The 57671-nt window shown below is 43.0% G+C and carries 45 protein-coding genes and 1 riboswitch (2 of these 46 running past the window's edge); of the genes, 22 read left to right on the forward strand and 23 right to left on the reverse strand.

Annotation, left to right across the window (positions count from 1 at the left end; all coding sequences use genetic code 11):
- Together QWZ01_RS02860 and QWZ01_RS02865 are read left to right on the forward strand one after the other, a co-directional pair.
- A protein-coding gene (locus tag QWZ01_RS02860; protein WP_290321712.1) for a SusC/RagA family TonB-linked outer membrane protein crosses the window boundary here: on the forward strand, positions 1 to 3208 show its 3' portion. The gene continues 38 nt to the left of window position 1, outside the view; the window shows 3208 of its 3246 coding nt (coding positions 39-3246); its start codon lies off the left edge, out of view; its stop codon occupies positions 3206 to 3208.
- Positions 3209 to 3239: 31 nt separating this feature from the next.
- The gene (locus QWZ01_RS02865) at positions 3240 to 4865 is read left to right on the forward strand and encodes a RagB/SusD family nutrient uptake outer membrane protein (protein WP_290321714.1); all 1626 of its coding nucleotides are present in this window, start codon (positions 3240 to 3242) and stop codon (positions 4863 to 4865) included.
- Between the two features lie 236 nt (positions 4866 to 5101).
- Here the strand turns inward: QWZ01_RS02865 and QWZ01_RS02870 are convergent, their stop codons facing one another.
- On the reverse strand, positions 5102 to 5983 hold the full coding sequence (locus QWZ01_RS02870; RefSeq protein ID WP_290321715.1) for a helix-turn-helix domain-containing protein: 882 nt from the start codon (positions 5981 to 5983) through the stop codon (positions 5102 to 5104).
- A 183-nt stretch (positions 5984 to 6166) separates the two neighbouring features.
- Between QWZ01_RS02870 and QWZ01_RS02875 the strand changes: the two genes are divergently transcribed.
- Together QWZ01_RS02875 and QWZ01_RS02880 are read left to right on the forward strand one after the other, a co-directional pair.
- Positions 6167 to 7399: a multidrug effflux MFS transporter gene (locus tag QWZ01_RS02875; protein WP_290321716.1), complete on the forward strand. Its 1233-nt coding sequence runs from the start codon at positions 6167 to 6169 to the stop codon at positions 7397 to 7399.
- Positions 7400 to 8004: 605 nt separating this feature from the next.
- Complete coding sequence (locus QWZ01_RS02880) at positions 8005 to 9003, forward strand: L-histidine N(alpha)-methyltransferase (RefSeq protein ID WP_290321717.1); 999 nt, start codon at positions 8005 to 8007, stop codon at positions 9001 to 9003.
- Positions 9004 to 9719: 716 nt separating this feature from the next.
- Here QWZ01_RS02880 and QWZ01_RS02885 read toward each other — a convergent pair.
- Positions 9720 to 9968, reverse strand: coding sequence for a hypothetical protein (locus QWZ01_RS02885; protein WP_290321718.1), 249 nt, complete (start codon positions 9966 to 9968; stop codon positions 9720 to 9722).
- Positions 9969 to 10360: 392 nt separating this feature from the next.
- On the opposite strand from QWZ01_RS02885, the gene QWZ01_RS02890 reads away from it, so the two are divergent.
- The 6 genes from QWZ01_RS02890 to QWZ01_RS02915 all read left to right on the forward strand — a co-directional run bounded on the left by QWZ01_RS02890 (position 10361) and on the right by QWZ01_RS02915 (position 18974).
- Positions 10361 to 11254, forward strand: a complete 894-nt coding sequence (locus tag QWZ01_RS02890) for a helix-turn-helix domain-containing protein (protein ID WP_290321719.1) — start codon at positions 10361 to 10363, stop codon at positions 11252 to 11254.
- A 75-nt stretch (positions 11255 to 11329) separates the two neighbouring features.
- Positions 11330 to 12061, forward strand: coding sequence for an SDR family oxidoreductase (locus QWZ01_RS02895; protein WP_290321720.1), 732 nt, complete (start codon positions 11330 to 11332; stop codon positions 12059 to 12061).
- Positions 12062 to 12229: 168 nt separating this feature from the next.
- Entirely contained in the window at positions 12230 to 12835 is a 606-nt protein-coding gene (locus QWZ01_RS02900; protein ID WP_290321721.1) for an RNA polymerase sigma factor, read from the forward strand.
- A 99-nt stretch (positions 12836 to 12934) separates the two neighbouring features.
- Positions 12935 to 13915 carry a FecR family protein gene (locus QWZ01_RS02905; protein WP_290321722.1) on the forward strand — a complete coding sequence of 327 codons (981 nt, stop codon included), beginning with the start codon at positions 12935 to 12937 and terminating at the stop codon, positions 13913 to 13915.
- Between the two features lie 128 nt (positions 13916 to 14043).
- The gene (locus QWZ01_RS02910; RefSeq protein WP_290321723.1) at positions 14044 to 17448 is read left to right on the forward strand and encodes a SusC/RagA family TonB-linked outer membrane protein; all 3405 of its coding nucleotides are present in this window, start codon (positions 14044 to 14046) and stop codon (positions 17446 to 17448) included.
- Between the two features lie 11 nt (positions 17449 to 17459).
- Positions 17460 to 18974 carry a RagB/SusD family nutrient uptake outer membrane protein gene (locus QWZ01_RS02915; RefSeq protein ID WP_290321724.1) on the forward strand — a complete coding sequence of 505 codons (1515 nt, stop codon included), beginning with the start codon at positions 17460 to 17462 and terminating at the stop codon, positions 18972 to 18974.
- Between the two features lie 73 nt (positions 18975 to 19047).
- Here QWZ01_RS02915 and QWZ01_RS02920 read toward each other — a convergent pair whose 3' ends face one another.
- Both QWZ01_RS02920 and QWZ01_RS02925 read right to left on the reverse strand, forming a co-directional pair.
- On the reverse strand, positions 19048 to 19869 hold the full coding sequence (locus tag QWZ01_RS02920) for a universal stress protein (RefSeq protein ID WP_290321725.1): 822 nt from the start codon (positions 19867 to 19869) through the stop codon (positions 19048 to 19050).
- A 17-nt stretch (positions 19870 to 19886) separates the two neighbouring features.
- Positions 19887 to 21308, reverse strand: coding sequence for an inorganic phosphate transporter (locus QWZ01_RS02925; RefSeq protein ID WP_290321726.1), 1422 nt, complete (start codon positions 21306 to 21308; stop codon positions 19887 to 19889).
- A 384-nt stretch (positions 21309 to 21692) separates the two neighbouring features.
- Between QWZ01_RS02925 and QWZ01_RS02930 the strand changes: the two genes are divergently transcribed.
- Both QWZ01_RS02930 and QWZ01_RS02935 read left to right on the forward strand, forming a co-directional pair.
- Positions 21693 to 22883 carry an Sb-PDE family phosphodiesterase gene (locus tag QWZ01_RS02930; protein WP_290321728.1) on the forward strand — a complete coding sequence of 397 codons (1191 nt, stop codon included), beginning with the start codon at positions 21693 to 21695 and terminating at the stop codon, positions 22881 to 22883.
- Positions 22884 to 22916: 33 nt separating this feature from the next.
- Positions 22917 to 23765 (forward strand): phosphodiester glycosidase family protein, encoded by an 849-nt coding sequence (locus tag QWZ01_RS02935; RefSeq protein ID WP_290321729.1) that lies wholly within the window; start codon positions 22917 to 22919, stop codon positions 23763 to 23765.
- Between the two features lie 190 nt (positions 23766 to 23955).
- Here the strand turns inward: QWZ01_RS02935 and QWZ01_RS02940 are convergent, their stop codons facing one another.
- The 9 genes from QWZ01_RS02940 to QWZ01_RS02980 form a co-directional block, all read right to left on the reverse strand.
- On the reverse strand, positions 23956 to 25746 hold the full coding sequence (locus tag QWZ01_RS02940) for a RagB/SusD family nutrient uptake outer membrane protein (protein WP_290321730.1): 1791 nt from the start codon (positions 25744 to 25746) through the stop codon (positions 23956 to 23958).
- Between the two features lie 18 nt (positions 25747 to 25764).
- Entirely contained in the window at positions 25765 to 29286 is a 3522-nt protein-coding gene (locus QWZ01_RS02945; RefSeq protein WP_290321731.1) for a SusC/RagA family TonB-linked outer membrane protein, read from the reverse strand.
- Between the two features lie 228 nt (positions 29287 to 29514).
- A complete protein-coding gene (locus QWZ01_RS02950) occupies positions 29515 to 30516 on the reverse strand; it encodes a FecR family protein (RefSeq protein WP_290321732.1) in 1002 nt (333 codons plus the stop codon).
- 110 nt (positions 30517 to 30626) lie between these two features.
- Positions 30627 to 31199 carry an RNA polymerase sigma factor gene (locus QWZ01_RS02955; protein WP_290321733.1) on the reverse strand — a complete coding sequence of 191 codons (573 nt, stop codon included), beginning with the start codon at positions 31197 to 31199 and terminating at the stop codon, positions 30627 to 30629.
- A gap of 369 nt (positions 31200 to 31568) precedes the next feature.
- Positions 31569 to 32093 (reverse strand): hypothetical protein, encoded by a 525-nt coding sequence (locus QWZ01_RS02960; protein WP_290321734.1) that lies wholly within the window; start codon positions 32091 to 32093, stop codon positions 31569 to 31571.
- 137 nt (positions 32094 to 32230) lie between these two features.
- Complete coding sequence (locus tag QWZ01_RS02965; RefSeq protein WP_290321735.1) at positions 32231 to 33013, reverse strand: hypothetical protein; 783 nt, start codon at positions 33011 to 33013, stop codon at positions 32231 to 32233.
- A 173-nt stretch (positions 33014 to 33186) separates the two neighbouring features.
- Positions 33187 to 34005 carry an SDR family oxidoreductase gene (locus tag QWZ01_RS02970; RefSeq protein ID WP_290321736.1) on the reverse strand — a complete coding sequence of 273 codons (819 nt, stop codon included), beginning with the start codon at positions 34003 to 34005 and terminating at the stop codon, positions 33187 to 33189.
- Positions 34006 to 34034: 29 nt separating this feature from the next.
- Positions 34035 to 34865, reverse strand: coding sequence for a 5-dehydro-4-deoxy-D-glucuronate isomerase (gene kduI / locus QWZ01_RS02975; RefSeq protein WP_290321737.1), 831 nt, complete (start codon positions 34863 to 34865; stop codon positions 34035 to 34037).
- Between the two features lie 395 nt (positions 34866 to 35260).
- Positions 35261 to 35740, reverse strand: coding sequence for a Dps family protein (locus tag QWZ01_RS02980; protein WP_290321738.1), 480 nt, complete (start codon positions 35738 to 35740; stop codon positions 35261 to 35263).
- Between the two features lie 95 nt (positions 35741 to 35835).
- Between QWZ01_RS02980 and QWZ01_RS02985 the strand changes: the two genes are divergently transcribed.
- Genes QWZ01_RS02985 through QWZ01_RS02995 form a run of 3 tightly spaced genes read left to right on the forward strand, consistent with a single transcriptional unit; the run spans position 35836 to position 38278 of the window.
- Entirely contained in the window at positions 35836 to 36600 is a 765-nt protein-coding gene (locus tag QWZ01_RS02985) for a DUF4905 domain-containing protein (RefSeq protein WP_290321739.1), read from the forward strand.
- 21 nt (positions 36601 to 36621) lie between these two features.
- Positions 36622 to 37653, forward strand: a complete 1032-nt coding sequence (locus tag QWZ01_RS02990; protein ID WP_290321740.1) for a DPBB and LysM peptidoglycan-binding domain-containing protein — start codon at positions 36622 to 36624, stop codon at positions 37651 to 37653.
- Complete coding sequence (locus QWZ01_RS02995) at positions 37646 to 38278, forward strand: uridine kinase family protein (protein ID WP_290321741.1); 633 nt, start codon at positions 37646 to 37648, stop codon at positions 38276 to 38278. Before QWZ01_RS02990 ends, QWZ01_RS02995 begins: the two co-directional genes overlap by 8 nt.
- A gap of 222 nt (positions 38279 to 38500) precedes the next feature.
- On the opposite strand, the gene QWZ01_RS03000 is transcribed toward QWZ01_RS02995, so the two are convergent.
- Together QWZ01_RS03000 and QWZ01_RS03005 are read right to left on the reverse strand one after the other, a co-directional pair.
- Complete coding sequence (locus tag QWZ01_RS03000) at positions 38501 to 39157, reverse strand: 3-oxoacid CoA-transferase subunit B (RefSeq protein ID WP_290321742.1); 657 nt, start codon at positions 39155 to 39157, stop codon at positions 38501 to 38503.
- 526 nt (positions 39158 to 39683) lie between these two features.
- Complete coding sequence (locus QWZ01_RS03005) at positions 39684 to 40382, reverse strand: CoA transferase subunit A (protein WP_290321743.1); 699 nt, start codon at positions 40380 to 40382, stop codon at positions 39684 to 39686.
- A gap of 216 nt (positions 40383 to 40598) precedes the next feature.
- Here QWZ01_RS03005 and QWZ01_RS03010 point away from each other — a divergent pair, with 216 nt between their 5' ends.
- Positions 40599 to 41162, forward strand: a complete 564-nt coding sequence (locus tag QWZ01_RS03010; protein ID WP_290321744.1) for a hypothetical protein — start codon at positions 40599 to 40601, stop codon at positions 41160 to 41162.
- Positions 41163 to 41221: 59 nt separating this feature from the next.
- On the opposite strand, the gene QWZ01_RS03015 is transcribed toward QWZ01_RS03010, so the two are convergent.
- From QWZ01_RS03015 to QWZ01_RS03030, 4 genes are all read right to left on the reverse strand, one after another.
- Positions 41222 to 42307 carry an SGNH/GDSL hydrolase family protein gene (locus QWZ01_RS03015; protein ID WP_290321746.1) on the reverse strand — a complete coding sequence of 362 codons (1086 nt, stop codon included), beginning with the start codon at positions 42305 to 42307 and terminating at the stop codon, positions 41222 to 41224.
- 53 nt (positions 42308 to 42360) lie between these two features.
- Positions 42361 to 42723, reverse strand: a complete 363-nt coding sequence (locus QWZ01_RS03020; RefSeq protein WP_290321748.1) for a VOC family protein — start codon at positions 42721 to 42723, stop codon at positions 42361 to 42363.
- Positions 42724 to 42919: 196 nt separating this feature from the next.
- Positions 42920 to 45283, reverse strand: coding sequence for an endonuclease MutS2 (locus QWZ01_RS03025; protein WP_290321750.1), 2364 nt, complete (start codon positions 45281 to 45283; stop codon positions 42920 to 42922).
- The gene (locus tag QWZ01_RS03030; protein WP_290321751.1) at positions 45264 to 45815 is read right to left on the reverse strand and encodes a DUF4296 domain-containing protein; all 552 of its coding nucleotides are present in this window, start codon (positions 45813 to 45815) and stop codon (positions 45264 to 45266) included. Before QWZ01_RS03030 ends, QWZ01_RS03025 begins: the two co-directional genes overlap by 20 nt.
- A 133-nt stretch (positions 45816 to 45948) precedes the next feature.
- Between QWZ01_RS03030 and QWZ01_RS03035 the strand changes: the two genes are divergently transcribed.
- The 5 genes from QWZ01_RS03035 to QWZ01_RS03055 all read left to right on the forward strand — a co-directional run bounded on the left by QWZ01_RS03035 (position 45949) and on the right by QWZ01_RS03055 (position 50399).
- On the forward strand, positions 45949 to 46635 hold the full coding sequence (locus QWZ01_RS03035; RefSeq protein ID WP_290321752.1) for a YggS family pyridoxal phosphate-dependent enzyme: 687 nt from the start codon (positions 45949 to 45951) through the stop codon (positions 46633 to 46635).
- A 244-nt stretch (positions 46636 to 46879) separates the two neighbouring features.
- Positions 46880 to 47299 carry a GNAT family N-acetyltransferase gene (locus QWZ01_RS03040; RefSeq protein ID WP_290322079.1) on the forward strand — a complete coding sequence of 140 codons (420 nt, stop codon included), beginning with the start codon at positions 46880 to 46882 and terminating at the stop codon, positions 47297 to 47299.
- Between the two features lie 4 nt (positions 47300 to 47303).
- Positions 47304 to 48107, forward strand: coding sequence for a DUF3298 and DUF4163 domain-containing protein (locus tag QWZ01_RS03045; RefSeq protein WP_290321753.1), 804 nt, complete (start codon positions 47304 to 47306; stop codon positions 48105 to 48107).
- Positions 48108 to 49364 (forward strand): aspartate kinase, encoded by a 1257-nt coding sequence (locus QWZ01_RS03050; RefSeq protein WP_290321754.1) that lies wholly within the window; start codon positions 48108 to 48110, stop codon positions 49362 to 49364.
- A 174-nt stretch (positions 49365 to 49538) separates the two neighbouring features.
- Positions 49539 to 50399: a YitT family protein gene (locus tag QWZ01_RS03055; RefSeq protein ID WP_290321755.1), complete on the forward strand. Its 861-nt coding sequence runs from the start codon at positions 49539 to 49541 to the stop codon at positions 50397 to 50399.
- A 119-nt stretch (positions 50400 to 50518) separates the two neighbouring features.
- Here QWZ01_RS03055 and QWZ01_RS03060 read toward each other — a convergent pair whose 3' ends face one another.
- The 4 genes from QWZ01_RS03060 to QWZ01_RS03075 form a co-directional block, all read right to left on the reverse strand.
- Positions 50519 to 50902, reverse strand: a complete 384-nt coding sequence (locus QWZ01_RS03060; RefSeq protein WP_290321756.1) for an acyl-CoA thioesterase — start codon at positions 50900 to 50902, stop codon at positions 50519 to 50521.
- 100 nt (positions 50903 to 51002) lie between these two features.
- Positions 51003 to 52004, reverse strand: a complete 1002-nt coding sequence (locus tag QWZ01_RS03065) for a beta-ketoacyl-ACP synthase III (RefSeq protein ID WP_435404556.1) — start codon at positions 52002 to 52004, stop codon at positions 51003 to 51005.
- A gap of 57 nt (positions 52005 to 52061) precedes the next feature.
- Complete coding sequence (gene metE / locus QWZ01_RS03070) at positions 52062 to 54368, reverse strand: 5-methyltetrahydropteroyltriglutamate--homocysteine S-methyltransferase (RefSeq protein ID WP_353959384.1); 2307 nt, start codon at positions 54366 to 54368, stop codon at positions 52062 to 52064.
- 166 nt (positions 54369 to 54534) lie between these two features.
- Positions 54535 to 54739, reverse strand: a riboswitch (cobalamin riboswitch).
- A 302-nt stretch (positions 54740 to 55041) separates the two neighbouring features.
- Positions 55042 to 56523 carry a TonB-dependent receptor gene (locus QWZ01_RS03075; RefSeq protein ID WP_290321758.1) on the reverse strand — a complete coding sequence of 494 codons (1482 nt, stop codon included), beginning with the start codon at positions 56521 to 56523 and terminating at the stop codon, positions 55042 to 55044.
- A gap of 766 nt (positions 56524 to 57289) precedes the next feature.
- Between QWZ01_RS03075 and QWZ01_RS03080 the strand changes: the two genes are divergently transcribed.
- Positions 57290 to 57671, forward strand: partial view of a helix-turn-helix domain-containing protein gene (locus QWZ01_RS03080; RefSeq protein ID WP_290321759.1) — the start only. Its footprint extends 506 nt past the window's final position; only the first 382 of its 888 coding nucleotides appear in the window; it begins with the start codon at positions 57290 to 57292; the stop codon falls past the right edge of the window.

The raw sequence follows: 57671 nt of genomic DNA on the forward strand, positions 1-57671 counted from the left end.
CATAACCTCGCTTGCCAGCGTAACGATAATTGCCGCCTCCCAATTTTTGTGGGCAGGTGCATCCAGGGGCCAGTTGCTTGAAAAACGGATTAACCTGGAATATAATAAAACAACACTTTATAATCTTATTGAAGATATTCAGCATAATAACGATGTTGATTTTGCTTTTACCGATCATCTGAACCTGGAAAAAGTACAGCTTAGTAATGTACATTTCTCCAATACAACGGTTCAGGAGATACTATCAGCAGTATTGCCTCATCGTATAGTTTTTAATGAAAAAGCGGGTGTTATTACTTTATCAAGCCTGCAGGCACCGGGCAGCATTTCCGGACGTATTACCGATGAAAAGGGCGAACCTTTAATTGGTGCCACCATCAGGATAGTTGAATTGAACAGAAGTGTTAGTGCCGATACCGAAGGTAAATTTAAATTGAGCGCTCCGGTAGGTACCTACACTATTGAAGTGGCCTATATTTCTTTTACAGCACAGCGCAAAACCGGGATAGTGGTTGAAGAAGGTAAAGCAAGCATTGTAAACTTTGCCATGGCATCCGAAACCGGGAAACTGAACGAGGTTGTGGTTGTTGGTTACGGTACGCAAAAAAGGAAAGAAGTAACATCTGCCATTACAAGTGTTAAGGCTGATCAGTTTAACCAGGGTTCGGCAAGATCACCGCTGGAGTTGATCCAGGGAAAAGTTGCAGGTTTAAATATCACAAAAACCCAAGGCAACAACCCTAATTCCAGCGCATCCATACAATTAAGGGGTGTAACATCGCTTACAGGTACCACTACGCCACTTATTGTTATTGACGGTATCCCCGGCGGAAACCTTGACCTGTTGCAACAGGATGATATAGAATCATTTGATGTGCTAAAAGACGGATCAGCAGCCGCTATTTACGGTACACGTGGTAACGCAGGTGTGATACTTATTACTACTAAAAAAGGTGTGGCCGGCCCGCCTCAATATGAGTACAACACTTACTTTCAGCGCGATTATGTGAACAAAAAGCCCAACTTTTTATCTGCCGCGCAATTCAGGGAACACATTGCAGCCGGCGATATTTCAAAAGCATCAGACCTGGGCAGTTCAACTGACATGTACAACCAGCTTATCAATAATGATAATTTGAGCCAGTACCATAATTTTTCGGCCTCTGGTGGTTCTGATAAATCAAATTACAGAGCATCACTTTATTATAACGATTTTGAGGGTATCGCTAAAAATAATGGCAGGGAACAGTTTGGCGGCAGGTTAAATATTAACCAAAAGGGCCTTAAAGATAAACTGACCATGCAAATAAACATGGTTCAGAATTTTAATAAAGCCAACCTGTTGGGTGGGTCGGCCGATGATTTTGAGCAGGCTGTTTCCTGGAACCCTACAGCTCCTATCCAAAACCCCGACGGAACTTATTTTGTAATACAAGACAGGTTTAACCCAATCAGCCGTTTTGCCAACAGGATAAACGAGCGCCAGCAACAAACGTTTTCTGGTGATGGACGATTATCACTTGAACTGATCAAAAATCTTAATATCTCAGCCTTTGCATCATATCAGCGCGATAATTACAACAACAGGGTTTTCCGCTCTATGCTTGATTATGATCAGCGCCCCCAGGGTTCTTACCAGGGTACGGCATATGCCAGCAAGGAAAATGTACTTAGCTGGACTAAAACCTTTGAACCCACCATCAGCTACAAAAAACTGATAGGCGAAGATCATAGTATTTCAGGTGTAGTTGGCTATAGCTATCAATATACTACTACCGAAAGATTCAACGTGAATAATAATGGCTTTACAACCGATGGTTTCCTTGACTGGAACCTGGGTGCGGGCAGCGCTATTAACAACGTGCTTTTGCCAAGGCCCGGAATGGGAAGCTTTAAAGAGGATAATACCCTGATCGCCTTTTTTGGAAGGGTTAACTACTCTTTTAAAGAAAAATATTTCGCTCAGTTCATTTTACGCCATGAAGGTTCTTCAAGATTTGGAGATAACAACAAATGGGGTAATTTCCCAGCTGCTTCTATAGGCTGGACACTGAGCGAAGAAAGTTTCATGAAAGATGTTACCGAGGTGAATAGTTTAAAACTGCGTATTGGCTACGGTGTTACCGGTAACCAGGGTATCCCTAACTACCAATCGTTAACCACCTTAGGCACCGGTGGGGTATATCCTCAAAATGGTATCTATTATCAAACTTATGGTGCATCCAGAAACCCTAATCCTAACCTGCGCTGGGAGAAAAAAGAAGAATGGAATTTTGGATTGGATTACGCTTTGCTGAACAACCGATTAAACGGATCGATTGATGTATACAGCCGCACCACTAAAGACCTTCTTTACAATTATACTGCACAACAACCCGCCTATGTTTTAGGTAACCTGTATACCAATGTAGGTTCATTGCGCAACCATGGTATTGAGGTGGCTATCAACGCTGTACCGCTCAGGATAAAAGATTTTGAATGGCGTGTAGATCTCACTGCAAATACTCAGTTCAACAAGTTGTTAAAGCTATCTAATGATGTATTTAAAGCTACGTTCCTTACCTTCTCTGATATCCCGAATCCAGGGGCTATGGGCCCAGCTATCCGTTTAGACGAAGGCGGCCAGGTTGGTAACTTTTACGGAAAACGTTTTGCAGGCTTCACCGATGATGGCAAATGGTTATTCTATAAAGCCGATGGCAGCAAAGCCCTTGCTTCGCAAATGAATGAAAATGATAAAACCATTATCGGCAATGGTGTTCCTAAATATGTGCTGGGTTTAAACCAAACCTTCAGGTATAAAAACTTTGATCTTAATATTTTAATGAGAGGCAAGTTTGGTTTTGATATCCTGAACCTGCAGGAGATTTTTTACGGCAACAGAAAATACCTGCCAAGTAACATCTTCAACAGCGCGTTCACTACCCACGGTGCTTTGAAAGACGATCCGCAATATTCTGATTACTACATTGAAAAAGGAGATTTCGTGAAGCTTGATAACGTAACGCTGGGTTACCGCTTTAAGCTTAACTCATCATACATCCGCAATATGCGCCTTTTTGTTACCGGCCGCAACCTGTTAACAGTTACCGGTTACAAGGGCCTTGATCCGGAACTGGAAGATACCGGCTTTAATACCGGTGTAGATTCAAGGGGCTTTTACCCAAGAACAATTTCATGGACAGCAGGCTTCAGCATAGGTTTTTAATTCAATAATAATTTCCCAACACGAATATCAAATGAAACTACATATCAGGAAAACACGGTATATATTGAGTGCCATCTCATTTTTATGGGTGAGCAGTTCATGTACCAAACTGAACGAAAAAGTATATAGCGACCTATATAAAGATAATTTTTATAAAAGCAAAACAGAGGTATTACAGGCAGCACTACGCCCTGTAACCCATATGCAATCATGGATATGCCCTATCCGCGGCGATGGATACTATTACCATGCAGAAATGTGTGCCGATCAATTAGCCTGGCCGCAAAAAGGCAGAAACGGTTATGATAACGGCGATCACATGAGGCAGCATTACCACACCTGGAACGAAAATGAAAGTCGTATGCGCAACGCGTGGTCGGGCATGTGGACAGGTATTGGCTATTGTAATTCAGCCATACAGGATATCGAAAAGATTGACTATCAAAGTCTCGGTATGACCCAGGCAGAATTGAACTCGGTACTTGCCGAACTGCACGTTTTAAGAGCTTTCAATTACATGAAGGTGATGGACCTTTGGGGTAACGTACCTATCATAACCAAAGTTGGTATTCCACAAAACCCGCCTACAGCTCCGCGTAAGGAAGTATTTGAGTTTATAAAAGGCGAACTTGAAACTTACGTACCGCAGCTTCAACCCTATTCACAAACACTTGTTGGCCGTGTAGCACAAACCGGTGGTTATGCCATGCTTGCCGAACTTTACCTGAATGCAGAAAAATGGGCAGGCACCCCTATGTGGGATCAGTGTATAGCCGCGTGCGATAAAATTATGAGTGGCAGTGCGGGTGGTTTAGGTGGTACACCCAAATTGTCTACCGATCTTTTACAAACATTTGCCAACACTAACCGTACAGCTTCCGAAGCCTTGTTCCAGTACGCCTACAGCAACAAAGGCGGCTTTGTTTGGGATTGGATAGTGTTAATGGGTTATGATAATATCAGCGCTGCATTAGACGTAAATTACTCTGGCAATAATGGTTACGTTGTAGTTCCATCGGCATTTGATGCCTATGCGGAGAATGACCAGCGTAAAAAACAGTGGTTTTTATTTGGCCCGCAGTATAAATATGGTACCATAACCCCGGTGTTAGGTACCGATGAGTATAACGGCAAACCCTTTGCCTACGTAAACACCATCAGAAGAGAAAGCGAAGGCGATCATACCAGCCAGGGCGACATGACCAAGGGTGAAGAAAACAGCGGTGCCCGTTTCAATAAATATAAAACAGGCAGATCCAATGATCCTAACTATAGGGAAAATCAGTTCATGATCTATCGTTTAACAGAAATTTACTTTGACAAGGCAGAAGCCCTCATGCGTAAAAACAATGGTAAAGCCACTGCCGAAGCGGTAGACCTTGTAAATACCAGTCGCAAACGTGCATTCTCTGACGAAGACTGGAAATCTGCGGCTTATACCGTAAACACCCTAACTATGGACGAACTGTTAGCAGAGCGCGGAAGAGAGTTCATTTTTGAGGGTAAAAGGCGTACAGATATCATCCGCTTCGGTAAATTCATAAACGGTACCTGGTGGGATCACGTGGCTACCAAAGATGCCAATAAGGAGATCTATCCTATTCCGTTTACGCAATTGGCAAACAATCCAAACTTGAAACAAAATCCAGGTTATTAATTATACAAATAAATCATTCCTAAATCTGAAAAGATTCAGGATAAGCCCCAAAAAAAGACCGGTTCAATTTGACCGGTCTTTTTTGTGTTTAATTATTTATTAAACCAATGAGTTTGTATTAATTCAATATTTTAAGAGCCTGCTCATTACATGATAATTATTAGGGTAAGTAACTATCCGGCTTACCAAGCGTATAGGTAGCAAGCAATATCGCGAACCGTAAGATTTCCGAATACTTATCTTTTACGGAAAGCCTGAGGGGATAGTCCCGTGTGTTTTTTGAAGAAACGCGCGAAATAGTTAGGATACTCAAAGTGCAATAAGTAAGCTATCTCAGACACAGTCATATTCGTATAACTGAGATACTTTTTTGCTTCTGCCATCAGGTACTCATTAATCATGCCGCTTACCGACAGGCCCGTTGCCTGCCTGCAAAGACGGTTTAGATGTGCAGCGGAAATATTTAACGATGATGCCAGTCTTTCAACAGTGATCTGGCCCTTGCTTTCTTTAATTAATTGCTGCACCTTTCGCACGTAATTGTTGCCGGTGTGCCCCTGGTCGGTCAGCAGCACATCATGCTGTTGCAGTTTTAACCGATATATCATCAGAAATAACTGCTGAAGGCAAGCGGTTAGCATAATTTCTTCTTCGCCGTCATGCCGTGATTGTTCCTGTTGAATGACCTCAACTACATCAATTACTTGTGCTGTTGTGTAAGCGGTAAACTCATTGATCACGGTTAGGTGATCCGCTATAGAGGTTAGTTTCGGTGCCGCTGTCCATAAAGCGGCAAAACGCATTTCTGATAGCGTAACTACGTGCCCGCTAACATTTTCATTAAAACGAAAACCATGCGTAATAGTTGAAGGTATAACCAGCAAAACAGGACCTTTTAACCTTTGGGCTTGTGTTGGACCCAGCAATTCAAACTCCCCTTTCTCTATTATAAAAACCTGCATTACTCCCGGATGAGCGTGTGGCGGCACCTCCCCGTTATAATATGCAGTTTGTGCTCCCACAATTTTAGCGAGCAGAAATGTTGGATCTGGGCGAGCTTGCCGGTCGCCATAAATACCTTCAAAACTTATTATGTTTTTTTCACCTCGTCTCGCCATGTTCAATTTGTATCCTAAGATGCTAATAAATTATCTGTTACAAGGCTTTTTTTGCCGGAAATTTGCGCAATCATTAAAAAAAGTGAAGCTATAAGCTAATGACAGATAAGGCACTTAATAACAATTATTTAGCGTCCTATATTTTCGCATTGAGCCATCGCCTTTTCCTTTTTAATTAATATTATGAAAAATAACAAAAAACAATACTCCGGCGTAGCTATCCTGTTTGTACTGGGTATGCTCATTGCATTAAGCCCGTTCTCCATAGATATGTATTTACCAGCTTTTCCCGCTATTGCCCATTCATTGCAAACCAGCGTGGCAAGTGTAGGTTACTCTTTAACCAGTTATTTCGCTGGTCTGTGTATTGGCCAGCTGATTTACGGGATACTGATTGATCGTTTTGGCCGTAAAAAACCATTGATGACCGGCTTGCTTATCTACCTGACTGCCGGCATAGGTTGCGCTTTGTGCTCTGGCATCGGTTTACTCATCATCGTCCGTATATTTATGGCCTTAGGAGGCTGTGTGGGTATGGTGGCAGCGCGGGCCATAGTGCGCGATCTTTATCCTCCAAAAGATATGGCCAAAAAATTGTCATTATTGGTGCTGGTCATGGGTGTGGCACCCATCGTTGCGCCAACTATCGGAGGATTGGTTAACACCTGGCTGGGCTGGCGCTGGGTATTCGGTGTAATGGCACTTATCGGAGGCCTGTTGTTGCTCGGTGTTCATTATGTTTTACCGGAAACCAAGGAGCCTAACACAAATGTTTCCTTAAAAATAAAGCATATACTCCCCGGCTATCTTACCCTATTGCATAACCGTACATTTTTAATCTACACATTGGCCGGAGGCATCAGCTACGCCGGCATGTATGCTTATATTGCAGGTTCGCCTTTTGTATTTATGCAAAAATTCGGCTTATCTGATACAATGTACGGCTGGGCCTTCGCCTTTAATGCCTGCGGCCTCATCAGCGGCAGCCAGCTAAACCGCCTGGCGCTAAAACGCTATAGCAGTGCCATTATTTCCCTAACCGCCTCGTGTTTGCTGATGCTAACCGGACTTGCTTTATTATTCATTGCCTGCAGCGGTTTCGCCGGTGCGGCTTTAACACTCACGTTCACCTTCTTGTTTCTGTTTTGTATCGGGTTTATTAATCCTAATACCACGGCTTTAGCTTTAAGCCCTTTTACGGCAGCAGCCGGTCGTGCTTCCGCTTTGCTGGGCAGTGTACAAATGATTGCCGGTGTATTGGCCTCCTGGCTGGTTAGTTTTTTGAATAACGGCACAATCGTTATTATGCCGGCCGTAATGTTTGGCTGTACGTTAATTCCGGTTTCATTACTGATTTATAACTGGCAGTATACCAGATCCAGACGTCATAATCAACAGCCTGCTATTGAAATTTAATCTTATACACTTTTCATATTTAAATGCGATATGTTCAGGTTGTATAAGCTCTGGTTCAACGTTCTCTGAAAAATTCACATTTGAAAATTAACAGGTTGTAACAACGAGTTAAAAGGTAAAAAAAAAGGGTAAGCGATGAAAAATCATGCTTACCCTTTTTTGTTTTCCCGTATGGTTGCTTCTCTAACCAATTCATAGAAAATTCAAGCCTGTTAGCTTCATTATCAACATAAAAACTAAAGTACAGGTATCAACAGAATTTCCTGAGATCCAATCTTGATCCCAGAAAATTCTGCATTAATGAGCAAGAAGAAAAGCTCAATATCCTATCCGCAATGGCCACGGTATTTCCATATTACACTTCAGATTTTACGACATATAACTGTCATAACAACCCTCCTTAACCACAACAGCATCATTTACAACTATTTACCAATTGGCATACAAATAGTTATAGCCAAAACCGATTAAAACGCAACAATTAATGAGCCTATGGTTGACTACCTTGAGCGCACCGGTACAAATTTTATCAAATTAACCTGCATTAAGCGATAAATAAGAGGAGAGCTTTTAACCTGAATATTTCACCCTTTATAGTTATAGAAATGAATTACACGTATTCACAGCTTCCACAAGTGGAAAAAACAGAGCAGGAACGCTCAGAGCGTATTTTTTTTAAAGATGTGATTGAAGGATTGACCTCTAATCCGAAAAGACTCCAATCTAAATACTTTTACGATCAGGCGGGCGATGTGCTTTTCCAGGAAATCATGAATTCACCGGAATATTACCCAACCAATTGTGAGTTAGAGATATTTACCAAACAATGCGGCTTACTTGCAAAAGCAATTAGTTGCAAGGGAGATGATTTCGATTTGGTTGAACTTGGAGCGGGAGATGCTACAAAAACAAATTTCCTTTTAGCATACCTGATTGACCAAGGTATCAAATTCACCTATAAACCTATTGACATTTCTGAAAACATTATTAATTACCTCAGCTCTACCCTTCCGCTCTTACTACCCGGAATTAAAATTGAAGCTTTAAACGGTGATTACCTCGATATGCTAAGTAAAGCCGCAACCGGTTCTAAAAAACGGAAAGTGGTGTTGTTGTTGGGTGCCAATATCGGGAATATGAGTATTGCCGAAGCTGCTGCATTTTGCCGGGAGATCAGAGAAATCCTCTCTTGCGGAGATATGCTGTTAGTTGGTGCAGATCTCAGAAAAAATCCGCATACCATTCTGGCAGCATACAATGATAAAGAGGGCACAACCAAAAAATTTAATCTGAACCTTTTAACCAGAATTAATCGTGAACTCGGAGCCAATTTTGATATTGACAGCTTTGATCATTTCCCAAGCTATGACCCACAAACAGGTGCCTGTAAAAGCTTCCTGGTATCATTAAAAAAACAGATAGTTCAAATAGGATCAACTGCCATACCCTTTTTGAAGGACGAGATCATTGATATGGAAATATCTCAGAAATATACGCTGGAAGATACAAGGGCACTTGCCAAAGCCAGCGGATTTATACCTATAGCAGATTTTTATGACCAAAAGAACTGGTTTCTTGACACATTATGGTTGGCCAGTGAATAAACTATGGCGCGCCACACGCATAATGAAAGAAGCATTTTTACAAAATATTTTGCATGACAAATTTAACCGCAGCATATTATCAGTTTAATACCATTTTGGTCTGGATAATATGCTGCAGTTTATTTAGGGAACTTTAACCGAAAACGAAAGCCTGATTTAGCTAATTCAGGCTTTTTGAAGATCGTTCTGTATTCGTATCCCACAGACAAATTAAAATAATCATAGATATAACCGGCAAAAACTGCGCGATCATGTACCAGCGCCAAAAACTGCGTCCGGTTTGCTTAGCTAAAATACCTGCCGCCCACTGAAAGCAATTAACGATGCTCAGTACAGTGCCCCAAAATAAAAGCTGTAATACCCACATAATGTAAAAGATTTAATTTGTTCATACTAAAAATCGAACCTGCCTATGACTATATTCCCTTGTAATTTCTTTAGACAGATATAACCCGATACTATATCCTGGTGCGGTGTTATTTTCACCAACCGCCATAAAAAATCTGCTAATAACAACATCATTATTCCTCGTAATCTTTGGTTTCCGGGATCACAAAAAACGAACACAAAATAATTACTATGCAAAATGCTACCGAGTCGCGCAAAATCATATAAATTGTTTCCATCACCGCTCACTAAAATGTTATATTGATCTTGAAAAGATGAAATCTCTAATACCACGATGTATTTTGTGCGCCTTTTCGGCACATGAGATATTAATGTTTAATACCCATGCTAACAGTATGTTGTGACACCAGGGTCATATAAGTTGGCGGATCATCCATCAGCACTTTGCAGAAAAGCGTTTCGTTATTCTCCAATAATTGAAGCAAGTCAACAGACTCTACCGCATTTGGCAATAATAATTCCAACAATCCTAAATTGATGTGCTCTTCTTCACTAAACGCGGTCCCCTTATTCCTGCGCAGATCATACAGAATATCAAATCCTTTGCTCGTTTCCATATTATTAATGGTTGAGTTTGTTATACTATTACCTGTTATTTGATAAACAGAAAACCAAACACAATGCCAATTGATAAACATCTGAAAATAAACGCATTACTTAATACACTCAGCAAATTCCAGTGATATATCGTTTAAGCACATCTTGAATACAGGAAATACCAAGGTTTCCCGCTATCCGGAATCAACCTCTTCAAAACCTTTACTAATGCGGTAGGAGGAATTGGCCATAATCTGCCGCAAAGAAGCCCAGCAGGCATTTTGGTATACACATGAGCAAAAGAATACTTCTCGAAAAAAATAGTATAAGCCAGGCGAAAATTGAACTCCTCAAATTGATATTCATCTAAATGAGTTAAATTTGAATTTCATAATTTATCAAAAAGCGGAAGATGAAAAATAAAGAAACCGCTGCCGCTTTTTTTGAACGGCACGGAAGATCATATGCTGAGGTAGGGCAATTCAATGTTTTCCGTATCGAAGATTTCAATAATGCCGGTTCTTTTCCGCATATCAGGAGGGATTTTTACAAAATCATGCTGCTCACCAAGGCCAAAGGGAAAATTACTTATGCAGATAAAACAATTGACATTACTGACAATGCGCTTATATTTGGCAACCCGATGATCCCATATTCGTGGGATGGGCCAAAAGAAAATATAACAGGTTATTTCTGTCTTTTTACAGAAGAGTTTTTAAACGTCAGAATGAAGTCTGAAGGTATTGCCGAATCTGTCCTGTTCAGGGCCGGGGGATATCCTGTTGTGTACCCTGATCAAAAAACAGTCGATTTGTTATCGGTGATTTTCAATCAAATGTTGTCTGAAATTCAAACCGCATATATTCATAAATATGACCTGTTACGCAACTACATACAGGTTATCATTCATGAATCGCTCAAGATTAGTCCATCCAATGAATTTTACAAGCCAGGCACTTCCCTGGCGCGCATCAGCACCTTGTTTCTGGAGCTATTGGAACGTCAATTTCCAATTTCCTCAACAGGACAACTGTTGAAATTTAAAAGCCCCGGCGAATATGCCAGGCAGCTTTCCACTCATACCAACCATCTGAACAAAGCATTAAGAGAAACCACCGGAAAAACCACCAGCCAGCATTTAACAGAACGTATTGTTGCAGAAGCGAAGGCCTTGCTCATCAACAGTGGCTGGCCGGTGTCGGCTATTGGCTATTGCCTCGGGTTTGAGCATGCCTCCAACTTTAACATCTTTTTTAAGAAACAAGCCGGTATTACCCCAAATGATTATCGCCACAGTATGATTTGAATTTCATAACTTTTGGATTGCCGGCCATAATTTTCATAATGCCCGGCTATTTAATTTTGTATTAAAAATTAAATCATGGATAATATCAAAGATAAAGTGATCGTAATAACGGGTGCCAGCAGCGGTATGGGCGCCGCAACAGCAAAAAAGCTGGCTGCTCTTGGGGCCAAGGTAGTTTTGGCTGCACGCCGCGAAGAACAATTGAAGGCATTGGTAACAGAATTAGGAGAAAACGCAATTTATGTGGTTACTGATGTTAGCAAAAAAGCCGACCTTGACCACCTGGTTCAAACTGCAATTAATAAATTCGGGCATGTTGATGTTTTCTGGAATAATGCCGGAGTGATGCCGCTGTCTTTTTTTGAAGAAGGCCTGGTAGCAGAATGGGAAAAGATGATCGATATAAATATTAAGGGTGTTTTGTACGGAATTAATGCCATATTACCCCATATGCTGGAAAGGAAACAGGGTCATATCCTTTCCACATCATCTGTGGGTGGCTTAAAAACCTCACCGGGTATAGGCGTTTACTCAGGAACAAAATTCGCGGTACGTGCCATTATGGAAACCCTACGCGAGGAGGTAGCGCAATTCATCAAAGTTACCACCGTTTACCCTGGCGCAACCCAAACCGAACTCGGTCATGACATTACCAGCCCTAAGATTAAAGCCCTTTACGGCAACCTGCAGGGAATGCCCAAAATGGATGATACCGCAATTGCTGATGCCGTGATCTACGCCATAAGCCAAGCCGGTAACACTGTTATTAATGAACTTGTTTTAAGACCGCTTGGGCAAACAAGATAAAGCCATTAAGTGCAAAAAGCTTCCGGGTATACATCATCCGGAGGCTTTTTTATTTACAGCCAGTAGTTATACCGGCCACCTCAATACAATTATACTCTGGTCAACAATCCATGCCATAGTTTATCCTGACCTAACATTGAGTTAAAGATGTAGGCTTAAGTTTGCTTCATGATAAACGGCAGGTTTATTTCCGATGTTGATTTGTTAAGCCAAATTCAATCAGATGAAGAACAGGCTTTACTGATGCTGATGCAGAAATATGACCGCAGCCTTTTTCGATACATCCGCTCAAAAACAAATTCTCTTGAAAGTGCCGAGGAAGCGGTGCAGGATATTTTTATTTCACTATGGAATAACCGCCATACAATAGTGATCCACGATAGCCTCTCTCCATATTTATTCAAATCGGCAAAGCATAAGGTTGTTGATTTTTATATTGCTAACAGCAAAAATATCACTCATCAGGATGTTCTGCTGCCTGAATATAACCACCTCACGGTACCTTCTGCAGAAAGTGAGATCATTGATTCTGAGCTGAATGACTGGCTATCGGGCGAAATAAATAAAATGCCCGTTAATATCCGCAATGTGTTTCGCTTAAGCCGTATAGAGCACCTGCCGGTAAAAGAAATTGCCGATAAATTATCTCTTTCTGAACAAACTGTTAAAAATAATCTCACTATAGCGCTCAAGCGCCTGCATGCCCGCCTTCAACGGATGGAAAGCATTAGTTTACTGCTGATGATCTTAAAGATCTGCCTTCGGTTGAAATAACTCCCGTACCCCACCAGCAATAGGGTAAACTTTATCTTAATAAACAATTGATAATTATTTAACGGTACTCATTTCAATAATCGCCGATTATAGGTGCAGATGAACACGAACAGATCTGCAACAATCAAATTATTATTAGAAAAATATAAGGCCGGCCAATGCAGTGCTGAAGAAGAGGCGCAAATTGAAGCCTGGTTGCAACAACTCGGCAACCAAGACCAAACAAACATAACCGACATTTCGGAACAACGCGCTTTACTAAGGATCAGAAAACAGGTTTCGAGTAATACCAGGCCGGTAACCAAACCACGACGGTTGGGCTTGTATCAATATATTAAAATAGCGGCCTCTTTATTATTGATCCCTGCTGCAATCCTGCTTTATTCAATATATAGCAAGCCAAACCAACCGTTATCACAGCAATATACCACAGCCCGGGGCGAACGGAAAACGCTCATGCTGCCTGACAGTACTACAGTGGTGCTTAACTCATCATCTGTGTTAACCATCAGCAATGAGTTTGGCAAAACAACACGCGCCGTTTCGTTGACCGGCGAAGGCTATTTTCACGTTAAGCACGATACCTCAAAACCTTTTATAGTAACTACAGGTAAGTTGCAAACCCGGGTGCTGGGTACTCAATTCAATATACACGCTTATACCAATGATGATGACTATAAAATTGCAGTTGTTGGTGGGCGGGTACGAGTAAGCGAAAGTAGTTCTCCTCAACATATTATTGCTTTAGGGAAAGTTTTAACCCGCAACCTGATGCTAACCTACAGCCTAACAACGCACAAGCACGTGATCACAACTGTAAATGCAGATAAACTCAGTGCCTGGCAACACGGCGAACTTTACTTTGAAGAGGCTTCCATATCCGAAATTGCACAAACCCTTTCCAGAACATACAACGTTGATGTACAACTTACAGACAAGCCCGCCCATAATTATAAGTATACCATAGGGTTTAACAAACAACCCATTGAAAAAGTACTGCGTGTGCTTGGTGAACTTACCGGCATTACCTATCAATTAACTACAAGTCAAGTCATTATTAATTCAAAAAACTGTCGCTAACCTATGTAATTACCCCTTAAACAAAAAACAGGCTGGTGCGCTAACACCATCCTGCTCACTGGCTGCTGTAGCAGCAGGCCATGTCATTTCAACGATTCTTTTGATCACAGTAAAATAACAATATAAAAATGGGAAATCTATATCATATATTTTCTTTAAAAAAACATATAAAATGGCTTGCATCCTACTGCATTACGGTTCTGGTAATAGCGCTTTGTAATACGCCATCGTTTTCAGCATCGGCACAAACCATGAATACCGTTCGCGTGAGCTTCGCGGCTAAAAATCAGAGTATAAAAAGTGTATTCCGGATAATTGAGCAAAAAACATCATTCAGAATAGGATATAATTCAACCAGCTTTGATGCAGACAGAACAGTAACAATAACTGCGAATAATGAATTGGTGATTGATGTATTAAAAAATTTAATAAAAGGCTATCAGGGAAACATAAGGCAGGTTGATGATGAGCATATATTATTGCAAATAGAAAAGCAACAACCTGTTGTAAAGACTAAAGAAAAAGAGCTGGTGGTAAGAGCCAATATCACTGTTACCGGTAAAGTGACCGACGAAAGCGGCGAAGCCCTAATTGGGGTAAGTGTTGCCGAAAAAGGAACAAGCAACGGTACCATGACCAACACCGAAGGCAAGTATTCCCTGAGCACCGATGAAAACTCCATACTGGTTTTTAAATACATTGGCTACGATAGCCAGGAGATACCCGTAAAAGCACAGCAAAATATTGATGTGGTGCTGAAGGCCAATAGCCAGTCATTAAAAGAAGTGGTTGTTATAGGTTACGGCACGCAAAGCCGCTCAACCCTATCAGGCGCGGTATCAACTGTTGGCTTGGATAAGTTAACATCGCGCTCGTTCAATAACCTGCAGGAAGCTTTGCAGGGCAAGGCCGCCGGTGTGGTTGTCAATAATAATGGCGGCGACCCGACCAATGCGCCACAGGTAAACATCCGCGGGCTGGGTGGTATCAATGGTGAGCAACCTTTGTATGTTATTGATGGTTCGGTTTTTTATCCGGGTACACCTGTGATTAACCCGAGCGATGTTGAATCTATTTCGGTATTGAAAGATGCTTCGGCAGCTATTTACGGCGCCCGTGCATCTGGCGGTGTTATCCTCATCACCACCAAGAAGGGAACCAAGGGCAAAATGAATATTTCATTTGATGCCAAACAAGGCTTTGCAGACGCCTGGAAAAAACTGGAAGCGCTGAACGCAAAAGAATATGCCGATGTTTATAATACCGCTGCTGATAATGCAGGCAAGCCCCGTCTTCCGGCCTTTGACGCCACAAAATATCCCGATGGGCAGATAACCCGTACCAATTGGGTTGATGAGATATTCAGAACAGGCCACACCCAGGATTATAACGTGAGCCTGAATGGCGGTAATGATAAATCTGATTATTTCATGAGTTTTAACTACCGCAAAGGGACAGGCATATTGCTTAATACCTATTCAGAGCGTTATGCTTATCGCATCAATTCTACGCACCAGGTAAATAACTGGTTAAAGGTGGGCGAAAACTTATCTTATACTTATTCAAACGGACGTGGTACCAATACATTCAGTGGTTACACTGGTGCTATTCAGGCAGCTATATTTTATCCGCCAAGTATTACGCCGCGTACACCATCAGGTATTTATTCCGGCCTGCCTATAACTTATGCAGGTTCATATGGTGATGTGGTTAACCCGGTTGCTAATCTGGAGCGTATTGATACCAGTAACCCGGTAAACACTATTATTGCAAACCCTTATTTTGAAGCCGACATTATCAAAGGACTTAAATTCAGATCGAACTATTCAATCACCAAGAACTTTTATTATTTCAAAGGCTTTTCGCCCATAGTGCCCGAAGTTGGCAAACCAAGCTTAACCAATACTTTGAGTGAGTCGTCATCGCAGGATACCCGTTTCCTGACCGAGCAAACCTTAAACTACAAAAAATCATTGGGTAAAAACAACCTTGATGTAGTAGCCGGTTACACTTATCAAAAAAATAGCAGCATGGGTTTATCGGCCTCCCTTTCAGGTTTCAGCAACGAAGACCCTTTGTTTCGCTACTTTATCAACGGCACCGGAACACCTGTTCCTAAACCCGGCGACTACAAATCTGATGAAGCCCTGATCTCCTACCTTGCCCGTGTTAACTATGATTATGATGGCAAATACCTGTTATCATTTACAGGCCGCCGCGATGGTACATCATTGGTAGCTCCCAAAAACAGGTTCCAGAACTTTGGTTCAGTATCTGGCGGCTGGGTGGTAAGCCGCGAAAACTTTATGCAGCAAGTTACCTGGTTAAGCAACTTAAAAATCAGGGGCAGTTATGGTGTACTGGGTAACTTATCATCAGTTAGCACAACCGCGGTAAGCCCTAACCTTAGTGTGGGTAATATCTACCTGGGCTCTGACCCTGCCCAGTTAAACGGTTATTACAGTTATGACAGGGCCAACCCTGACCTTACCTGGGCCCGTTCAAAACAAACCGACATTGGTTTGGATCTGGGCTTTCTGAATGAACGTATCACTTTAACCGCCGATTATTTTATAAAAAAAACCGAGAATATGCTGATGAATATCCCGGCAGGTATAGGATTAGGTAATGTGTGGGTAAATGGTGGCGAGGCTCGGGATAATGGTATTGAATTTAGTCTGGGTTATAACAGCGACCCTAAAAAGGCATTCCATTATGGGATAAATGCTAACGTAAGCACACTAACCAATAAATTACTTTCATTACCCAATGGCAATACTACCATCCCCGGTGTAAGCCCAAGCGTACGTGGCTTACTGGCACCTGCCTGGGTACAGGTAGGTCAGCCGCTTTACTCATACTACTCCATTAAAACCAATGGTTTGTTCCAAAGCCAGGCCGAGGTAGACTCGTATAAGGGCCCGAATGGCACACTTATCCAGCCAAATGCAAAACCTGGTGATATTCGTTTCGTAGATGCCAACGGTGATGGTAAAATTGATGATAACGACCGTCAGTTCCTGGGCAGTGCTTATCCTAAATTCACATACGGCCTAAGCTTGAATGCCAGCTATAAAGGTTTTGATCTTAATATTTTCCTGCAAGGCGTACAGGGCAATAAGTTATATAATGCCTTAAAATATACCAGCTTAAACGCGGGTGGTTTGGGCCAAAACTATAACTTGCTGAAAGATGTATTAAATGCCTGGACACCACAGCATACCAACACCACCATTCCGCGCGTAACAGCCAGCGACAACAATGGCAACTTTGGCACCAACTCTGATTTTTATATCGAGAACGGCTCGTACCTGCGTTTCAAGAATGTAACTCTGGGTTATACCTTTTCGCCAACGTTGTTAACCCGTGCCGGTATTAGCAGCCTCCGTATATATGCTACATCAAACAACCTTTTCACTATCACCAAATACAAAGGTTTTGATCCGGAAGTTGGTTTTGACAACTACGGGATTGATGTGGGCAGATACCCGCAATCGCGCTCATTTATTTTCGGTATCAATTTAAATCTGTAAGTAAAGCAATCATGAAAAAGATCAGCAATATTATATTAACACTTTCGGCAAGCGTACTTTTAGGTGCCTGCTCTAAAAATCTGGATATAAAGCCACAGGGAGCCGTATCCGAAAACAATTTCTGGCAAACCCAGGATGATGCCCAGTTGGGTGTGAACGCCATGTATGAGCCTTTTGATGGCGAAGAGTTTTATGGCCGTGGCTATATGTGGTTCATTAATGCCAGTGACGATATGGTGACCGGCCGTATCAATACCAATGCGGATGCCATTAAGAACTTCAGCAGCACTTATTATTCGGGTGGCTACACAGTTGACCAATGGGACATGCGTTATTCGGTGATCAGGCGTGCCAATGACGTGATCAACAAGGTGCCTGCCATCAGCATGGATAATTCACTGAAAAACCGTTACATGGGCGAGGCCTATTTTTTAAGCGGATTGATGTATTTCCAGATGGCCTACAACTATGGCGACGAACGTGCAGGCTTGCCTATTATAACCCGCTCCAATAATAACGACCCGAAACCTACACCCAGAGCGGCAAACGTGAATGAAAATTACACTTACATTGAAGGAGAACTTAAAAAAGCAGCTAACCTGCTTCCATATTTCGATCAGCTAAGCCCGGCCGATCAGGGCCGGCCGCACAAGGTGGCAGCCTGGGCTTATCTTTCAAAAATGTACCTGTACAAAAAGGATTATGCCAATGCTGAAAAATATGCTGATTCGGTAATTAACCAGGGTAAGCGCGCGCTGTTACCTAACTTTGGTGATGTTTTTAAAGCAGCCAACAATTTCAGTTCAGAATATATCTGGTCGGCAGTAAGTACATCAAAAGGCGCAGGTGGCTGGGGCAGTATTCTGCCGGGTGTAATGCTGGAGAACAAAGGCTGGGGATTTTACAACGGCTGGGGTTATTATCAGCCAACCAAAGAACTATATGATGCTTTTGAAGCAGGCGATAAACGCCGGGAAGCAACCATCCTGAAACCTGGTGATACTTTTATGTTTTTTGGCACACAAAGAACATATGCATCAGATAACAGCCTTTCGGGTTACCAGTTTAATAAATACATGGAGCCTTTCTCTTATGCTAATCCTGTTGGTTCATCCATCAGCCCTAACGGCGATCATCCAACTACCAACCTGAACGTTCCGTTGATGCGTTATGCCGAGGTAATCCTGATCAAAGCTGAGGCTGAACTGATGCAGGGTAAAAATGCAGATGTGGAGATCAACATGATCCGTCAGCGGGCAGGATTAAAAACCATCCAGAATGCAACCATGGATGAACTTAAAAATCAAAGACGCTGCGAGCTTGCCGGTGAATGGGCCGACCGTCACCGCGACCTGGTACGCTGGGGTGCTGCTGCAACTGTTTATGCCCAGCCACTACACGGATTTGGCGGCAAAGTGATATGGCCTGCCAGAACTTTTAATCCGGCAGTACACGGTGTTTGGGCTGTGCCTCAAAAAGAAATTGACCGCAGTAACGGTATTATCAAACAGAATGCAGGCTGGTAATCAGCTAAACAAAAAAACGGCCACAGGATTAATCTTGTGGCCGTTTTTATGTTTATAATTTGTATTGGTTTTATCACTCATGTAAAACCAGGATAGCCTTAACCGAGTGGTTCATGACCTGGTTAACGGTACTACGGTTAAACAGTCTGTAAATAACATTATGGTGATGTTTAACAAGGCAAAGAATGTCCGTTTCGTTCTTTTCTATAAACTCCATTATACCATTGAAAGGGCTGCTATCCTTCAAATTATTAAACTGAAGTTCAGTATGCGGAAGAAGTTCTTTTAGATGATCCTCTCCTCTTTGAATATGTTTAGCATCCGCATTCTCCTCTACATACAATACCTGCAATTTTTTGGAATGGAAAGCTTTTACCATTTCGTTTAGCGCCATAACATCGCTTGATGACAATTTGGTTTCGTAATCTGTTGCCAGCGTTATGGCCGGGATATCAGGGAAACGGCTTTCCAGCGGAATGATCAATGTCGGAAACTTCACTTTGGTGACCATCATACTTGCATTACTGCCCACGATACCGGCAAGGCCCGTAGCACCGGTAATTCCCATTGCCAGCAATTCTACCGGGTTGTTATCAATATATTTGGTGATTACATTTTTTAAAAAGCCAACATCGCAAAGTGTGTTAACCTTTACATGCTTAAATTCCTCCTTTGCTGTATAAACCGAAGCCCAATCTTTTAAGGCCTCCCGTTTATTGCGGTAATAATCTTCAATAAATATCGCGTTATATGTGCTGTTATTGATGCCTTCCGTTGGGTGGATGGCATGGATGGCGCACACCTCCAGTTTCAGCAATACAGCAAGCGACATGGCGTACTCCATCGCATTGGCAGCGCTCGGTGAAAAATCAGTAGCAACCAGGATCTGTTTCATTGTTGATGGATTAGGTTTTATACAAATAAATGAAATAACATAAACAGTAACAAAGCTAAAATAATGGAAACCGGCAGGGTTAATACCCATGCCAGTGCTATATTTTTCAGGGTTTTGTTATTGAGATTACCTTTACCTCCGGATGCCACCATGGCACCTGCAATACCGCTTGATAATACGTGCGTTGTACTCACCGGTAAACCGAATGCGGTACTAAGGCCGATAGTTGAGGCGGCTACAATCTCAGATGTGGCTCCCTGGGCATAGTTCAGGTGTTCGTTTCCTATCTTTTCACCAATAGTAACTACAATTCGCTTCCATCCAATCATTGTGCCCAATCCGAGTGATAGAGATATGGTTGCTATTACCCATACCGGTGCAAAATCGGTTACATGCTCCAGCTCATTTGCCGCATGTTCAAGGGTATCTTTTTCCTTTCCTGTCAGCACAACCCGGTTATCTTTAAGCAATCCTCTGATATCCTTAATCACTCCTTCTACCTGTTTGCGGTAACGGTAAGTTTTAGCCACTTCTTTTTCATTCTTTTCGGCCAAAGAGGTTTTGGTTTGATTTACTGCCGCGCCAAGTGCTGCTAATACCGGTTCTTTTGCATTATTGTTGAGGTATTTGCTAATCACCTGTTCTGTCTGATTTAATGCCGCGGTCACTTTATCATTGGGGATGGCATGGTTAACTGCAAATCGTGCAGGCATAAATGCGATCAGGATAAGCATAAATAACCCTACCCCTTTTTGTCCATCGTTGCTGCCATGAAAAAAACTGACCAATGTACAGGTAGTGATCAATAACAATCGGATATGTATAGGTGGCCGGTCATTTTCGCCGGAAGGGATATGAAACAGCGCATGTGATTTGGTTACATGTTTCAGGAACAACATCAATAAAGCAGCTGCACCAAAACCAATTATAGGTGATAATATCAGTGACGAACCAATCTCTTCCGCTTTTTCCCAGTTTACACCGGGGCCATTATAATACCAGGTAAATGCCAAACCTGCTCCTATCATTGCTCCGATCATGGTATGTGAGCTGGAACAGGGAATGCCCAAATACCAGGTCCACAAATTCCAGATGATGGATGCCCATAAAACCGACAACACTAAACACGCACCCACACTAACCGGCAGGGTCATTAGTTTATCCAATGGCACCAGTTTTAAAATTCCCATGGCTACGGTTACCCCTCCGAGGAAAACGCCGAGAAAGTTCCATGCCCCCGACCAGGGTATGGCATAAACTGGTTTTAACGCTTTGGTATATATAACTGTGGCAACAGCATTGGCTGTGTCGTGAAATCCATTTACAAATTCAAAACCTATTACTGCCAGAACACACAGAATAAAAACAATTAAAATATATCCGCTTAAATCAACATGGCCAAGAAAAGGAAAAATTGCAGCGATAAATGAATGATGCATAAAACAGGGGTTGACGACGGCAGGTCTTTATAACCTGTTGCTCGTGTTTCAAATAACTGATTTCCAGGTTTCTTTAAAGCAAAATTCAGGTTAATATATTATTACCTTATGAATTAAACAGTTATTTACCTATGCATTTTCAGACTATCTTATTCATAGTTATAGTTTAGATATGATCTATACCCTTAACAGACCAAGATATCAGCCGTTGCCGGGAGCCACAAAAAACAAATTTTTCTTTTCATAACAAGACTCTGTTAATACCACCCTAACAATATCATATTGATTTATTAACAGTACAATACCCATGCTTTTCAGACTATACTATTAAACAACTAATCAGGGGATTATCAAAAACCTCAATTAATAAAACAATTATAACAAATGAAAAAAATCTTAATGTGCTGCCTGATGCTATCTGCGCTTACGCAAGTTACTTATGCGCAGATCCAGGAAAAGGAAGATATCCAAAAGCACCCCTCTCTTCCGGATATACCGGGTTACAAAACACTCAAATGTGATTTTCATATGCATACCGTTTTTTCTGACGGACATGTATGGCCATCCTTCCGTGTTAATGAGGCATTGCGGGACGGGCTTGATGCCATTTCCATCACTGAGCATATTGATTTTGAAGGCTTTCCGGATGAAATAAAGCGGGACTACAATAAATCATACGAAATAGCTGCAGAGGCCGCCAAAAATAAAGATCTGCTCGTTATCAAAGGGGTAGAAATTTCGCCGCGGGTACCACCTTATCACAATAATGCCCTGTTTTTAACTGATGACAATGTTTTACCGATTGATTACATGAAGAGCGGTAAAAAACAGTTTGTAATGAAAGATCATATGACCCATGAGGAGTTGCTGGCTCCTTTTCTTGAAGCGCAAAAACAGGGTTCATTTGTTTCTTATAACCATCCCGGGTATAGCTGGTGGGATAAAAAAGACACCGCCATATTTACCTCCTTTCATAAAGAATTGCTGGAAAGAAAGATTCTTTCTGGTATTGAAGTAGCCAACTCGGGAGTTTATAATATTATAGCACATCGTCTGGCCATGAAGTATAACCTCACCATGCTGTGCAATACAGATGAACATTATGACATGTATCCACGGTATGCCAAAACGCATCGCCCGATGACACTTGTTTTTGCCAGGGATAAAAGTGTGGCCGCGATTAAAGAGGCCTTAATAGCACGCAGAACCGCACTTTACTTTGATAACTATATTGTTGCCAGAGCCTCGGAAGCAGAGGCGTTTTTTAAAGCCGCCGTGCAGGCTACAACTGAGAGGAAGACGAGAAACGGAGAACCCATACTACTGGTACACTTATATAATAATAGTGATATCCCTTTTAATATAAAGGCTACCAGCGATTATAATATTGAGAAATATCCATTGGGGCAAATCTCCCTAACAGCTCACGATACAACTACCGTGATCTTGAAAGCAGTCTGGAAGTATCCAAAAGAAACAACACTCAAAATGCACGTGACCAATATATTGGTTTCGCCGGACGAAGATTTAAGTACCGGCTTCCAATTGTTGACCGACGACGGTAAGACGCGATAATTTCCGAAACTTTTTAAACTCTAACATCATCATATGCGCTTTTTTATAATAGTTACAGCATTCCTGCTAAACGCGGGAACTTTATTCGCACAAACAGATTCAATAAACTTTAAACGGGTTGAATGGGAAACAAAGCGTATAGCTCCCGGAGTCCGTTTAAAACAAGCATGGTTCAGAAACAAATCATTGTTTAAATCAAATCAGCTGATATCTGTTCTGCAAATTAATCAACATGGTAAAAATAAGATCAGTATTGCTTATGAAACTAAGCTTAAAAGAAAAACCAGCGATTTTGGAAGTGAGAGCCAAGCTCTTGCTGCCCTTAACGGTACTTTCTTCGATGTGAAAAATGGCGGATCTGTTGATTTCATAAAGGCTAACGGCCAGATAATTAACGAAAACCGTTTAGGAAAAAACAATATCCGTGAACAGCGCGAACAAGCCGCATTAGTGATAAAAGATGGCTTATTACATATAGCCGGATGGGATGGCAGCGCCGATTGGGAACACAAGCTTGATGGCCAGGATATTATGTTAACGGGCCCATTGTTATTGCAGGATGACAAGCTGGCTAAACTTGATTCAAACAGTTTTAATAAAACCCGCAATCCACGGTCGGCTATCGCGGTAACCCGTCATAATCAAGTATTGATGATCACTGTGGATGGCCGTGACGCAAATTCAGCCGGAGTTACCATATTCGAGCTCCGCACTATCCTACGCTGGCTGGGCTGTAAGGAAGGTGCAAACCTGGACGGTGGAGGCTCAACAACTTTATGGGTGAAAGGCCCTGGTGTGGTAAACTACCCTTCTGACAGCAGGCAGTGGACTCATAACGGGCAGCGTAAAGTTGCTAACGCTGTACTGGTTAAAAGAGATTAACAATAAAACAGCCTTAAAGCGTTTGCTTTAAGGCTATTAATATTATCAAGGCTTATTCCTCTGTTACATCCTCCATTTGAAAAAGTAAATTACCTTTTATACCCAAGTTTAATAGTTTATAAAATAATAATGCGGCGCACATTAACATGTGCGCGGCATTATTATTTGCAGGGTTATCATTAAAGTGGTATTACCAACCCTGATTTTGTTTCAGTTTTGGGTTTAACACCAATTCTGATTGTGGTATCGGGTAGTAATAAAATTTGTCGTCCCATACCCTTAAAGCATCATAATTTACCAACCAATGAATGTTACCCGATGTACCTTTTGTAAGGTTTACCGAGGTAATTGGAACCAGGTAGTAAACCACGCCTTTTACGGTTGTGGCAGGCACTGTGGTAACAAAATCAACATTTAACACACCATCGCCATTGGTAGCGTAATAGGTGTTCATTGCCGGTACGTAAATACCGTAGTAAGGCATGGTCATTAATTGTCCGGCTTTCCATCGTTTAATATCGTCAAACCTAAGTCCCTCAGAAAACAGCTCTACACCACGCTCTCTCCTGATCTCCAGTAAAGCCGGATCGGATATGTTAGGAAAATAAGTTGACGTTAAATAAGGATCTGCCTTTGTTGGATAAAGCGCATTGGTAATGCCAGCCCGGAGTCTGATCTGTGCTATCGTACTGGCCCAGTCTGCTGCGGTAAACTGGCCAAGCTCTGCTTTTGCTTCTGCCGCGTTTAAAAGAATTTCTGCATAACGGAAAACAGGTACAGAGTTGGTGTTTAGCCCGCTCAGATCTGATTTGGTATCATCAAGGCTGTATTTTAAGATATCGTACCCTGTATACGTATACCCAAAATCAGGAGGAGCCGATGTACCGTTGGCTCTTTTGTAGCCATTGCAACGAATAGTTTGCTGCAGCCTCAGATCCCGGTTTTTAACTTCGCTCACAAAGGAAAGTGTATCATATCCGCTTTTATCGGTAAACCTGCTGCCGTCAGCATTTAAATAGCAATTGATGAATTGCTTTATCGGGCTGGTTCTGAAACCCAGCGTAGGGCTGATGAAAAGCTGGTTCAACGAACTATAAAGCTTTAAAGAGCTGCTGTAAACAGAGGCAAGCAAAACTTCATCGCTCCAGGGTGTTTCTGTGGTAAACAGCGCCCGGTAATCTGAAGTGGGACTGCCTGTATTATGCAGTTTGTAATTGCCAGAACTAATGATCTGTGAAGAAGCATCTAACGAAGCATTTAAAAAAGCAGATGCTGTTCCTGTTAAATTCAACTCTGTATGATACTTGCGATAAGTACCCTCAAACAGGCAAAACCTTGATTTGAGCGCCAAAGCAACCCATTTAGTAACAGTGCTGCTGCCGGGATCTTTTGTTGCGGTTAAATTGGCAATGGCAAAATTAAGATCTGCAACAATAGAGTCGGCAACCAATGTTCTTGGGTCCTGCGGCTTATATAACTCATTGTCATTAGGCGCCAGCGCATGGCTATACCAGGGTACATCGCCATATTGCTTCAGCATGCGGTAATAAAAATAGGCTCTGAAATACCTTGCCAGGCCGTTATAATTGTTCCTGGTAACTAAAGGTATTGTGCTGTTGGTGTTATTATCCAGAAAATAATTGATATTTCTTAAAATTGGCCATGATGCTTTCCATCCACCGGAGTTGGCACTGTTAAGCGCCTGGTCTGCAATGGCGTTGTTGGCGTTTGTAGATGCCGACATAATTGGCGGAATGGTATTACCGGTAATATAATCAGAGGTATTGTCTGAAGTGGCAAGATATGCTGCACTGGGAGTTTGGTCAACATAAAAAGAGTTGACGTATATGGCAAGGTCGTTAGCGCTTGCAAATACTTTAGCAGGCGTAAGATTGGAAAAGGGTTCCTTATCCAAAAACTTTCTGCAACCGGTTATCCCGAGTGCACAAATAAGGGTAAAAAATAAAATAAGCTTTTTCATATTTCTTTTTAAAATGGCCTAAAGGGTTAAATTGATTCCAAACGAATAAGACTTCAACATAGGGTACAAGTACCCGTTACCTGAATTTGGATTAACCTCAGGATCGGAACCATTAATGAGTTCAGGGTCAAAGTTCTGCGCCCATTTGCTTAGTGGCGTTATGGTTAAAAGATTTTGGCCGGTAACAAAAACTCTGGCATTACTAAATCCCATTTTTGATACCCATTGCTTCGGCAGGTTATAAGTAATGTTTACATTTTTTAAACGCATATAGGCTGCGTTTTGTAAATACCTGGTTTGTACCACAGCCAGTTCTCTTGTGCCGCTTAAAGCAACATATCCTCTGTATCTTGGCCAGTAGGCATTAGTGTTAGTTTCTGACCATGTGTTGGCCAACTGGTTTGATGGTATGGAGCCGTAAGGACGGTTATATTGGCCCCAGAATAAGCCAGACTCCGTTCCGGGCCACCAGTCCTGATGACCTATACCCTGAATAAAGGCACTGAATGAGAAATTTTTAACGTTTAAACCCAGGTTTACACCGTACATGTATCTCGGTTGCGAATTTCCGATCACCTTTAAATCACCATGGTCTGCCAGCGTACCCTTGCCTATGTTAATAAAACCATCGCCATTTAAATCTTTGAACTTAATATCGCCCGGCATCGGGATATTGGAGTTAGATACGCTGATATAATTTATCTGGTTAGGATGAGGCCCGGCCAGATCGGCCGCGGTGTATAAACCATCTGTAACAAAGCCCCACATTTCTCCAAGTCTTTCACCTTTGTAATAGGTGCTTACCCCGTTGTAAGGTAAAATACCATTGGGATTGTTGTATTTGGTGATGCTTGCAACGTAATCTGACAAGGAAATGCCGATAGAATAGCTTACTGAATTTGAAATACGATCGCGCCAGTTTAAAGAAAGTTCCCAGCCATTAGTTCGCAGGTTTGAAAAATTGCCGTTAGGTACTGCCGCGCCGAAAGTTGCAGGCAGCGGTTGGCTCGGGGTAAACATTCCGGTAGTGGCCCGCGAATAATAATCAAACGAAGCAGTAAGCCTGTTTTTGAACATAGCAATATCCAATCCTCCATCAATGGTAGTAGATGTTTCCCAGGTTAAGTTTGTTGGCAAAACATTAGGATTTTGGGTATAAGTTGGATAAGCACCGTTAATGGCAACACCTGTTGCTTGTTTTACAGTCATTTGCGGAATAAATTGGTAAGGGTTGATATTACCATTTCCCAGGCTGCCGTAAGAACCTCTTAACTTAAATTCATCCAGCCAGTTTGATGCAAACTGCATGAAATTTTCTTTGGATACCACCCAACCTGCTGAAACAGATGGAAAGAAACCAAACTGCGAATACGACGGAAATTTGGAAGAGCCATCATACCGCCCGTTTACTTCTAAAAGATACTTCTCATCGTAATTATAGTTCAACCTGCCAAAAAAACCTGCAATGCTCCACTCGTTACCGCCCCCGGTGGTGACGTAATTAGTGCCGTTCAGCAAATTAAAATCGGCCAAAGTAGGGTCAATCAGACCATCTCTCTGAAAACTGTTGGTGTTTATTAAATTGTCTTCGATGTTTGTACCTGCAAGCAGCCTGAATGAATGTTTTCCATAGTTTTGTTTACCTTCTGCGTAAACATTGGTAGTCCAATACTTGGTTAGTGTGGTGGCATTCTTCAAATAGTTATTGGTACTCTGCCCGGTTTGACCCTGGCCTGCGCTATAAGCTACTGGGTAAAATTGCGACAATACATTGTAATTGGTGTACGCGTATGTAAAATCAGCCTTCAGGTTTAAGTAGTTTTTAATCAGATCGGCATTCAGCGAAACGGTATTTCTAAAATACAGTTGTGATGTATACGAATGATTGTTCCCGCTTGCTAAATCGCCAACTCCGAGGTAAGAAGATGGGGTAAATGACCCATCCGGATTGTATATTGAACCAATTGGCGGCGCGGAAACGTCAAGATACCTGGTAACCGGCGAAGCCCCGTTAGTAAGCGGATAGGAATAGTTGTAAATATTAAAATCCACATTATCTGTTAGCGTTAACCAGGGTTTGATGTGTACATCTCCCTTTGTACGCAGGTTATACCTGTTAAAATTATCAGGATTATAGTTGTATATCCCACCCTGATTATAATAACGACCTGATATATAGTAGTCGGCCTTTTCGCCACCTCCAGAAACATTCAAAGCATACTCTGAAGCAGGCATAGAGGATTTGTATAATTCTTTATACCAATCAACACTACCATAATAATTATACTTTCCTGTAGCAGGGTCAACAGTTATTTTGGGAAGTGAGGGATTTGTATTTCTGGCCTTTAAAGAATCCAGATAGGCCGGGCTTAGTGGCACACCGGCAATGATAGATGTAGGATAAGAGCGGTAATCATACCAGCCCTCGTAAGAGTTTACGTAGGCCTGTGTCCAGTCATAGGCATTACTTACAACAGAGGGATTTATCGTTTTTTGATTAACCGTATAATTTGCACTAAAGTTGACCTGGGTTTTCCCTGCTTTTGCACTTTTTGTAGTGATCAGCACTACGCCATAGGCACCCCTTGCACCATAAATGGCACTTGAAGCAGCATCTTTTAACACTGTAATACTTGCAATATCATTAGGGTTTACAAGGCTTGGATCGCCAGACACGCCGTCAATTAACACCAATGCCGATGCAGGTGTAGCTGTGGCACTACCTATAGATGTGTTTCCCCTGACATTAAATGACGGCGCTCTGATGGGCTTACCATCTGTGAAATTGATATTTAAGTTTGGGATTTCGCCTTGTAAGCCCCTTGCTATGTTAGGCTGAGGTCTGTCTTCAAGCACATCGCCGCCTATTTGGGTTATTGCACCGGTTAAATCAATTTTCTTTTGGGTTCCGTAACCTACTACCACTACCTCATTAAGCCCCTTGTTAGAGGCCTTCATGCTCATGTTCATGGTTATTTCCTTTTGGCCATTTGCCTGAACAGTTTGCTCCTGTGTATCGTAGCCAATAAAATGGAAACTCAGGGTTGACTTATCGGGCACATTGATCAAATATTTTCCACTATTATCAGTTACCGCTGAGTTTTTACCCCCTTTTTCACTGATAGTAACACCCGGCAAAGGTTGTCCCGTGTCGTCAATTATCCGGCCGGTTACGCTTACTATTGGTGCTACAGCTTGTACAATTACGTCTTTGCCGGGCGCCTCCTGTTTAACTTTCAAAAAAATATTTGTGGCATTTACCTGTACAATCTCTCCTTTATATCCCTTAAGAAGCTCTTTAAGGATATTAATAACAGATTGATTGCTTACAGTAATGTTAACCTTTTGGTTCAGGTTGATATCCTTTGAGTTGTAGCCCAGGTTAAAATCTGTCTTTTGCTCTATGAGCTTCAAAGCAGCTTCCAAAGAAGTATGCTGAACGCTTAGGCTTATTCTGGTATCGTTCATGGTTTGGCCCTTCATGGTGGTGGCCATACACATGGTTGGCAATAACAAGATAAGGGCAATTTGAATACGCATAAATTTAAAAAGGAAATTAATGGTATGGGGTATGGGTATATTTTTACAAATATTTATTCGCATTTTTGTTAATATTTAATGATTAAGGCAATTGTTGAATTACTGCAGCTGCTTCAGCCGCAGTTTATTGTACAGGGAATGTTGACGCATTCCCTGTACTTTTTTATGATAGTTGGTTTTACATACTTTATAGTGTTTGTAGGGGTTTCAATTTTGATTAATCAGGGCTTATTTGCTGTTTTGAATATTAAGAATAAGTTGTTTGTCTTTGAACTGATAAGTAGCCCCCGTTAAATCAGTGAGTAGGGGCAGTATTTTATCCAATGAATAATTGTTAAATGTTACCGTATACAAACCTGTTTTTTGAGGTTTACCTGTAATCTGTATAGAAATATTATAGGTCCGTTCAAGAATGTGAGCTATTTGTGTTATCGGGGCCTTATTAAATATTAGTTTATTTACTCTCCATGCGCTTAATAAACTGACATCTGTTAATGTGTGGCGATAAGCGTTTGTTTTTGAATTATAAACCAGAAGATGATTGTGGGTAAGGTCCTTCTCCAGAAGTGTATTTATATTGCGTTCTTCTTTTTCAACCTGAACTTTTCCGGTATTTACAGCCACGCTTATTAAATTTTCATCGGGATAAGCATTAATATTGAAAGAGGTTCCAACAACGCGGGTTTGTATTTTACCGGTCCTGATGATAAACGGCCGCGTTTTATCCTTGCTTACCTGAAAAAATGCCTCCCCCAACAAAACTACTCTCCTGTCTTTGGCACCAAAATCTGAAGCGATCTGGATGCTTGAAGCCGCGTTAAGGTTAACTACCGAGCTGTCTGGGAGTATGATTGTTTTCCGCTCGCCTTTTTGCGTATTATAGTTGGTATAAGTATTTAATTTATTTGCCGCCTTGTTCAAATAACTTACGGCAAAATAAATACCGCAGCCAATCAATAAACAGGCGGCAATGCGCCATACAGTATTAAACATACCGAATGTCCGATTATCGCGTTGCCGCGCTCCATCCTGACCAAATAGCTTAATAATGGCTTGATCAGCAGCTTCATCTGCTGCATTTTGTGCTTCTTCGGCACTCAGTTTGTCAGATAAATCGTCAAACGAATCAAACCATTGTTTTATACGTGCTGTTTCTTCCGGAGTACATTGCCCCGCCCTGTATTTTTGAAGAAGCGCCAGTGCTTTCTCCTTTTCTGATGAGCTGTCCATTCATGAGTATAGTCCTTAAAACAAGGGGGTGGTACCGTTAAAAGAATGATATGCTTATGTTAAGCATTTATTAAGTGCCGGTTTGAGAATTTCGGCAAAGTGGTTCCGGGTCAGAATATTAAAAAAAGTAACGACGTAAGTTTACTACTCAACACCCGCGTACGAAGATGCTTTAACGCTATGGAGATGTTATTTTTTACAGTTTGTTCGGATAGGTTTGTGGTAGCGGCTATTTCTTTTACCGATTTATGCTCAATTCGGCTCATCCGGAAAACAAGCCCCGTTGTTTCAGGCATCTTTTCAACTTCATCCATTAACTCTCGTCGTAAATCGTTTGCGATGATCTGGTCTTCTACCGGAGCGATAGATGGTTCATCTTTTTCGAGCAGCAAATGATACCTGGAAAGTTGTTTTTTGTTAAGTACTTGCCAATCAATAACCGCGTAAAATGCAGCCTTTGATAAATAAGGGAATAAATCGACCGACCTGATCTGATGCCGGTTTTTCCAAAATGAAATAAATATTTCCTGAATAATATCCTTCGCATCATCTTCGCTCCGCACACGATTGTAAACAATTCTGTAAAGCCTTACATTGTATCGAAAAACGATTGCCGAAAAAGCTTGCTGGTCATCTTTTTGAATCCTTTTGAGTAATTCATCATCTTGCAAACTTTTCCACATAGCGGAACAAAAGTAAACAAGGTATGTAAATCGTATGTTAAATAGTTTTTAGGATTAAAAACAGGCTTTGGTAATCAGGAATGATATTTGGACAACACGTCTAAACGCGTCCCGGTGATGTTTGGATTGCTCCAAAATATTCATTTATGCCACCTGAAAGCATCTTCCAATTGGGCTAAAACTTAAAAAGGCCTTAGCATAAATGCTAAGGCCTTTTGTTTTCCCGCATGGGCTCGAACCACGATCGTCTGAACCAGAATCAGAAGTGCTACCATTACACCACAGGAAAATATAAGCAAATATACTACCTGTAGTGGTATTACGCAAGACTAAGCATGTCAGAAATTGGTTATATTCATTTATCTCTGCCTACCAAAAAGGCGAAAAAACAGTGATTACGGCAAATACACGGTTAAAATAACCAAACCGCTTAAACACTCTGCCAAAGAAAGTTACCGGCGGATAACCCCGCCTTTTGAGCGTGCTGTTACGATGCCTGCCCTTTGTAAAAAATGAAAGCGAAAAAACTTCGGAAAGTATGGAAACGCCCCGTTTAAATGAACGAAAAACAAACCTCACCGATTTTTTGACCGACCTGAATAGCCGCCGCATTAATAAGCGTGAGGAATTGTTCACATAATCTGAAAACTTAAACAGCCACGACAGCATGCCGATCATCCTGAGCTTCAGCATTACTTTTGAAAAATCAAGCGAATACCTGCAAACCATACACCTGTTGCATGCGAACTTATTTATTGGCAGCCAAAAAAAATAGTTAGTTATAATGGGGCCCCGGTGCAGCTGCATATCATATTCAATATGGCAACTCGAGCATTTGGGCAGTTTTCTGCTGGCATACATTGCCGCAAAGGTATTAGGTTCAGGATTTGGCATAACAGGCTTATAATTGGTTAATAAGGTTAATCAAATTTAGTTTCTGCGCATCAAAAAGCCGAAACTAAATTCAATCTAACCGTAGGTTTTATAAATTAAATTTTTACAAAACGTTGCCCAGTTATTTTACCCCTATGTTATTTACTTGCAGCCAGTTGCAAAAGCCATTGCACCATATCATTTGCTGCTTTATCATTCTCAAAACCAGCCGGAAGCCTGCCATTGGTATATTCATTATATAACCACGGATCGCCTACAGCTACTACGGTTCCTTTGCCATATTTAGCACTGGCAACGATACATGCACCGGCGCTATTGTTTAATACCGAAGTTGCCCCGCCGCTCAGGCCAATTGAGCATACGTCCTTCATGAATATTTTATTAGCCGTTTTAAACACCGGGTTGCCCGTAGTTTTTATTGCACCATCTTCAAAATGAGCATCATCAATTACGTGGTTTTGCAGATCATTGTTAAAATGCATTCCGAATTTGGCAGCCAAAAGGTTAAAATGCGGCAATTCTACATTGGCGCTATCGTTTGCCATCATGAGTAATACGCCACCTTTTTTTACCCATTTGGCAATTTCGTCAGCATCTTTGGGCTGTATATAATTTGGCGATGGGCTCTCTTTTTTGCTATCCGGATCAACAATGATATAGATAGCCGCATTTTTCAGATTATTGGCAGTAGGCGCCTGATCAAGCGAATCGAGCTTGGCGCCTGCTATTGTAAATGATGCTCCTAATATGGAAAAACCTGTATTGCCTTTTTCGTTCCATAAATAATGAAACCTTACTTGTTTACCTGCAGCGTCTTGATGTACTTCGTGGTTAAAGTAATAATCAAGTATTACGGTTTGCGCACCCGCGGTTAAACCGGCGAACAGGAACAGGGAGGTAATAGCTAACTTCAGCTTCATCTTGATACTTTATTTGGTGTACAATTTGCATGCGGTATGATTTTATTACGAGCGCAATTGAATGTCATTTCGAGCGATAGCCAGAAATCTTATACGCCCTGCAAATTCGCAGGTATGGTGTACAAGATTTCTCCTCGTTCCTCGTCGAAATGACATTCTTAAACATTAACTGATTATACACCTCCAAATATCGAGAAGCCACCATCAACACAGATCATTGATCCGGTTACAAAGGCCGATGCATCGCTGAGCAGCCAGGTAAGTGCGCCCTTTAATTCCTCGGCATGGCCGAAGCGTTTAAATGGGGTTTGTTTAATAACCAGTTCACCGCGCTGGGTATAGCCGCCTTCTGGCTTAGTTAATAAACTACGGTTTTGTTCGGTCAGGAAAAATCCGGGCGCCAGGGCATTCATCCTGATCTTATCGCCATAGCGGTTAGCCAGTTCAACCGCAAACCACTGATTGTAGCAATCAACCGCGGCTTTACCCATGTTATAACCCAATACTTTAGTAATGGCCCGTTTGGAGTTCATCGATGATATATTTACAATACTCCCTGCTCCTGCTGTAGCGGCAATAGCCTCGCCAAATATCTGGGTAGGGATAATGGTTCCCCAGGTGTTGAGATCCATCACCTTTTTCATACCGGCAATGTTCATTTTAAAAATATCATCTTCGGGAGCAAGTACACCTTCGGGCATGTTGCCTCCCGCACCATTCACCAGGCCATCCACACGGCCAAAGGCATCTACAATTTTATTTTTGGCGGCTATCAGCTCGTCTTCGTCCAATACATCGGCAACTAAAGCAATAGCCTTGCCGCCATTTTTGTTGATGGCATCGGCACGCTCTTCCGCAACCTCTTTTTTACGGCCCAGTATACCTACCGCGCCACCGGCTTCAACAATAGCGTTTACAAAGGCATCGCCCAGAATGCCTGTACCACCGGTAACTACAATTACCTTACCGGCTAATGAAAATGAATTTTCCAATGTTTTAATATTTTTAGTGAGCTATTGAATTATCTGATGTCGGGAATGGCAATCGGGTCCATATCGGTATAGTCAAGATTTTCGCCCGCCATGCCCCATATAAAGCTGTAGCTGGCCGTACCGCTGCCCGAATGTATGCTCCAAGGCGGCGATACCACGGCATCATAATTATCCATCAGGATATGGCGGGTTTCCTGGCCCTCGCCCATGTAATGAAATATTCTTTGACCTGCCGGCACGTCAAAATAAAAATAAGCCTCCATGCGGCGGTCGTGCACATGCGAAGGCATGGTGTTCCACACGCTGCCTTCGTGCAGTATAGTTAAACCCATTACCAGCTGGCAGCTTTTTATACCTTCCAGGTGAATATATTTATTAATGGTGCGTTTATTGGCCGTTTCGCTGGCACCGGTATGTACCTTGACAGCATCGGCGTTGGTCATTACCGTGGTTGGATACACCGCATGGGCCGGAGCCGAAAGCAGGTAAAAAACCGCCGGTTTGGCGCTATTCTTGCTGGCAAATGTTACGTTTTTTGTCCCCTTGCCAATGTACAGGCAATCGAGCTTATTTACCTCAAAGCTTTTCCCATCGGCAGTAATCACGCCATCGCCCGCCACGTTGATAATGCCTATTTCGCGGCGCTCCAGAAAAAACTCCGCGCGCAGGTTAGGATAGTTTTCAAGCGTGATTGTTTGATTTATAGGATGCGCCGCACCTACTATCATGCGGTCATAATGGGTGTAGGTACAGTTGAGTTTATCGGTTTGCACCAGGTGGTCAATTAAAAACCGCTCCCTGATCTGTGCTGTTTGATAATTCTTAAAATCTTCGGGATGTACACTATGTATTACTTTCAAGGCTTTGTGTATTTGGTTAGGCAAGTCTACAATGTATCTTTTTTAAATCAAAAGTATTCGGTGGTTTATTCTACGTAAACGTTTGCGCTGATGTATTTACCGTTATAAATGTTCGGAAGAAATAAAAGAGGCAGACAGTGCGAAAAATCAGGCTACTAATCTACTCACCCCGACGTCGCTACGCTTGTCGACCCTCTCCGGCTTCGCCGCATAGAGGGTGAGAAAAATTTCTTAACCTATTTTCACTACCCTTTTTCCGCCACAGGCGAAGAGAGGGTGGTCCAGCGAAGTGCAGACCGGGTGAGTCTTTTGTATGCCATGCAATTCCTATGATTAACGGCAACAAAAAAGCCGCAAACATAATATTCGCGGCTCTTAAAATTGGTTACCTAAAGTTAGTCCTCGTTCACAAACGAACGCAGCATCCAGGTATTTTTTTCGTTGAATTGCATAAATGCATTCACCATATCATTACTGCCATCATCACCGGCTTTGGCGGTAATTTCCATAATTTCACGTTCTTTGGCAATTAAAACAGCCAGGTCATCAATGATGGCCTTAACCATTTTGGTATCCTTTAAACCAATGGTTTGTATCTCCTTAATTTGCGATGTTTCAATATAATCTTTAAAAGTGCTGTACGGCGGTTTACCCAGGGTAAGTATCCTTTCGGCAAGTTCATCAATGGTAGTTAAGGCAGCGGTGTACAGTTCTTCAAACTTTACATGCAGGGTAAAAAAGTTCTGACCTTTAACATTCCAGTGGCATCCGCGTACTTTTTGATAGTAAATGTGATAGTTGGCCAACAGATCGTTCAAGTGGTCAACAACTGGTTTTACTTTACCTTCTTCCAGGCTTATTTCTTTTGCGTTCATATATAAATAGTGAGTTTAGTTTACAACAAGGGGCTTGCCTCAATGTTTGGTAAATATAACCACATTTGATTTTAATACTCATATTTGTGCACTTTATGACAGAGCTACAACCTTTCATTAACCAGCAATTTAACTGGCCCATCTGGCGTATGGAAATTGACGATACCAGCGGCAATTTACTGGTTGAATTACGCGACACCCAGGAAAAACAAACCGCGTTTGGCTCGGTAAACCTGCTTACCGGAAAGGTTAATTTTACCGGTGTAAGTACGCCCGAACGCTGGCTCACCGGAATGGAAGCCGCTTACAATGGCGTACTGTTGCTGCACCATTATGAATCGGCCACTGGGCCGGTACACAAAGGCCTTGTAGCTGTTGACGCCGTTACGGGCAACACCCTTTGGAGTAACTACACCCTGGCCTTTGATCACCTGAGTGTTAACGGCCCTGTTGTTTACAACGCGCAGGTACAACCCCGCAAATTATTTTTGGCCGATATGAAAACCGGCACCAATTTAAGGGCTTATGAACCGGTTATTGACCTGCCCCCGCCCAGCTATATTATCAGTGCACCGCTTATCCCAGCCTTACTTTTACAGGGCTTATCACTGCCCGAACAACCTTATACAAATACGGTACATTATATAGAATACAATACTTATAGAATTGTATCTTTGCACACGTTTTTTCAAGAAAAACTAAAGCAGCACCTATATATTATTAACAACGAAGGCGCAGTTGTTTACCATGATTTGTTAAACAGCGATATACAAAAAATGCAGCCTGAGGCGTTTGTAGTACATAAGAATAACCTGATCTACCTGAAAGAACGATCAGCATTGATAGTTTTAAACTTATAAGTTACTGTATTATAACTCATTATGAAATTCAAGATTCTATTATTGATCTCACCGTTACTAACCCTTTCCATATCCCTTTTTGCAAACCCATTAGCCGATTCAGTTGGAGTTGAAAACCTGAACGGCAAAAAGGTGGTATTGCACAAACTTGATCCGAAAGATAACTACTACTCGGTTGGCCGCCGCTATAATGTAAGCCCTAAGGCCATTATGCAATTCAACAACAACGCGCCGTTAAAAATTGGCGCCGTTATCAAAGTACCTACCGAGCTATCATTTACAGCCGCTACCCAGCCACCTGTACAACAAAGCAAACCACAGGTACAACCGCCTGTAGCACAGCCTAAACAACAAGCGCAGCAGCCGGTAGCCCAGCAGCCAAAACCGCAAACTACCCAGCCTGCAGTACAGCAGCAAACCCAGGCACCTGTACAACAGGCCGCCGCAAATACAAACACACAAGCTGCCGATACCACACCCGAAAAACCTGTTAACCAGGATAATATACAACAGTACAAAGTATCGGCAGGCGAAACTTTATACTCTATAGCAAAACGTTTTGGTACTTCTGTGGAAGATATTACCAAACTGAACAATTTAACTTCAAGTACACTAACTCCTGGCCAGGTGATCAAAGTTCGCTCAGGTATGCCGCCGGAGGAAAGACCAGTGGTAAAACAGGATGCTACCGTAGTAACTACCACCCAGGATTCAACCACGGTTGACAGCGCGGGCAATAAGCTTAAAGCAAACCGCTTTGGTCTGTATGAGAAAAATGAAACAGGCGTAGCCACCTGGATTGATGATACCAGCCTTGACCCTAAAAAAGAACTGGTATTACACCGCTCGGCCCCAATTGGTACCGTGATCAAGATCACCAACCCGATGAACAACCACACTACCTACGCTAAGGTTGTTGGCCGCTTTACCGACAGTGAGGCTACCAAGGATGTACTTATTGTGATGACCAAAAACACCGCCGACGCATTAGGCGCTTTGGATAAACGTGTTCGTGTAAACATTAGCTACGGCAGCCCTAACCCGAATGAATAAACCGTATATTATTGGGATTGCCGGTGGTAGTGGATCTGGCAAAACCTTTTTTTTGAAGTGTTTTCTGGAGCATTTTACTGCCAGCGAGGTATGCCTTGTTTCGCAGGATGACTACTATTTTCCGGTGGCTCATAACATGACGCCTGAGGAAAACAGGGAGTACAACTTTGACCTGCCTGCTACCATTGATCATGAACATTTTCAGCAGGATATTACCAGGCTCTTTAATAATGAAACCATTATTAAGCCCGAGTATACTTTTAACAATCCAAACGTTGTACCAAAAATGCTGGAGATAAAACCGGCTCCCATTTTAATTGTGGAAGGCTTGTTCATTTTGCATTTCAGGGATATTGCCGATATGCTGGACATGAAAGTATTTATTGATGCCGATGAAGACATTGCCCTGGAGCGACGCCTTAAACGCGACCTGATAGAGCGCGGCTACTCGCACGATGATGTGATGTACAAGTGGATAAACCACGTTGTACCGGCCTATAAAGAATACCTGCTGCCCTACAAAGATGAGTGCGACAGGGTAATTACCAACAACAGCCACGTAGCCCAGGATATCATAGCCGTAACCGAAGAAATATCAGCAGGGTTGAAAAAGAAATTGTTTTAAAGGATCATAGATCTTCGGAAGATTTTTTTTTATAAAAATTGTCATTTCGAATCCTCATGAGAGGGCCCGAGTTGGGAGAGGGTGAGAAATCTTCTGCGCTAAGAACTTACGAGTGTACAAGATTTCTCTTCACCTCAATACACCCTCCCCGCCTGTTCATCGAAATGACACCCTTTTTATTTCTTCCGGACACCAGACCAACTATGATCTATTAACCATGATCTAAATAATAATTTCCGGTATCTCCCCTTCAACGATCAGTTTACCCGCGGTAGCTTTTTTAATATCATCAACACTTACGCCGGGTGCGCGTTCAAGCAGCTTAAAGCCGCCTTCGGGCAGTACATCAAATACACCAAGCTCGGTCACAATCTTTTTTACGCAGTGAACGCCGGTGAGCGGCAGGGTACAATTAGGCAGCAGCTTTGATTCGCCGGCCTTGTTCACGTGCTGCATGGCCACGATGATATTCTCGGCCGAGGCAACCAGATCCATGGCACCGCCCATACCTTTTACCATTTTACCGGGAATTTTCCAATTGGCAATATCACCGTTCTCGGATACCTCCATGGCACCGAGTATGGTAAGGTTAACCTTTTTAGCCCTGATCATCCCAAAGCTCATCGCCGAATCAAATATAGCCGATCCGGGTAGCATGGTGATGGTTTGCTTGCCTGCGTTAATCACATCCGGGTCCTCCTCCCCTTCAAATGGAAAGGGTCCCATACCCAGCAACCCGTTTTCTGACTGTAGCACCACATCCATGGTTTCAGGGATATAATTGGCCACCAGCGTTGGGATGCCAATACCCAGGTTAACATAGTAACCGTCTTTTATTTCTTTAGCTATGCGCTTTGCTATTCCTGTTTTATCAAGCATGTTTTTGATATTATATAAGCTGTGTCATTTTGAGAGTTATGAAAGCCTCACCCAACCCTCTCCAAAGGAGAGGGCTTAAAAAAACGGTTTAAATCTCCCCCTTTGGAGAGTAATAGCCCGCCAAGATGCAGTTGCATTAGTTTATAGACTCACCCAGACATCGCTACGCTTGTCGACCCTCTCTTCGACTTCGCCGAAAAGAGGGTTAGGAAAATTGTCATTGCGAGCGTAGCGTGGCAATCGCGAACTGTGCAGATAAAACCTGCGTAGTTCGCGATTGCTTCGTCGTGCCTCCTCGCAATGACAATTTTCCTTTTCATCCCCTCTTTCCGCCGAAGTCGAAGAGAGGGTGGTCCAGCGAAGCGTAGACCGGGTGAGTCTTCTGTATGCCATGCAAATTCTACAATTCTGTCGTTTCATTGGTTATTACTCTTTGGAGATGGCCGGGTTAGGCTTTCGCACATTGCAATGACACGTGCCGTTCCATTTTACAATTCTTTGTCCTTCGTCTTTACTCCTTCTACCCTTATTCCTTCATCCTCACCGTTCTTTGTTCAATGCGTTTTTGGTAATCCTTACCCTGAAAAATACGGTGTACGTAGATACCGGGGGTATGGATATGATCGGGGTCAAGCTCGCCGGGTTGCACCAGTTCCTCTACCTCGGCAATGGTCACCTTACCGGCCATGGCCATTACCGGGTTAAAATTGCGCGCTGTTGACCGGTACACAAGGTTGCCCATCGTATCCCCCTTCCAGGCTTTTACAACGGCGAAGTCGGCATCAAAGGCCATTTCCATCAGGTAATCTTTTCCGTTAAAGTTGCGCAGCTCTTTGCCCTCGGCAACTTCTGTGCCCACACCCGCCGGGGTAAAAATAGCGGGCATGCCATAGCCCGCAGCCATACAGCGGGTAGCCAGCGTACCCTGCGGCAGCAGCTCCACCTCCAGTTCGCCGGTGAGCAGCTGGCGTTCAAATTCGGCGTTTTCACCAACGTATGAAGAGATCATCTTTTTTACCTGGTGTTGTTTCAGCATCAGCCCGATGCCAAAATCATCAACCCCGGCATTGTTGGATATACAGGTTAATTGTTTAGTGCCTTTTTTAACCAAAGCGGCTATACAATTTTCGGGCAGCCCGCACAGGCCAAAGCCACCCAGCATCAAGGTCATGCCATCCTGAATATCGCGGATAGCTTCTTCAGCGTCAGTAACTACTTTATTCATGTGTTATAATTGGTTATTTCAAATTTAGATATAAGAATCAAGAGTCAAGAATCAGGATATAAGATTATTCAATCAGATTTACCTTTCTGAATCCTTCTTATTCTTGACTCTCAATTCTTGCTTCTAATTTTCGATCCAAATTTTACCTACTAATTAATAATATGAAACAATTAGAAAATTCACGCATTATAACTAATACATCAACATATAAAAACAATGGCACTATCAGATAATGAGTTCCAGAATGATGATCATAATCCGGAACATTCCAACAGCAAACCCAACGCTTACCGCGTTGACGATGATGATAACTTGACCGAAGAAGATCTTCAGCGTGGTTTTCTAACCTCAAAAGACGATATGAAAAAACCGGACGATCCCGGCATGGAAGGTCAGGGTATGGGTGGCCAAAACTTTGGTAAGAATAACCTTACCCCTTCGGGCGACGATGAGGCCAACCCATCGCAAACAGCGGGCGATACCAACGAGTATTTCAGACGTACGCAACCAGCTGAAGAGCATCCTGAAAACAGCAATTTTACCGACCCGAACCAGGCCGGGCAATCAAACTACGGCCAGGTGATGGATGCCACTACACATACCGGCCAATCGGACGAGCAACCCGACGATGATAACCAGGATGATAAAACAGGTCAGAAACCTCATCCACAGCAACCCTATCGTGAAGGAACTGCAGATGATGACGGCAAAGGCGATAATAAACAAGCGAATATTCCGGGACCTAACGAGGTACCCGATCAGCAAAAGGTAGGTGAATAAGACAAAACGCCCCAGCTGTTAATTCAGCCGGGGCGTTTTGTTTTATTAGCTTCAATGGTTTACCACTTGATCTGCTTATCAATAAAGCCGATCAGGTCATCGGCCATGGCTTGTTGTTCTTTAATGCTCGGATGACCGTTGGTACCCTTGAAAGGTATAAAGTGGGTGTAAATACTTTTATCATTTAATTCGGCTACGGCTTTTTCAATATAGCCCGGCCATGGCGAACCTTCCTTAGTAGCATCCATATTGCCCAGCATACAAATTATTTGCGCCGCAGGATATTTTTTGCGGATGTTCTTCACCATGTCGCGGTAAGCTTTAATGATCTGGTCGGCGCCTGGTGCTTTACTGCCAAAACGTTCTTTAAACTGGTCGTTATCGGGCTTGGTGATGATCCATGAATCGTTCTGAAAAAGGTTGATCACCACCAGCTGAGGTGTATACCTTGAAAAATTCCACAAGCTGTTTGGATCGGTTGGATCCAGCCGGTTATACATTTCGGGCATAATGAGCGGAAACCAGCTCACCAGCACACCAATACCACTTTTGGCGGTACATACATAATCGGCATCAAAATGGCGGGCGGTGATGGCCGCATAGCTGAGGTACCCGTTTTCATAAGGCCCGGTGCCCCTGTCTTTTCCCGTTGTATCTTCATCGGCCATACCACAGGTAATGGAGTTACCAAAAAACTCGATCCTGCGTTTTTTAGGCTCGGGGGCAGGTAAAATTGTAGCTCCCTTAGCCAGGATAAACTGGTAAAAAATGGTTTTACCCATGGCCCATTCTGTGCGCTTAAATAGTTCAAGACTGTGGTCGCCGGCGGGTAAACCTTCGGCAAGGGTATAAACCTTTTGGGTATTATCCAGATGCAGGATATTAATTACCTTACCATCTACAATAACATTATAATAATTATCGCCGCGCTCGTCCTGCAATAAGGCCGAGGCACCTGTGCCGTTAAAGTTTATTTTGATGGACGAGCCCGTCCAGTAAAGTTCAGCGGCTTCATCGGTTTTATTGATACGGCCCGTATACCGGATGTGCTGATCCTTGCTTTTTAAAACAACGCTTTGGGCATTGCAATTGGTAAAAGCCCCTGTAAAAAGGAGAAATAGAACTATAAGATGAATTTTGCGCATTGTAATAGGTAAAGGTTTAAAATTATAAAACTTATTTTAATACAATATATTCTTTATTCAATAGGCATCCCAAATTGCAGCACATAGGCATTGTTGTCAAAAACAGCGAACTCGCGCATGCCGTACTGAAAATCTTCAATAGGGTAATATATCACGGCCTTCTCTTTCAACTCGTTCCATATGGCATCCACATTACTGGTGCGGATGTAAAAAGAACCGGTAAACTTAGGTACCGTAAAGGTTTCATGCTGATTCGGAATAGCCAGCATGATCTCAATATCATCGCGGCTTACGGTAGCCCAGCCCCAGTCTTCATCAAAGCCAATGCAGGTAAAACCCAGGTTATTGATGTAAAAATCAACACTTTCTTTAACCCGGAGGGTATACAACATGGGCGAAATACTTTTTAAACTCATTTTTTTGGATTAAGGATTGGTGAAGCAAGGACTTTGGGAGCAAGGAATAAGGACTGAAGGAGTAAGGATTTTAGATTATAACTCAAGGATTTAGAAGGTGGCCTCCATTAAATCCTTGCTCTTTGCTCCTCAAAAATCCCTGCTCTGAAAAGTCCTTGCTCCTTGCTCCACCAATCCATACTCTCAAAAAACTAATTTACTTTAAATATGCATAAGTTATACCATCGCCTCCCCTATCTGCATGTTCGTCTTCCAGCCTGTCAACCTGGTCATATTTTTTGAGGTACTGGCGTATCATTTTGCGCAAAATGCCATCGCCTTTACCATGAATAATCTTGAGGTTGTTGAAGCCCATCATCAGGGCGCGGTCAAACAGTTTTTCAATGGCGTGCAGGGCATCTTCGGTACGCATACCACGCACATCAATCTCCGGACTAAAACTTGCCAGATCATTGGTATGCGAATTAAAGCTTCTGCGGATATCCTTCGGCACCGATGATTTGGAAACCTTAACCACCCGTTTCTTTTTGGCCACGGTACGCAGATCGCCAATGGCTATTACCACGTTATCCTTAATCAGCTCAATCACCTGCCCGGTAGTTTCCGAATCAGTGAGTTTTACCCAATCGCCCGGTTTCAGTTCCTCATCGGCAGCCGGGTTAGGTTTTGGAGGTTCAACCTTAACGGTATTCTTTTTAAGCTCGGTATTCAGGTTCTCGCGCAGGGTGCGGGTAACTTCCTTATCGGCATTGCTGCTTTTAATTTCAGATATGGTATTTTCAACCAGCTTATTGGCATTCAGGATAATGTTCTTAGCCTGATCCTTGGCTTCTTTTATCAGTACCTTTTTATTTTCATCGAGGTAGCTTTTCAGCTTTTCGTTCTCTGCCTGCAGCTCGTTTACCTTGCGTTGTTGCCTGTCAAGCTTCTGCTTGGTTTCAAATATCTCCCGTTTTTCACGTTCCAGGTCAACCAGCAGGGTATCTACCTTTTTCTGACCCTCGCTTATTTTATTTTTGGCCAGGTTAAGCACATTTTGAGGCAAACCTATCTTTTGTGCTATTTCAAAGGCGTATGAACTGCCGGGTTTACCAATCTCTAACTGGTAAAGCGGTTTCATCTCTACGTTATTGAACAGCATTGATGCATTTTCGATACCCTCCGTATTGCTGGCAAATATTTTAAGGTTAGAGTAGTGCGTAGTTACCATTCCGCGCACCTTTTTATGATTCAGCGATTCCAGCACAGCTTCGGCAATGGGGCCGCCAAACTGCGGGTCGGTACCGGTACCAAACTCATCAATCAGTATCAGGGTTTTACCGTTGGCATCCTCCACAAAGGCTTTCATCTTGCTCAGGTGGGCGCTATAGGTACTCAGGTCACTCTCTATTGACTGGTCATCGCCTATATCAACAAACAACTGCTTAAACACCCCTACCACACTGGCCTCGGCAGCAGGTATCAGTAAACCGGCCTGCACCATCATTTGCAGCAAGCCAACGGTTTTCATACATACCGATTTACCACCCGCGTTAGGGCCCGATACCACGATAATGCGTGTACCCTCGTCAATATGCACATTCAGTGGCACCACGGTTTTCTGCTCGGCCATAAAATTCAGGAACAACAGCGGATGGCGGGCGTTGTACAGTTTTAACCGGGCCTCGTTAACCACCTGCGGCATTTCGGCCTCAATATCAATTGCAAACAGAGCCTTGGCGCGCACAAAATCAAGTTTGGTGAGCAGGCCATGGTAGGATAACAACAGCGGCGTATAGGGCCTTAATTCATCAGTTAAGGCGGTCAGGATCTTAACAATTTCGCGGCGGCGCTCAAACTCCAAATCGCGTACACGGTTGTTGAGGGTAAATACCTCCTCGGGTTCCATATAAACGGTTTGGCCCGATGCCGATTCGTCATGAATAAAACCTTTCAGCTTACGCTTATTTTCGGCCAGTAAAGGGATACACAAGCGGCCATCGCGCACGGTGAGCGAGCCATCGGCCGTCCACCCGTTGCCTGATGCGGCCTTAAATATCTGGTCTATCTTTTTGCGGGCCTCCTGCTCGGCCTTGGCAATGCCCATGGTAATTTCATTGAGCTCGCGCGAGGCGTTGGGCCTTATTTTTCCCTTTGGATCAATAACGGCATCAATTTTTTTCAGGATGGCCTTTTCAATAGGCAGGTGCTCAAACAAGGCCTCCAGGTTAGGGTATAAGCCTTCGCGCTCACTAAAGTAAGCAATTACGGCAAACACGGTTTGCAGGGAGGCCTGCACCTGGTAAAATTCCTCCTCAGATAAAAATACGCCCTCAATACGGGCTTTATTGGCTAAGGATTTTATATCGAAAAAGTGATGAATGGGTAAGGCGGCATCATTTACCAGTATATTTTTGAACTCGTTGGCCTGGCTCAAAAATTTTGATATCTGATCATAATTGCTCATCACCTGAATCTTGTCAACCATCTGCTGACCCATTTCGCTCAGGCAATGCGCTTTTATTAATTCTTTTACCTCGGTAAACCCCAGCTTATCAACACTATTTTTTGGGTAAAGCATCAGAACGTTTTTGTTTTTTTAACTTTTTTAAAGAATCAACCCGTTGCAGGGTCTTTGTTTCAAGCACTTTTTTCAGCGAATCTGCTTTCCTGAGGGCAGCAGGTTTCTTTTGTGCTTTTTTAATAGAATCGGCCGTGTGCACGGCTTTTATGGAATCGGCCTTCATCATGGCCTTGCGTACTTTGGCCTGTTCAAGGTTAACAGAATCTGACAGGGCCTTTACACGGTTATCCACATCATCATATATAGCCGAGATTTTTTCAGGATCGGCAGCATAATAATTCATGCTTTTTCTGAACGCGGCCGAATCGGTATGGAACCTTTCAAACGCGGCCAGATAGTTACCCATACCGTATTTATAAATGGTATCGGGAACCTGGCTGGTATTGTACAGGCGGCCATCTATCAGGTGTATTTCGGTCAGTAAACCGGCCATAACTTTGGGCTGAATAATATCGCCCGGTACCGTATCGCTTTTACAGGAGCACCAAAAAAGTGTTACTGAAAAAAACAAGATTAAATATTTATGCATTCTGTAATTTAGCGGCTAATTAATTTGACCTCTCCTAAATCCTCTCCAAAGGAGAGGACTTTAAATTATTATTTTGAACCCTCTCCTTTGGAGAGGGCAGGGTGAGGTTTTACAACAACAAATTTACGGATAAATGAGCATTGCAGATAATATCAAAAGTTTAAAAGTAGAAACGGGCCCAAAGGTAACTTTATTGGCTGTGTCAAAAACAAAACCCGCAGCCGATCTTCAGGAAGCCTATGATGCCGGTCAGCGCCTGTTTGGCGAAAATACCGTGCAGGAGATGGTTGATAAATATGAGCAGTTACCCAAAGATATTGAGTGGCACCTGATAGGGCACCTGCAAACCAATAAGGTAAAATATATTGCGCCTTTTGTAAGCATGATACAATCTGTTGATAGCCTTAAACTGCTGCACGAGATAAACAAACATGCCGAAAAAGCGGGGCGCATCATTGATTGCCTGCTGCAGATTTACATTGCCGATGAGGAAACTAAATACGGGCTGGGCTTTGATGAAGCCATTGAGCTGCTTCGGTCAGACGAGTTTGTGACCTTTAATAACGTGCGCATCCGCGGTTTAATGGGTATTGCCACCAATACCGATAACGAAAAGCAGATCAAAGAAGAATATTACGAGCTGAAGACATTTTTTGATGGCATTAAGCAAAGCTATTTCAGGAAGATAGATACTTTTGATACGCTATCGATGGGTATGTCGTCAGATTATAAGCTGGCAATTGAACAAGGCAGCACCATGGTACGCGTAGGCAGCACCATATTTGGCAGCAGAGTAATCAAGCACTGGAAAAATAATTAATGTTGGTGTGGAGGTGCCGGTGCGGAGTGTGAGGTGTGGAGTGAGAGGTCGCCAGTGCTTAGTGCTTGATTGATTTCGGATTTAGTTAGAATTTAGTTTTTAGAATTTAATACATAGAATGGATAATATAAATAACACTTCCCTTCAAGATCAAGCATCCCCTTTAGGGGACGGGAGGGGCCAAATCCCCCTTCAGGGGGTTGGGGGGCTCCGTGTTGCCCGTCGGGAAGATTGCCCGCGTTTAATGGAACTGGTGCACGAGCTTGCACTTTATGAAAAAGCACCCGAAGAGGTTACCGTTACTCTTGAGGCCTTTGAGGATGCCGGTTTTGGGCCTAAACCTGTTTGGAAAGCCTTTGTTGCCGAAATTGACGGGCAAATTGCCGGCTTTGCTATTTATTACATCCGCTACTCTACCTGGAAAGGCTGTCGTTTATACCTTGAAGACCTGATCGTGACCGAAGAATATCGCGGCAAGGGCCTGGGCAAACTGCTATTTAACCGGCTTATTGCCGAAGCCCGCGACCTGGGTTACAGCGGCATGGTGTGGCAGGTGCTTGACTGGAACGAGCCTGCCCTTAACTTTTATAAAAAATACGAAGCCAATATTGAACCGGGATGGCTCAACGCCTCGCTATCAAAAGAACAGCTTTTAAATTACTAAAACTATGAAAACCATCTGCCTCATTTGTTTTATTGCCTCAAGTTTCGTGCTTGCATCGTGCCAGTGGGGCGTGCCTAAAAAAGCCGCCGAAGCCGAACCCGATACGCTTGCCTACACCTACAAAAGTGTGCATGAACGCGCGGCCGACTGCGGCAATAAACCTGATAGCGGCTGTACGGTGGTTAAAATAAAATACCCGGTTTTTGCCGGGCAAAAAAAGCTGAACGATTCTGTTGTACGTAAGCTCACCAGCTTGTTTGCCATGAATGGTAAGCCCGATAGCAGCATAGATCTTATGACAAAAAACTTTTTAAAATCATACACCGATTTTAAAAAAACCGATCCGCGGTCGGCCATGTATTTTGACCTTGATATGTATGCCACCGTACTGGTGCAGGATTCCAGCCTTGCATCGTTGGGCGTTGGCGGTTACACATTCCAGGGCGGGGCGCATGGCGCGTCGGCCACGTTTTTTATTAACTGGGATACTAAGGCCAATAAAAGTATCACCATGGATGACCTGTTTAAGCCCGGTTATCATGACCAGCTCACAGCTATTGCCGAAAAATTATTCAGAAAATCAGAAAAGCTGAGCGATACGGCATCGCTGGCCAGGGATTATTTTTTCAAGGATAATAAATTTGCCCTGAATGATAACTTTTCGGTTACGCCAACGGGGCTTAAATTTGTTTACAATCAGTACGAAATTAAACCTTACGCAGCCGGTATCACGGCACTGGTTATCCCCTATTCACCTATAAAATCATTACTGCGGCCAAATACGGTTGTGGCCAAATACACTAAATAAATGCTTGTTTTTAAATTCGGAGGCGCATCGGTTAAGGATGCCAGTGGTATCATTAACCTGGCCAGTGTTGTTAAAAAATATACCGGCAATCAACTGCTTATCGTGGTATCGGCCATGGGCAAAACCACCAACGCGCTGGAAACCCTCACCCGTGCCTATGTTGACCAAACCGATAATATGCACCTTATTTATGATGGTATAAAACAATACCATTTTGATATTCTGCATGAATTGTTTGAACCCAATCACCCGGTTTTTGATGAGATAGCCAACACCTTTGTAGAAATTGACTGGATGATTGAGGACGAACCGCATGACGATTACGACTTTATTTACGATCAGCTGGTATCCATCGGCGAACTGGTATCAACCCGCATTGTGAGTGCTTACCTTGCCAAAGAGGGCGTAAAAAACCAATGGGTTGATGTACGCGGCTATATCCATACCGATAATACCTACCGTGAAGGCGTGGTTCAGTGGGATAAAACCCGGGCCAGCATCAACAAGGATATCCCTGCCCTGCTTGAAAAAGGCGCGGTTATAACACAGGGGTTCATGGGCGGCACATCTGAAAACTTTACCACAACACTTGGCCGTGAGGGTTCTGATTATACAGCGTCCATATTCGCTTCCTGTTTGGGTGCCGAATCGGTTACTACCTGGAAGGATGTTCCGGGCATACTCAACGCCGATCCTAAGTTTTTTGCCGATACCGTAAAGTTTGATGAGCTATCATACTCTGAAGCCATCGAGATGACCTATTACGGTGCCAGCGTTATTCACCCTAAAACTATTAAGCCGCTGCAAAATGCCAATATTCCGCTGCTGGTTAAGCCCTTTACCGATCCATCGGCCAGTGGTACCATTATTAAAGAAGATGGTGTAAACCGCTTTGAAAAACCGGTGATCATCATGAAACAGAACCAGGTGCTGCTGTCGGTATCATCAAAAGATTATTCATTTATTACGGAAGATCACCTGAGCGATATTTTTAAACTGTTTGCACAAAGCCAGGTAAAGGTGAACGTAATGCAAACATCGGCCCTGAGTTTTTCGGTTTGTTTTGACTTTTATGAGGACCGTTTTGAAAAACTGCTCAACAGTCTTCAACAGGATTTCAAGGTAAAATATAATACCGGCCTCACGCTCATCACCATCAGGCACCACGCAGATGGTGAACTAAAAAAACTAACAGCCGGCAAAACCGTACTGCTTGAACAGATCAGCAGGAATACCGCGCAAGTGGTGGTGAAGTAGGGATAAAGGAACAACAAGTAACTATCACAAAAACGGGCTGTCATGCTGAGCTTGTCGAAGCATGGTGGGCAGGCCACTTCGCACGAGTCTTCGACAAGCTCAGACTGACAGGCCCATTTTTCAATAAACCACCTTTCTATTCCCCGCTTTAGCCCTAATCTGCTATATTTGGGGATGAACGTAATAAAAACAGTAAAAGAATTCATAACCATCGGACTCGGGATCTTATCTGCCGGGTTTGGATTGAAAGGTTTTTTATTGTCGAGCCATTTTATTGATGGTGGGGCCACAGGTGTAGCCATGCTGGTTTCAGATATCAGTAATGTGGCTATATCGTTACTCATCTTTATCATCAATGTACCGTTCCTGTGGTTGGGTTATAAGAAACTGGGCCTGCAGTTTGCCATTAAAAGTACTCTCGCTATCGGGTTGCTATCGGTAACCGTTGCTGTTGTTCATTTCCCTGATGTTACGCATGATAAGCTGCTTACCGCTGTATTCGGCGGCGTATTCATTGGCACAGGCAGCGGACTGGCCATGCGCGGCGGCGCTGTTATTGATGGTACCGAAATTGCCGCTGTACTGGTGAGCAAAAAAACACAGATACTTAAAGTAAGCGATTTTATCCTGATCCTGAATGTATTGATATTCAGCATGGCTGCCTTTTTCCTGGGTGTTGAGCCGGCCATGTACTCTATACTTACCTATATGGCTGCCGCCAAAATGATCGACTTTATTTTGAACGGTATTGAGCAGTATTCGGGTATCACAGTTATCTCAACCCACAGCGAGGCTATCCGCAAGGCCATTACCGAAACCCTGGGCCGTGGTGTTACCATTTACCAGGGTAAAAGCGGCTATGGTAAGGATGGTCATATTAATGATCCTCGGGATATTGTATTCACTGTGGCAACCCGTTTGGAGATACCGTCACTAAAACAAACCATCCTGGGTATTGATCCTAAGGCATTCATTGTACAACAAAGTATTGATGATACTACCGGTGGTTTGCTGAAACGCAAGGGGCTGCATTAAGAGATTATTGGACAAATTTGTCATTGCGAGGAACGAAGCAATCGCGAACTATGCAATTCTCTCTGCTTCCGTGCGATTGCCACGCTACGCTCGCAATGACAATATTCTTAACATTTCGGCTATAAAACTCCTATCGGGTGTTTGTGTTCATCAATGGCTACAAAGGTGAATGTGCCGGTGATGGCCTTTTCACGTACAAAGGAGTACATTTCTTCGATATAAATTTCAACCTGTACCTTTAAGCTGGTGTTGCCGATGTGTGATACAGTGCCAATAAGCTCGATGATAGTACCGGCTGGGATGGATTTTTTAAAGTCGATCCTGTCTGACGATACCGTTACCATCCTTTTGCGGGTGAAACGGGTAGCGGCAATAAAGGCCACCTCATCCATCATAGCCATGGCCGAACCGCCAAACAGCGTATCGTAATGATTGGTATTATTAGGGAACACGGTTTTAAAGATCCGTGTTTCGGATGTTTTTATTCTTTCTTCTGTGGTCATGAAACCCCCTCTAAATCTCCCCCGGAAGGGGAGACTTCAATTTTCAAGTTTAAAATATTGCTTTATAAAGCCCTTCCTACCGGGGAGGGTTGGGTGAGGTTTACCCTCTCAGCTTGCCCCATTTAAGCAGGGAAGCGCCCCATGAAAAACCAGCGCCGAAGGCGGTCAGTATCATGTTATCGTTCTCTTTAAAGTCGTTTTTAAAATCCCAAAGGCAAAGTGGTATGGTAGCTGCGGTAGTATTTCCGTAACGGTCGATATTTATTTTTACGCGGTCGGCAGGCAAGCCTAAATGATCACCAACGGCATGTATAATGCGGTAATTGGCCTGGTGCGGTATCAGCCAGTCAATATCATTAATGGTAAGGTTATTGCGTTCCAATATAGCTTTGCAGGTATCGGTCATTCCGTTAATGGCAGCTTTAAAAACTACCCGGCCATCCTGGTGAATGTAGTGCTTATTGGCAGCAACGCTTTCGGCTGTAGCCGGAATTTTTGAACCACCCGCAGGAACCATTAAATGTTCACGACCCTTGCCTTCGGTTCTGAAAACACTGTCAACTAAACCGGTACCATCGGTAGCGGGTTCAATTAACACAGCCCCTGCGCCATCGCCAAAAAGTATACAGGTATTGCGGTCTTTATAATTAATGATAGCGCTGTTTTGATCGGCACCAATAACAATAACCTTTTTATAACGGCCACCCTCAATTAAGCTGGAGCCCAAAGTATAGGCATATAAAAAACCACTGCAGGCAGCGTTAACATCGGTTGCCCAGGCATTGGTTAAACCAGCCTTATCGCAAACCATACTGGCGGTTGATAACAGTAAATGATCGGGGGTTGAAGTGGCTACGATAACGCAATCAATTTCTTCTGCAGAAACTTTAGCACTTTCAAGTAAATTTTTTACAGCAAAGGTTGCCATGTCAGAAGTAGCAAGAGATTTATCGGTTAAAATTCTTCTTTCCTTAATTCCCGTTCTTGATACTATCCATTCACTGTTGGTGTCAACCATTTTCTCTAAATCACTGTTACTCAGGATACTATCTGGAACATAACCACCTATACCCGTTATAACTGCGCTACTCATTAATCTCATAAATACTAAAATTCTACAAAAAACAGGCAATTATACGGAAATTGCCTGTTTTAAGCGTCAGGAAACTGTTGTTTCTACAACTAACTGACGAAGTTGTTTTGCAGCACTCACCATATTTATCAACGCGGTTCGGGTTTCGGGCCATTTCCGGGTCTTTAAACCACAGTCGGGATTAACCCATAAATTACCCGCCGGCAGCAGTATCGCGGCCTTTTCAATCAGGCTTACCATTTCATCAACGGTGGGTACACGCGGCGAGTGAATATCATAAACTCCGGGGCCAATTTCGTTCGGATATTTAAAATCGGCAAAGGCCGCCAGCAGCTCCATTTGCGATCGCGAAGTCTCAATCGTGATCACATCGGCATCCATATCGGCAATGTTGCCAATAATATCATTAAACTCGCTGTAACACATGTGCGTGTGGATCTGTGTTTCATCGCGCACACCGCTGGCCGATATGCGGAACGCCCGCACCGCCCAGTTCAGGTAGGCTTGCCAATCCTTTTTGCGCAGCGGTAAACCCTCGCGTATGGCGGGCTCATCAATCTGAATAACCTTAATACCGGCCTGCTCCAGGGCTACCACCTCATCGCGGATGGCCAGGGCTATCTGGTAAGTAGTTTCAGACCGGGGCTGATCATCGCGCACGAACGACCATTGCAGTATCGTTACCGGGCCGGTAAGCATGCCTTTCATCAGCTTATCCGTATTAGCCTGTGCAAAGGCGCTCCAGCGCACGGTCATATCCGCAGGGCGGCTCACATCGCCATAAATTACCGGCGGCTTTACGCAGCGGCTGCCATAACTTTGCACCCAGCCGTTTTTGGTGAACAGGAAACCATCTAAACGCTCGCCAAAGTATTCAACCATGTCGTTACGTTCAAATTCGCCATGTACAAGCACATCAAGACCAATCTCTTCCTGCCAGCGTATGGCATCAATAGTGGCCTTCTCAATCTGTTCGTCATACTGCGCAGGGCTTAGCTCCCCTTTTTTTAAGCGTGCCCTTAACGAGCGTATATCATCTGTTTGCGGAAACGAGCCTATGGTAGTTGTAGGGTACATTGGTAACTGAAAACGTTGCTGCTGAATTTTCTGGCGCGTGCCGAAAGCACTCGCGCGCTGGGCATCGGCATCGGTAATGGCAGCTGCGCGTTGTTTTATTTGCTGCTTGTGAATGAGTTTTGACAGGTTGCGGCTTGATATGGCCTGCAGATTAGCTTGTAGCAAAGCATTATCGCCATTAATGATCTGAGCAAGTTCATTAACCTCGTTCAGTTTTTGTTTGGCAAAGGCCATCCAGTTCCTGATCTCCGGGTTAATGCCGGTTTCCAGATCGAGGTCAAACGGGGTATGAAGTAAAGAGCAACTTGGCGCAACCATCACCCTATCCTCACCAAGTGCGGCAATGGCTTTTTTAAGGTGCGATATGGATTTGATGTAATCGTTTTTCCAGATATTGCGGCCATCAACCACGCCTAAAGAGAGGCGTAACCCGGTTGGCAGCAACTCCAGCACTTCATCTAACTGTTGCGGTGCGCGCACCAAATCAATATGCAGGGCACTTACCGGCAGGTTTACGGCCAGCTGCGTGTTACCCTGCAGGCTTTCAAAATAAGTGGTAAGCAGCAGTTTTATGCCCGGGCAGTTTTTACTGATCTCTTTATAGGCATATACATAAGCTTCTTTTTCCTGCTGGGTAAGATCAAGCGCCAGGAAAGGTTCATCAATCTGCACCCATTCGGCACCGTAATTCTTCAGCCTGTTCAGCACCTCAATGTATACAGGTACCAGTTTTTTGATCAGATCAATCTTATTAAAACTTGCCTGCTTTTCCTTACCTAATAAAAGATAGCTTACCGGGCCAATCAGCACTGGTTTTGGTGTAGCATTGATGTGTTGTTTAGCGAGGTTAAACTCTTCAAATACTTTTTCGGAGAATAGCTTAAACTGCTGGTTTTGTACAAATTCGGGTACAATGTAATGGTAGTTGGTATCAAACCACTTGGTCATTTCCATGGCGGTTACATCCAAACCATCTTTTTGATAGCCTCGGGCCATGGCAAAGTAAAGGTCAATTTCGTTATTGGCCTTATTTTGCGTTAACACGGGTGTGTAACGCTCGGGAATAACACCAAGCAGTAACGACATATCCAGCACCTGGTCATAAAAGCTGAAATCGTTACAGGGGATAAGATCGATACCGGCAGCCGACTGGGTTTGCCAGTTACCAATACGGAGGTTACGGGCCACGGCAAATAGCTCGTCGCGGGTAGTTTTGCCCGCCCAGTACTGTTCACTGGCCTTTTTGAGTTCACGATGGGCGCCCACACGAGGGTACCCGAGATTGTTTTTGAGCATACGCATAAAACTTTTTTGGTTAAACATTAAATTGAATTAATGCTCCTTACGGTTTTCGGTATGCTTTCGGGAAATGGTAATAAAAGGCAAAAGCATAACAAACAGGCAGGTAATGGCCCGTGGGTTATCCTTTTTCTTTGACTACTGCTTCAAAACGCGAAAGCATTGTCTTTTATACATTGGGGCAAGTATCCTGGCTTGTAACATTGTTGCCGTCCTTCTCATTCTGTTTTGGTTTAGAATAATGGACCTGGTTAATGGCAAACAACTTTGCGTGTTACTTACAGTTGCGCGACAGCCCGTGATTTACACACGGTTCCTTTTTAATCCCCGGTTTATTAAGCCGGGAAACCTCATTGCTGAAAAAAAGTAAAGAACTTTATTGGCGGTAAATATAGGGAATAGATTTTAGATGTGGAGATTTATAAGGCGCATAGTGGACTCACCCTGGCATCGCTACGCTCGCCGTCCCTCTCTTCGCCTGCGGCGGAAAGAGGGAAGTTTAAATATCAGATTAAAAGAGTAGTTTTCCCCAACCCTCTTTGCGGCAAAGCCGGAGAGAGGGTGATCCAGCGAAGCAATGGGCGGGTGAGTCTAATCTTGAACTTTAAAAAAATCAGACTAATCCCATAAAAAAGCCCTCACTTTAAAAGAGAGGGCTTAATGAGGCTTTTTACAACGTTTCCAGATCGCTGCTGTTAATATTCAGGGCTTCTTTGGCGGCATTATCGCGGTGGTAATAGCCAAACAGCTTTCTATCTTTAATCATATTGGCAACCTCCGGCGGTACATATTCTTCCCAGCCGTCGGCACCTTGTTTTATCAGTTGCAGCACGTTATCGGTATCAACGTTCAGATTAGCTTCTTTATAATGTCTGATATCTTCAATTTTATTGTTGGTGATCAGGTAACGATACAGATCTATCAGGTGCGGTGGCGGATAAAACCGCAGGCAGTTCAGGATCACCTCATCGCGCAGGGTTGGATAGATAAACAGTTTTACCTTACGGCTAAATAGGGTGGCAAATGATTCAAGGATACCACCTGGAAGATCTTTATAATGCTCTTCCGAAAATATGTATTCCAGATTCGGATAGCCTAAAACCACACCCAGCTTTAACTTGGTGATCTTTGACAGATAAGCTACCAGTTTATAATATTCATGAAAATTGGATATTAATACAGTTTGCCCAAGCGAGCAGAGAATATCTACCCGGTCGAGAAAGTCTTTCTCATCTATCTCGGCAGTTGGGTCGGCATTGCGTTCTTTCAGAGCCTGCAGGGTAAGCTCGGTGACCACCTCTACATTTTCCTTATCTACATCGGGCTCCTGCAAAAACTGTTTTACCCCGTTGCTGAGCATATCCAGGTGCACATTGATCAGCGGACGGAAACGACCGCGAATAACTACGATATGCTTTTTATACAATACTTCTGATGGCTGCAGGTTTTGACCATGCGGACCAAACAGCGCGGCATCCGAAAATCCGTACTTCACCAGGTGAAGACTCATTAAACGGTTATCAACCTTTTCAAAATGCGGGCCTTCAAAACGGATCATATCTATCTGGATACGATCTTTCGACAGGTTATCCATCAGCGAAAGCAGAAACACGGGTGGCACCTCGTTATAATAAAAGCAGGCATACATGAGGTTAACTCCCAATATACCTACGGCCTGCTGCTGCAGGTTATTATCATTGTCAAGCAGTTTTACGTGAATTACTACATCATGAAAAACGCCGTTAGGTTCCAGCTGAAAGCGTACCCCCATCCAGCCGTGGCCCTCGTTAGTTTTATAATAGTTAAGCGCCGAAAATGTAGCCGAGAACGCGAAAAACGTAGTGGTGTCGCCCCTGAGCTGTGCCAAACGTTCAATAAGCAGGCCATACTCATGTTCAAGCATTGATATTAAACGCTGTTCGCTTACATACCGTTTTACCTGCTGTGCGCCATAAATAGCATCAGAAAAGGTCATATCATAAGCCGACATGGTTTTGGCGATAGTACCTGACGATGCACCTGCCTTAAAAAAATTGGCGGCAACATCCTGCCCTGCACCTATTTCGGCAAAGGAGCCATAAATTTTAGGGTCGAGGTTAATAGCAAGGGCCTTCTGTTTTGTTCCGATATATTTATTATGAATGATATCCATACACCCGGGGTTTAGTAGTTAAGTGCAAAATCATGCTATGAAAGAAAAGATGCACAAAAGTACGTTTTTTAAAGCGGGCTACAGTCAGAAAAATATAAAAAGGATGTTAAATTTTGGTTGCACAAACCAGTTAAAAGAACTGCATAATACAGTCGATTTACAGGCAGCTATTTTAGGGTACTAAAAAGCGGGAGAAATTAAAATAACCCAAAGCAGTTTACAGCTTTCAAAAACTTTCAATAAAATGGGCTCTGCCCCCTGGGGTTTGTTATAACCCCAAGGGATAGAAATCGTTAACCTTTTTTAAAATACCTGTTTTTAACAAAGGATTTGATCATGATGCCGGCAACGCTACAGGCAACCAATAGATAAACAATTAGGATGTGTTTCTGCATTTGGTTTATAATTTTCCTAAATGTAACAGGTATGCTACACAAAATGCAAGTGTTTTGAAAAATAATCTTTTTACCGTTTTGGATAAAAAGTCAGACCAGTGTAATTTTTGAGAAAAACCCCTCTGGAAAATCAACGTAAAAACTCCTGGAAAAAACTATCAATCCTGATATTGGGGAACCGAAGATTTGAAGTAGAAATACCAGCTTTTTAGATGTTTTTTTTTACAACCTTCAAAAAGCGCTCATTTTTAGCTCATTTTTGAGTTAAAACGTGCTAAAACACCTCATTTTTGCACAAAAACCCGCTCCGTTTAGTCTCAAATTAACTACTTTTTTTGCTCCTCTCCCTTTGAAATGTTTAACTTTGAAATATGGACGCCCCAAAAACCGTAGACTTTAACAACGAATATTTAGACAACTTAAAAACCGAACCCACCCAATTCAGAGTTGCGCCAAGCAACAAGGGTAATTGCAGCCTTGCATCCTACAACCGCCGCGATTTTTATAAAATCACATTAACCACAAGCGGCAGCAGCCAGCTGTTTTACGCCAACAGGGGTATCCGGATAGATAAACCCGCGCTGGTGTTCACCAATCCTATGGTTCCGTACTCCTGGGAGGGCGACCATTCCAATGCCGAAGGTTACTTTTGTGTATTTACTGACGAGTTTTTACACTCGGGCAACCGTATGGAGAGCCTTGAAGAATCAACCCTGTTCAAAGCCGGCGGCGACCCGGTATATTTTCTTGATA

It is taken from the genome of Mucilaginibacter aquaedulcis, assembly GCF_030409325.1.
In the GTDB taxonomy this organism is placed as follows: Bacteria; Bacteroidota; Bacteroidia; order Sphingobacteriales; family Sphingobacteriaceae; genus Mucilaginibacter; species Mucilaginibacter aquaedulcis.

What these genes read in the sequence shown, in the direction of transcription:
- QWZ01_RS02915 (WP_290321724.1), top strand. Translation starts at nt 17,460, where the DNA reads ATGAAAAAGATCAGCAATATTATATTAACACTTTCGGCAAGCGTACTT.
- QWZ01_RS03065 (WP_435404556.1), bottom strand. Translation starts at nt 52,004, where the DNA reads ATGAGATTAATGAGTAGCGCAGTTATAACGGGTATAGGTGGTTATGTT.
- QWZ01_RS03075 (WP_290321758.1), bottom strand. Translation starts at nt 56,523, where the DNA reads ATGGATATCATTCATAATAAATATATCGGAACAAAACAGAAGGCCCTT.
- QWZ01_RS02910 (WP_290321723.1), top strand. Translation starts at nt 14,044, where the DNA reads ATGGGAAATCTATATCATATATTTTCTTTAAAAAAACATATAAAATGG.
- QWZ01_RS02920 (WP_290321725.1), bottom strand. Translation starts at nt 19,869, where the DNA reads ATGAAACAGATCCTGGTTGCTACTGATTTTTCACCGAGCGCTGCCAAT.
- QWZ01_RS02980 (WP_290321738.1), bottom strand. Translation starts at nt 35,740, where the DNA reads ATGAACGCAAAAGAAATAAGCCTGGAAGAAGGTAAAGTAAAACCAGTT.
- QWZ01_RS03025 (WP_290321750.1), bottom strand. Translation starts at nt 45,283, where the DNA reads ATGCTTTACCCAAAAAATAGTGTTGATAAGCTGGGGTTTACCGAGGTA.
- QWZ01_RS03040 (WP_290322079.1), top strand. Translation starts at nt 46,880, where the DNA reads ATGGAACTGGTGCACGAGCTTGCACTTTATGAAAAAGCACCCGAAGAG.
- QWZ01_RS03005 (WP_290321743.1), bottom strand. Translation starts at nt 40,382, where the DNA reads ATGAATAAAGTAGTTACTGACGCTGAAGAAGCTATCCGCGATATTCAG.
- QWZ01_RS02870 (WP_290321715.1), bottom strand. Translation starts at nt 5,983, where the DNA reads ATGGCGAGACGAGGTGAAAAAAACATAATAAGTTTTGAAGGTATTTAT.
- QWZ01_RS02960 (WP_290321734.1), bottom strand. Translation starts at nt 32,093, where the DNA reads ATGCCAAATCCTGAACCTAATACCTTTGCGGCAATGTATGCCAGCAGA.
- QWZ01_RS02950 (WP_290321732.1), bottom strand. Translation starts at nt 30,516, where the DNA reads ATGGACAGCTCATCAGAAAAGGAGAAAGCACTGGCGCTTCTTCAAAAA.
- QWZ01_RS02895 (WP_290321720.1), top strand. Translation starts at nt 11,330, where the DNA reads ATGGATAATATCAAAGATAAAGTGATCGTAATAACGGGTGCCAGCAGC.
- QWZ01_RS03035 (WP_290321752.1), top strand. Translation starts at nt 45,949, where the DNA reads ATGAGCATTGCAGATAATATCAAAAGTTTAAAAGTAGAAACGGGCCCA.
- QWZ01_RS02865 (WP_290321714.1), top strand. Translation starts at nt 3,240, where the DNA reads ATGAAACTACATATCAGGAAAACACGGTATATATTGAGTGCCATCTCA.
- QWZ01_RS03000 (WP_290321742.1), bottom strand. Translation starts at nt 39,157, where the DNA reads ATGCTTGATAAAACAGGAATAGCAAAGCGCATAGCTAAAGAAATAAAA.
- QWZ01_RS02890 (WP_290321719.1), top strand. Translation starts at nt 10,361, where the DNA reads ATGAAAAATAAAGAAACCGCTGCCGCTTTTTTTGAACGGCACGGAAGA.
- QWZ01_RS03050 (WP_290321754.1), top strand. Translation starts at nt 48,108, where the DNA reads ATGCTTGTTTTTAAATTCGGAGGCGCATCGGTTAAGGATGCCAGTGGT.
- QWZ01_RS03015 (WP_290321746.1), bottom strand. Translation starts at nt 42,307, where the DNA reads ATGCGCAAAATTCATCTTATAGTTCTATTTCTCCTTTTTACAGGGGCT.
- QWZ01_RS03055 (WP_290321755.1), top strand. Translation starts at nt 49,539, where the DNA reads ATGAACGTAATAAAAACAGTAAAAGAATTCATAACCATCGGACTCGGG.
- QWZ01_RS02900 (WP_290321721.1), top strand. Translation starts at nt 12,230, where the DNA reads ATGATAAACGGCAGGTTTATTTCCGATGTTGATTTGTTAAGCCAAATT.
- QWZ01_RS02880 (WP_290321717.1), top strand. Translation starts at nt 8,005, where the DNA reads ATGAATTACACGTATTCACAGCTTCCACAAGTGGAAAAAACAGAGCAG.
- QWZ01_RS02955 (WP_290321733.1), bottom strand. Translation starts at nt 31,199, where the DNA reads ATGTGGAAAAGTTTGCAAGATGATGAATTACTCAAAAGGATTCAAAAA.
- QWZ01_RS02905 (WP_290321722.1), top strand. Translation starts at nt 12,935, where the DNA reads ATGAACACGAACAGATCTGCAACAATCAAATTATTATTAGAAAAATAT.
- QWZ01_RS02965 (WP_290321735.1), bottom strand. Translation starts at nt 33,013, where the DNA reads ATGAAGCTGAAGTTAGCTATTACCTCCCTGTTCCTGTTCGCCGGTTTA.
- metE (WP_353959384.1), bottom strand. Translation starts at nt 54,368, where the DNA reads ATGCTCAAAAACAATCTCGGGTACCCTCGTGTGGGCGCCCATCGTGAA.
- QWZ01_RS02940 (WP_290321730.1), bottom strand. Translation starts at nt 25,746, where the DNA reads ATGAAAAAGCTTATTTTATTTTTTACCCTTATTTGTGCACTCGGGATA.
- QWZ01_RS03045 (WP_290321753.1), top strand. Translation starts at nt 47,304, where the DNA reads ATGAAAACCATCTGCCTCATTTGTTTTATTGCCTCAAGTTTCGTGCTT.
- QWZ01_RS02925 (WP_290321726.1), bottom strand. Translation starts at nt 21,308, where the DNA reads ATGCATCATTCATTTATCGCTGCAATTTTTCCTTTTCTTGGCCATGTT.
- QWZ01_RS02985 (WP_290321739.1), top strand. Translation starts at nt 35,836, where the DNA reads ATGACAGAGCTACAACCTTTCATTAACCAGCAATTTAACTGGCCCATC.
- QWZ01_RS03020 (WP_290321748.1), bottom strand. Translation starts at nt 42,723, where the DNA reads ATGAGTTTAAAAAGTATTTCGCCCATGTTGTATACCCTCCGGGTTAAA.
- QWZ01_RS03060 (WP_290321756.1), bottom strand. Translation starts at nt 50,902, where the DNA reads ATGACCACAGAAGAAAGAATAAAAACATCCGAAACACGGATCTTTAAA.
- QWZ01_RS02995 (WP_290321741.1), top strand. Translation starts at nt 37,646, where the DNA reads ATGAATAAACCGTATATTATTGGGATTGCCGGTGGTAGTGGATCTGGC.
- QWZ01_RS02935 (WP_290321729.1), top strand. Translation starts at nt 22,917, where the DNA reads ATGCGCTTTTTTATAATAGTTACAGCATTCCTGCTAAACGCGGGAACT.
- QWZ01_RS02945 (WP_290321731.1), bottom strand. Translation starts at nt 29,286, where the DNA reads ATGCGTATTCAAATTGCCCTTATCTTGTTATTGCCAACCATGTGTATG.
- QWZ01_RS02930 (WP_290321728.1), top strand. Translation starts at nt 21,693, where the DNA reads ATGAAAAAAATCTTAATGTGCTGCCTGATGCTATCTGCGCTTACGCAA.
- QWZ01_RS03030 (WP_290321751.1), bottom strand. Translation starts at nt 45,815, where the DNA reads ATGCATAAATATTTAATCTTGTTTTTTTCAGTAACACTTTTTTGGTGC.
- QWZ01_RS02875 (WP_290321716.1), top strand. Translation starts at nt 6,167, where the DNA reads ATGAAAAATAACAAAAAACAATACTCCGGCGTAGCTATCCTGTTTGTA.
- QWZ01_RS03010 (WP_290321744.1), top strand. Translation starts at nt 40,599, where the DNA reads ATGGCACTATCAGATAATGAGTTCCAGAATGATGATCATAATCCGGAA.
- QWZ01_RS02990 (WP_290321740.1), top strand. Translation starts at nt 36,622, where the DNA reads ATGAAATTCAAGATTCTATTATTGATCTCACCGTTACTAACCCTTTCC.
- QWZ01_RS02885 (WP_290321718.1), bottom strand. Translation starts at nt 9,968, where the DNA reads ATGGAAACGAGCAAAGGATTTGATATTCTGTATGATCTGCGCAGGAAT.